The sequence below is a fragment of the Stenotrophomonas sp. YJH_SMC_19 genome, assembly GCF_059367915.1.
Genome location: NZ_JCAFRI010000016.1, coordinates 1 through 56,347, shown reverse-complemented (window position 1 = coordinate 56,347; position 56,347 = coordinate 1). Strand labels below are relative to the sequence as shown.

Annotated in this window: 48 protein-coding genes and 2 pseudogenes (1 of these 50 cut by a window edge); 25 read left to right on the top strand and 25 right to left on the bottom strand. The window is 67.8% G+C overall.

Features of this window, described 5'->3' with window-relative positions:
- The 4 genes from lldR to AC5P5R_RS15830 all read left to right on the top strand — a co-directional run.
- Positions 1-737, top strand: the 3' portion of a protein-coding gene (lldR, locus tag AC5P5R_RS15845) for a transcriptional regulator LldR (RefSeq protein WP_012480578.1). It extends 28 nt beyond the left edge of the window; the window shows 737 of its 765 coding nt (coding positions 29-765); its start codon lies off the left edge, out of view; the stop codon is at positions 735-737.
- A 4-nt stretch (positions 738-741) separates the two neighbouring features.
- A complete protein-coding gene (gene lldD / locus AC5P5R_RS15840; RefSeq protein WP_005410033.1) occupies positions 742-1,881 on the top strand; it encodes an FMN-dependent L-lactate dehydrogenase LldD in 1,140 nt (379 codons plus the stop codon).
- The gene (gene dld, locus AC5P5R_RS15835; RefSeq protein WP_049442216.1) at positions 1,878-3,578 is read left to right on the top strand and encodes a D-lactate dehydrogenase; all 1,701 of its coding nucleotides are present in this window, start codon (positions 1,878-1,880) and stop codon (positions 3,576-3,578) included. The genes lldD and dld overlap by 4 nt, the downstream gene beginning before the upstream one ends.
- A 111-nt stretch (positions 3,579-3,689) precedes the next feature.
- Entirely contained in the window at positions 3,690-4,574 is an 885-nt protein-coding gene (locus tag AC5P5R_RS15830) for a hypothetical protein (protein ID WP_065183515.1), read from the top strand.
- Positions 4,575-4,668: 94 nt separating this feature from the next.
- Here the strand turns inward: AC5P5R_RS15830 and AC5P5R_RS15825 are convergent, their stop codons facing one another.
- Complete coding sequence (locus AC5P5R_RS15825; RefSeq protein WP_005413768.1) at positions 4,669-4,965, bottom strand: hypothetical protein; 297 nt, start codon at positions 4,963-4,965, stop codon at positions 4,669-4,671.
- Positions 4,966-5,136: 171 nt separating this feature from the next.
- On the opposite strand from AC5P5R_RS15825, the gene AC5P5R_RS15820 reads away from it, so the two are divergent.
- Both AC5P5R_RS15820 and AC5P5R_RS15815 read left to right on the top strand, forming a co-directional pair.
- The gene (locus AC5P5R_RS15820) at positions 5,137-5,811 is read left to right on the top strand and encodes a decarboxylase (RefSeq protein WP_100438617.1); all 675 of its coding nucleotides are present in this window, start codon (positions 5,137-5,139) and stop codon (positions 5,809-5,811) included.
- Between the two features lie 68 nt (positions 5,812-5,879).
- Complete coding sequence (locus tag AC5P5R_RS15815; protein WP_012480573.1) at positions 5,880-6,656, top strand: CDP-diacylglycerol diphosphatase; 777 nt, start codon at positions 5,880-5,882, stop codon at positions 6,654-6,656.
- On the opposite strand, the gene AC5P5R_RS15810 is transcribed toward AC5P5R_RS15815, so the two are convergent.
- Positions 6,653-7,252: a GNAT family N-acetyltransferase gene (locus tag AC5P5R_RS15810; RefSeq protein WP_100438616.1), complete on the bottom strand. Its 600-nt coding sequence runs from the start codon at positions 7,250-7,252 to the stop codon at positions 6,653-6,655. The two genes, AC5P5R_RS15815 and AC5P5R_RS15810, sit on opposite strands and share 4 nt — an antisense overlap.
- Positions 7,253-7,469: 217 nt before the next feature.
- Here AC5P5R_RS15810 and AC5P5R_RS15805 point away from each other — a divergent pair, with 217 nt between their 5' ends.
- A complete protein-coding gene (locus tag AC5P5R_RS15805) occupies positions 7,470-10,196 on the top strand; it encodes a TonB-dependent receptor plug domain-containing protein (protein ID WP_100438615.1) in 2,727 nt (908 codons plus the stop codon).
- Between the two features lie 341 nt (positions 10,197-10,537).
- Positions 10,538-10,933, top strand: a complete 396-nt coding sequence (locus AC5P5R_RS15800) for a hypothetical protein (RefSeq protein WP_227860284.1) — start codon at positions 10,538-10,540, stop codon at positions 10,931-10,933.
- Positions 10,934-10,962: 29 nt separating this feature from the next.
- Here the strand turns inward: AC5P5R_RS15800 and AC5P5R_RS15795 are convergent, their stop codons facing one another.
- Positions 10,963-11,604, bottom strand: a complete 642-nt coding sequence (locus tag AC5P5R_RS15795) for a hypothetical protein (RefSeq protein ID WP_012480569.1) — start codon at positions 11,602-11,604, stop codon at positions 10,963-10,965.
- Between the two features lie 182 nt (positions 11,605-11,786).
- Between AC5P5R_RS15795 and AC5P5R_RS15790 the strand changes: the two genes are divergently transcribed.
- The gene (locus tag AC5P5R_RS15790; RefSeq protein WP_043035214.1) at positions 11,787-12,947 is read left to right on the top strand and encodes an amidohydrolase family protein; all 1,161 of its coding nucleotides are present in this window, start codon (positions 11,787-11,789) and stop codon (positions 12,945-12,947) included.
- A 77-nt stretch (positions 12,948-13,024) separates the two neighbouring features.
- On the opposite strand, the gene AC5P5R_RS15785 is transcribed toward AC5P5R_RS15790, so the two are convergent.
- Both AC5P5R_RS15785 and AC5P5R_RS15780 read right to left on the bottom strand, forming a co-directional pair.
- A complete protein-coding gene (locus tag AC5P5R_RS15785) occupies positions 13,025-13,462 on the bottom strand; it encodes a DUF3806 domain-containing protein (RefSeq protein ID WP_012480567.1) in 438 nt (145 codons plus the stop codon).
- 132 nt (positions 13,463-13,594) lie between these two features.
- Positions 13,595-14,476 carry a LysR substrate-binding domain-containing protein gene (locus tag AC5P5R_RS15780; RefSeq protein ID WP_033833894.1) on the bottom strand — a complete coding sequence of 294 codons (882 nt, stop codon included), beginning with the start codon at positions 14,474-14,476 and terminating at the stop codon, positions 13,595-13,597.
- Between the two features lie 122 nt (positions 14,477-14,598).
- Here AC5P5R_RS15780 and AC5P5R_RS15775 point away from each other — a divergent pair, with 122 nt between their 5' ends.
- Together AC5P5R_RS15775 and AC5P5R_RS15770 are read left to right on the top strand one after the other, a co-directional pair.
- Positions 14,599-15,300, top strand: coding sequence for an ankyrin repeat domain-containing protein (locus AC5P5R_RS15775; RefSeq protein WP_012480565.1), 702 nt, complete (start codon positions 14,599-14,601; stop codon positions 15,298-15,300).
- Between the two features lie 51 nt (positions 15,301-15,351).
- Positions 15,352-15,861, top strand: a pseudogene (locus AC5P5R_RS15770) (amidohydrolase family protein); the annotation flags it as partial.
- Here AC5P5R_RS15770 and AC5P5R_RS15765 read toward each other — a convergent pair.
- A pseudogene (locus tag AC5P5R_RS15765) lies at positions 15,852-15,929 on the bottom strand (DNA-binding response regulator); the annotation flags it as partial. The pseudogenes AC5P5R_RS15770 and AC5P5R_RS15765 sit on opposite strands and share 10 nt — an antisense overlap.
- On the bottom strand, positions 15,922-18,951 hold the full coding sequence (locus tag AC5P5R_RS15760; RefSeq protein WP_062606250.1) for a sensor histidine kinase: 3,030 nt from the start codon (positions 18,949-18,951) through the stop codon (positions 15,922-15,924). The gene AC5P5R_RS15760 and the pseudogene AC5P5R_RS15765, both read right to left, overlap by 8 nt.
- A 96-nt stretch (positions 18,952-19,047) precedes the next feature.
- On the opposite strand from AC5P5R_RS15760, the gene AC5P5R_RS15755 reads away from it, so the two are divergent.
- From AC5P5R_RS15755 to AC5P5R_RS15725, 7 genes are all read left to right on the top strand, one after another.
- On the top strand, positions 19,048-19,380 hold the full coding sequence (locus AC5P5R_RS15755; RefSeq protein ID WP_005413754.1) for a hypothetical protein: 333 nt from the start codon (positions 19,048-19,050) through the stop codon (positions 19,378-19,380).
- A 50-nt stretch (positions 19,381-19,430) separates the two neighbouring features.
- Positions 19,431-19,874: a helix-turn-helix transcriptional regulator gene (locus AC5P5R_RS15750; protein ID WP_059034680.1), complete on the top strand. Its 444-nt coding sequence runs from the start codon at positions 19,431-19,433 to the stop codon at positions 19,872-19,874.
- On the top strand, positions 19,871-20,527 hold the full coding sequence (locus tag AC5P5R_RS15745; protein WP_012480558.1) for a hydrolase: 657 nt from the start codon (positions 19,871-19,873) through the stop codon (positions 20,525-20,527). Before AC5P5R_RS15750 ends, AC5P5R_RS15745 begins: the two co-directional genes overlap by 4 nt.
- A gap of 2 nt (positions 20,528-20,529) precedes the next feature.
- Positions 20,530-20,955: a DoxX family protein gene (locus AC5P5R_RS15740; protein ID WP_005413752.1), complete on the top strand. Its 426-nt coding sequence runs from the start codon at positions 20,530-20,532 to the stop codon at positions 20,953-20,955.
- 119 nt (positions 20,956-21,074) lie between these two features.
- Positions 21,075-22,922, top strand: a complete 1,848-nt coding sequence (locus AC5P5R_RS15735; RefSeq protein WP_171968963.1) for an amidohydrolase — start codon at positions 21,075-21,077, stop codon at positions 22,920-22,922.
- The gene (locus AC5P5R_RS15730; protein ID WP_043035223.1) at positions 22,901-24,184 is read left to right on the top strand and encodes an alginate export family protein; all 1,284 of its coding nucleotides are present in this window, start codon (positions 22,901-22,903) and stop codon (positions 24,182-24,184) included. Before AC5P5R_RS15735 ends, AC5P5R_RS15730 begins: the two co-directional genes overlap by 22 nt.
- Entirely contained in the window at positions 24,178-25,824 is a 1,647-nt protein-coding gene (locus tag AC5P5R_RS15725) for an MFS transporter (protein WP_062606248.1), read from the top strand. The genes AC5P5R_RS15730 and AC5P5R_RS15725 overlap by 7 nt, the downstream gene beginning before the upstream one ends.
- A gap of 397 nt (positions 25,825-26,221) precedes the next feature.
- Here the strand turns inward: AC5P5R_RS15725 and AC5P5R_RS15720 are convergent, their stop codons facing one another.
- Positions 26,222-27,046, bottom strand: a complete 825-nt coding sequence (locus tag AC5P5R_RS15720; RefSeq protein ID WP_100438614.1) for an alpha/beta fold hydrolase — start codon at positions 27,044-27,046, stop codon at positions 26,222-26,224.
- A gap of 186 nt (positions 27,047-27,232) precedes the next feature.
- Here AC5P5R_RS15720 and AC5P5R_RS15715 point away from each other — a divergent pair, with 186 nt between their 5' ends.
- Positions 27,233-27,628, top strand: coding sequence for a hypothetical protein (locus AC5P5R_RS15715; protein WP_043035225.1), 396 nt, complete (start codon positions 27,233-27,235; stop codon positions 27,626-27,628).
- 75 nt (positions 27,629-27,703) lie between these two features.
- Here AC5P5R_RS15715 and AC5P5R_RS15710 read toward each other — a convergent pair whose 3' ends face one another.
- From AC5P5R_RS15710 to AC5P5R_RS15650, 13 genes are all read right to left on the bottom strand, one after another.
- On the bottom strand, positions 27,704-28,417 hold the full coding sequence (locus tag AC5P5R_RS15710) for a DUF2968 domain-containing protein (RefSeq protein WP_012480553.1): 714 nt from the start codon (positions 28,415-28,417) through the stop codon (positions 27,704-27,706).
- Between the two features lie 99 nt (positions 28,418-28,516).
- Positions 28,517-30,670, bottom strand: coding sequence for a TadG family pilus assembly protein (locus AC5P5R_RS15705; protein ID WP_005410002.1), 2,154 nt, complete (start codon positions 30,668-30,670; stop codon positions 28,517-28,519).
- Positions 30,671-30,678: 8 nt separating this feature from the next.
- A complete protein-coding gene (locus tag AC5P5R_RS15700) occupies positions 30,679-31,137 on the bottom strand; it encodes a DUF3613 domain-containing protein (RefSeq protein ID WP_005410001.1) in 459 nt (152 codons plus the stop codon).
- Positions 31,134-32,024: a tetratricopeptide repeat protein gene (locus AC5P5R_RS15695; RefSeq protein WP_005410000.1), complete on the bottom strand. Its 891-nt coding sequence runs from the start codon at positions 32,022-32,024 to the stop codon at positions 31,134-31,136. Before AC5P5R_RS15695 ends, AC5P5R_RS15700 begins: the two co-directional genes overlap by 4 nt.
- Positions 32,024-32,959, bottom strand: a complete 936-nt coding sequence (locus tag AC5P5R_RS15690; RefSeq protein ID WP_100438613.1) for a type II secretion system F family protein — start codon at positions 32,957-32,959, stop codon at positions 32,024-32,026. The genes AC5P5R_RS15695 and AC5P5R_RS15690 overlap by 1 nt, the downstream gene beginning before the upstream one ends.
- A gap of 28 nt (positions 32,960-32,987) precedes the next feature.
- The gene (locus tag AC5P5R_RS15685; protein ID WP_043035231.1) at positions 32,988-33,944 is read right to left on the bottom strand and encodes a type II secretion system F family protein; all 957 of its coding nucleotides are present in this window, start codon (positions 33,942-33,944) and stop codon (positions 32,988-32,990) included.
- A gap of 2 nt (positions 33,945-33,946) precedes the next feature.
- Positions 33,947-35,296, bottom strand: a complete 1,350-nt coding sequence (locus tag AC5P5R_RS15680; protein ID WP_005413742.1) for a TadA family conjugal transfer-associated ATPase — start codon at positions 35,294-35,296, stop codon at positions 33,947-33,949.
- Positions 35,281-36,537: a CpaE/TadZ family protein gene (locus tag AC5P5R_RS15675; RefSeq protein WP_024958095.1), complete on the bottom strand. Its 1,257-nt coding sequence runs from the start codon at positions 36,535-36,537 to the stop codon at positions 35,281-35,283. Before AC5P5R_RS15675 ends, AC5P5R_RS15680 begins: the two co-directional genes overlap by 16 nt.
- Positions 36,538-36,564: 27 nt before the next feature.
- Positions 36,565-37,920, bottom strand: coding sequence for a type II and III secretion system protein family protein (locus AC5P5R_RS15670; protein WP_049469784.1), 1,356 nt, complete (start codon positions 37,918-37,920; stop codon positions 36,565-36,567).
- Between the two features lie 18 nt (positions 37,921-37,938).
- The gene (cpaB, locus tag AC5P5R_RS15665; protein WP_100438611.1) at positions 37,939-38,976 is read right to left on the bottom strand and encodes a Flp pilus assembly protein CpaB; all 1,038 of its coding nucleotides are present in this window, start codon (positions 38,974-38,976) and stop codon (positions 37,939-37,941) included.
- 23 nt (positions 38,977-38,999) lie between these two features.
- Positions 39,000-39,476 carry a TadE/TadG family type IV pilus assembly protein gene (locus tag AC5P5R_RS15660; RefSeq protein ID WP_043035235.1) on the bottom strand — a complete coding sequence of 159 codons (477 nt, stop codon included), beginning with the start codon at positions 39,474-39,476 and terminating at the stop codon, positions 39,000-39,002.
- Positions 39,473-40,018, bottom strand: coding sequence for an A24 family peptidase (locus AC5P5R_RS15655; protein WP_049471225.1), 546 nt, complete (start codon positions 40,016-40,018; stop codon positions 39,473-39,475). The genes AC5P5R_RS15660 and AC5P5R_RS15655 overlap by 4 nt, the downstream gene beginning before the upstream one ends.
- Positions 40,019-40,106: 88 nt before the next feature.
- Positions 40,107-40,313, bottom strand: coding sequence for a Flp family type IVb pilin (locus AC5P5R_RS15650; RefSeq protein WP_012480544.1), 207 nt, complete (start codon positions 40,311-40,313; stop codon positions 40,107-40,109).
- A 694-nt stretch (positions 40,314-41,007) separates the two neighbouring features.
- On the opposite strand from AC5P5R_RS15650, the gene AC5P5R_RS15645 reads away from it, so the two are divergent.
- The 4 genes from AC5P5R_RS15645 to AC5P5R_RS15630 all read left to right on the top strand — a co-directional run bounded on the left by AC5P5R_RS15645 (position 41,008) and on the right by AC5P5R_RS15630 (position 48,814).
- On the top strand, positions 41,008-41,988 hold the full coding sequence (locus AC5P5R_RS15645; RefSeq protein WP_005409990.1) for an AraC family transcriptional regulator: 981 nt from the start codon (positions 41,008-41,010) through the stop codon (positions 41,986-41,988).
- Positions 41,989-42,223: 235 nt separating this feature from the next.
- A complete protein-coding gene (locus AC5P5R_RS15640; protein ID WP_279746005.1) occupies positions 42,224-47,503 on the top strand; it encodes an ESPR-type extended signal peptide-containing protein in 5,280 nt (1,759 codons plus the stop codon).
- Between the two features lie 62 nt (positions 47,504-47,565).
- Positions 47,566-48,402 (top strand): OmpA family protein, encoded by an 837-nt coding sequence (locus AC5P5R_RS15635; protein ID WP_005409988.1) that lies wholly within the window; start codon positions 47,566-47,568, stop codon positions 48,400-48,402.
- Between the two features lie 121 nt (positions 48,403-48,523).
- Entirely contained in the window at positions 48,524-48,814 is a 291-nt protein-coding gene (locus tag AC5P5R_RS15630) for a DUF6959 family protein (RefSeq protein ID WP_019659952.1), read from the top strand.
- 80 nt (positions 48,815-48,894) lie between these two features.
- On the opposite strand, the gene AC5P5R_RS15625 is transcribed toward AC5P5R_RS15630, so the two are convergent.
- Positions 48,895-49,722, bottom strand: a complete 828-nt coding sequence (locus tag AC5P5R_RS15625; protein ID WP_100438609.1) for a class I SAM-dependent methyltransferase — start codon at positions 49,720-49,722, stop codon at positions 48,895-48,897.
- 63 nt (positions 49,723-49,785) lie between these two features.
- On the opposite strand from AC5P5R_RS15625, the gene AC5P5R_RS15620 reads away from it, so the two are divergent.
- Entirely contained in the window at positions 49,786-50,193 is a 408-nt protein-coding gene (locus tag AC5P5R_RS15620) for a MerR family transcriptional regulator (RefSeq protein ID WP_164281686.1), read from the top strand.
- A gap of 71 nt (positions 50,194-50,264) precedes the next feature.
- On the opposite strand, the gene AC5P5R_RS15615 is transcribed toward AC5P5R_RS15620, so the two are convergent.
- The 3 genes from AC5P5R_RS15615 to AC5P5R_RS15605 all read right to left on the bottom strand — a co-directional run bounded on the left by AC5P5R_RS15615 (position 50,265) and on the right by AC5P5R_RS15605 (position 55,026).
- Positions 50,265-50,981, bottom strand: a complete 717-nt coding sequence (locus AC5P5R_RS15615; RefSeq protein WP_100438608.1) for an MgtC/SapB family protein — start codon at positions 50,979-50,981, stop codon at positions 50,265-50,267.
- Positions 50,982-51,109: 128 nt separating this feature from the next.
- The gene (locus AC5P5R_RS15610) at positions 51,110-52,882 is read right to left on the bottom strand and encodes a chloride channel protein (RefSeq protein WP_043035279.1); all 1,773 of its coding nucleotides are present in this window, start codon (positions 52,880-52,882) and stop codon (positions 51,110-51,112) included.
- A gap of 62 nt (positions 52,883-52,944) precedes the next feature.
- On the bottom strand, positions 52,945-55,026 hold the full coding sequence (locus tag AC5P5R_RS15605; protein WP_100438607.1) for a TonB-dependent receptor family protein: 2,082 nt from the start codon (positions 55,024-55,026) through the stop codon (positions 52,945-52,947).
- A 131-nt stretch (positions 55,027-55,157) separates the two neighbouring features.
- Here AC5P5R_RS15605 and AC5P5R_RS15600 point away from each other — a divergent pair, with 131 nt between their 5' ends.
- On the top strand, positions 55,158-56,078 hold the full coding sequence (locus tag AC5P5R_RS15600; protein WP_005409981.1) for a M14 family metallopeptidase: 921 nt from the start codon (positions 55,158-55,160) through the stop codon (positions 56,076-56,078).
- Positions 56,079-56,347: the final 269 nt, after the last annotated feature.

Below are 56,347 nucleotides of genomic sequence, written 5' to 3'. Positions count from 1 at the left end.
TGGCCGCGCAGCTGCGCGGCCTGGTGCAGGAACAGCGGCTGCAGCCGGGCGATCGGCTGCCGGCCGAACGCACGCTGGCGGTGCAGCTGGGGGTCTCGCGCACGGCGTTGCGCGAGGCCATCGCGCAGCTGGCCAGCCAGGGCCTGCTGACCGCACGGGTCGGTGGCGGCACCTACGTGGCCGAACCGGCGGCGCGCGCGCGGCAGGCGCTGGATGAACCGCTGGCGCCGTACCTGCCGCTGTTCCAGGGCGACCCGGAATACCGCTTCGACGTACTGGAGATCCGCCATGCGCTGGAAGGCGCCACCGCCTGGCATGCGGCGCTGCGTGCCACCGACGAGGACCGCACGCGCATCGCGCAGGCCTTCCAGACCATGATGGACGCGCACGGCAAGGACGACCCCACCGGTGAAGCGGAGGCTGACGCGGCCTTCCACCTGTCCATCGCCGAGGCCTCGCACAACCTGGTGCTGCTGCAGGTGATGCGCGGCCTGTTCGAACTGCTGCAGACCAACATCTCGCAGAGCCGCGAGAAGCTCTACACCTCGGCGAGGACCTTCTCGCCGCTGTCCGACCAGCATCGCGAGATGATGGACGCGGTGCTGGCCGGCGACCCCGAACGCGCGCGCGCCGCCGCGCATGCCCACCTCGAGTTCGTGCACACCACGCTGCGCACGCTCGATGACAACGAAGCCCGGCGTGCGCGGGCCTCGCGTCTACCTTCCCCACACGGTTGACCCCATGATCATCTCCGCCTCCACCGATTACCGTGCTGCTGCCGAACGGCGGCTGCCGCCGTTCCTGTTCCACTACATCGATGGCGGCGCGTATGCCGAGCACACGCTGAAGCGCAACGTTTCCGACCTGTCCGACATCGCGCTGCGCCAGCGCATCCTGCGCAACATGTCCGACCTGAGCCTGGAAACCGAGCTATTCGGCGAAACGCTGGCAATGCCGGTGGCGCTGGCGCCGGTCGGCCTGACCGGCATGTATGCCCGGCGCGGTGAAGTGCAGGCGGCGCGCGCGGCCGACAGCCGCGGCATCCCGTTCACGCTGTCGACCGTATCGGTGTGCCCGATCGAGGAAGTGGCACCGGCCATCCAGCGGCCGATGTGGTTCCAGCTGTACGTGCTGCGCGACCGTGGCTTCATGCGCAACGCACTGGAGCGGGCGCAGGCCGCTGGCGTGACCACGCTGGTGTTCACCGTGGACATGCCGGTGCCGGGTGCGCGCTACCGCGATGCCCACTCCGGCATGAGCGGCCCGAACGCCTCGCTGCGCCGTATCGGCCAGGCCATCACCCATCCGCACTGGGCGTGGGACGTGGGACTGTTCGGCCGCCCGCATGACCTGGGCAACATCTCCACCTACCGTGGCAACCCGACCGGGCTGGAGGATTACATCGGCTGGCTGGGCAGCAACTTCGATCCCTCCATTTCCTGGAAGGACCTGGAGTGGATCCGCGAATTCTGGAAGGGCCCGATGGTGATCAAGGGCATCCTTGACCCGGATGACGCGCGTGATGCGGTCAGGTTCGGTGCCGATGGCATCGTGGTCTCCAACCACGGTGGCCGCCAGCTGGACGGCGTGCTGTCCACCGCACGCGCACTGCCGGCGATTGCCGACGCAGTACAGGGCGATCTGAAGATTCTCGCCGATTCGGGCATCCGTACCGGCCTGGACGTGGTGCGCATGTTGGCGCTCGGTGCCGATACCGTGCTGCTGGGGCGCGCCTTCGTCTATGCGCTGGCCGCGCAGGGCGAGGCCGGCGTGGCCAACCTGCTGGACCTGATCGCCAAGGAGATGCGCGTGGCGATGACACTGACCGGTGCGCGTCGCATCGCTGACATCGGCCGCGATTCGCTGGTCAGCCTGCCATGAATGGCCACGATGCCGTGCTGGCACAGTTGCGCGACGCGGTCGGCAGCCGCCATGTACTGACCGGCGACAAGGCCACGCGCCGCTTCCGTCGCGGCTACCGCTTCGGCGATGGCCCGGTACTGGCAGTGGTGCGCCCGGGTACCTTGCTGGAACTGTGGCGCGTGCTGCAGGCAGCGGTGCAGGGTGGGGCGGCGGTCATCCTGCAGGCGGCCAATACCGGGCTGACCGGTGGCTCGACCCCGGACGGCGATGACTACGGCCGGCCGATCGTGCTGGTCAGCACGCTGCGCCTGACCGGCATCCAGCTGTTGAACGAAGGCCGCCAGGTGCTGTGCCTGCCCGGTGCCACGCTCGACCGCCTGGAGCAGACGCTGGCACCGCTGGGCCGTGAACCGCATTCGGTGATCGGCTCGTCCTGCATCGGCGCCTCGGTGCTGGGCGGCATCTGCAACAACTCCGGCGGCGCGCTGGTGCGCCGTGGCCCGGCCTACACCGAGCTGGCGCTGTACGCGCGGGTCGATGCGCAGGGCCAACTACAGCTGGTCAACCATCTCGGCATCGCGCTGGGCGATACGCCCGAGCAGATCCTGCAGCGCCTGCAGGCCGGCGACTACAGTGCGTCGGATGTGGGGGACGGCGACGGCCGCGCGGCCTCCGATCCGCGCTACGCCGACGAAGTGCGCAAGGTCGACGCCGATACCCCGGCGCGCTTCAATGCTGATCCCAGCCGCCACTACGAGGCTGCCGGTTCGGCCGGCAAGCTGGCGGTGTTCGCGGTGCGCCTGGATACCTTCGAAAAGGAGGCCGCCGAAGTCTTCTACATCGGCAGCAACCGCACCGACAGCCTCACGGCGATCCGGCGCCAGCTGCTGACCGGCTTCGAGCGCCTGCCGATTGCCGGTGAGTACATCCACCGCGATGCCTATGACATCGGCGAGCGCTACGGCAAGGACAGCTTCCTGCTGATCGATCGCCTCGGCACCGCACGTGTACCTGCCGCGTTCGCATTGAAGAGCCGCGTCGACGGCTGGTTCGAACGGCTGGGCCTGCGTGGGGTGACTGACCGGGTGATGCAGGTTCTGACCGGCCTGCTGCCCTCGCACCTGCCCAAGCGCATGGGCGAGTTCCGCCAGCGCTACGAGCATCACCTGTTGCTGAAGGTCTCTGCCCAGGACGCTGCGGAAACCGAGGCCTGGTTGCGCGCCTTCTTCGCCGGGCACGAAGGCGGCTTTTTCCACTGCACGGCCGAGGAGGGGCGCAAGGCGTTCCTGCATCGCTTCGCCGTGGCCGGTGCCGCGGTGCGCTACCGCGAAGTGCATCGCGGGCAGGTGCAGGACATCGTGGCGCTGGACATTGCCCTGCGCCGAGATGATGCCGACTGGTTCGAGCAGTTGCCGGCCGATGTCGACGGCCGCCTGCTGCACAAGCTGTATTACGGGCACTTCCTGTGCCACGTGTTCCACCAGGACTACATCGCGCGCAAGGGTGAAGACCCGATGGCGATCGAGCACGCGATGTGGGCGCTGCTGGACCAGCGCGGTGCCGAGTACCCGGCCGAGCACAATGTCGGTCACCTGTACCCGGCCAAGCCGGCGCTGGCCGGGTTCTACAGGCAGCTGGACCCGAGCAACACGTTCAATCCCGGTATCGGCCAGACCTCGAAGGCCAAGGGCTGGGGTGGCTGCGATTGCGGATGATGTAGAGCCGCCCCTATGCTCGGCTGCTCCTGCCGACAGACAGCAGACGAGCATGGCTCGACGCCGCCCGGGCAACGGTTACCATCGGAAGCCCATCCGCAGGAGCCATCCATGCCCACCGCCGCCGTCCGCGCCACCCTGTGCACTGCATTGCTGGCGACCCCGCTGCTGGCGCTGGCCCAGAGCGCGATCCTGCCGCAGCAGCGCGATGCCGCCGGCAACGTGATGGAGCCGCTGGGACAGGTACTGATCGCGAGTGAGACTGGACCGTCGGGGCTTTATGACTGCACGCGGGACGGCAACTGGTGCGTGCGCGTGCAGCCGGTTGCCGAGGAGGGTGACCGGCCGACCGTGCTGGAAGTGCTTGAGAAGGCACCGGGCCAGGGCAAGCCGCACAGCTACCACGTCAGCATCGACGTGCCGCAGGAAAGCGAGCTGTCGCTGTGGCCATGGATCGTGCGGCTGGCCCCTGGCGTGGGCAGCGATGAACCGGTGACCGACCCGCAGCAGCGCGCCCGCCAGAATGTGCTGGTGGGTGGCATCGTCAAGTTCAGCACCATGTACTCCGGTGGAGGTGCCGACGCGTCCACGCTGCAGCTGGCACGCGTGCGTCACCTGCAGGACGACATCCAGGTGGACGACGACGTGCTGACCGTGCCATGGCTGGGCAATGCGATGATCCGCGCCTGTTTCAGCGAGCAGGACATCAAGCAGCGCGCCGGTGCCTGCCACGACGAATACGGGTTCTCGGCGAAGCTGGCGCTGGATACGGTTGCCGAGGGCATGCCAGTGCTGCGCTACCAGACCGTGGCGACCCGGTTCCCGGCCGGTGTTTCGCGCTTCGAGGATTCGCTGGCCAGGGGGCCGCTGAAGAAGCAAGATCTGCGCATCGAACAGGACCCTGTGTGTACCTACACGCGGCTGTTCCGCTTCGGGGCGGGGATGTTCCACCCGGACCAGGCACTGCCGGACTGTGCCGGCTATACCGAACCCTGAAATGTAGCGTCGAGCGATGCTCGACTGGTCTTCGGGTGGGCCGCGCGAAAAGCCAGTCGAGCATGGCTCGACTCTACAAGAGCGGTGGCGGCGCTTACTCGCAGCGGGTGGACGTGATGATGTTGTCCTTGTCCACGAACACGCGCAGGCGGTCCTGGCGGATGTCCTTGGTGGTGATGGTGCTGGGACCGATCGGGTTGACCAGGCCGGCACCACTCTCGCGGGACAGGCGGCGGATGTTGGGCTCGTTGGCCGGCTGGCCGATCGCCCAGCCCAGCTGGCTGGCGTCGCAGCGGCCGCTGCCTTTGACCTCCGGGCCAGGGGTGCTGACGCAGGCCGACAGCAGCAGGGCAGAGGCCGGCAGCAACAGGGACAGACGGAATGCAGACATGCGAGCGCTCCTGCGCAGGGGAAGATGGCGGGAACGATAGCACCGAGCGTGCGAAAGGCGTCAGCGCCCCGGTCATTGCCGGCACAGCGTGGTCATTGCATAGTGGGAGCAATGGCTGGCAGTACGCCAGCGGGCAGGCCGGGCCTTTCCGGCGCAGGTGTTGGATACGGTATGACGGCAGGCAGTTTGCGCGGCAAGGACAAGACGATGACGGCGCTGGTGTTGTCGTTGCTGGGCGTAGCGTTTGCCGCCTCCGCCTCCGCCTCCGCCTCCGCTGCCGATCCGGAACCTGCGCCGATCGAAACCCCGGTATTCGGCGCCTGGCGCAACCTGCAGACCGAAGCGGGCTACGAGCCTGCGCAGCGCAACCTGGCGTTTGCCATGCTGCCGCAGGCGGCGACCCGAGGCGATCGTTTCGCCATCCTCGACCGTGAAGGCAAGCGGACGGTGTGCTGCCTGCAGGTGGCCAGTCCCTCGCTGGGCGTGGCTGCGCTGCGCGAGCAGTACCACCTGCCGCAGGCCTGGGTGACCGACCTGAGCAATGGCCGCAGCCCCGCACGCCCCTATGTGCCGCACGTCTATGCGATGCAGCGGGTGGACGAGCTGGTCGACTACAGCTTCGCCGATGTGCCTGGCGCCTACAGTGACCTGGGCGGGCTGCTGATTCCGGAAGGTGCAGCGCTGGAGGCCGACGGCAGCGCCGTGCGCCTGGGGGACACCCGCTACCCGCTGCATTTCCAGCGCCAGCCGCACGCCGATGACGATGGGGCGCTGGACCGCTACAGCCTGCAGGCCGGCGAGGGTGCCGCCCCGATCGTGGTTGAAGTGCCGTTCGGCACCTACTGATTGCAGCTTCGCACTGGCTAGAATGCAGCGCGGCGCTGTCTGCCGTGCCTGCTCCGTGAGTCGTTGCCGTGTCCCTGCGCCCCTTCCTGCTGTCGTCCCTGCTGTTGTTGTCCGCCTGTGCCAGTGCGCCGCCGCCGCCGGCCCATTCCGATGCATTGTGGCGATTGATCGAACGTGACTGCCGGGGCCCCGAAGGTCCACGCGGCGACTGCCTGCGCGTGGAGACGGCCGCAGACCGCCGCGATGTGCTGGTCAAGGATGCGCACGGCGACTACCAGTTCCTGCTGATGCCGCTGGACAAGGTGAGCGGTATCGAGAGCCGCAGCCTGTACCAGCGTGGTGCACCGAACTACTTCGCTGCCGCCTGGCAGGCGCGCAGCCACACCGAACAGGCCCTGCGGCAACCACTGCCGCGCAACGTCGCCAGCCTGGCGTTGAACTCGCCGCACGGCCGCTCGCAGCACCAGCTGCATATCCACGTGGATTGCCTGCGCGCCGACGTGCTGCAGGCGCTGGACACGCATGCTGCCGCCCTCGGCAGCCGCTGGGCACCGCTGCCGGTCCTGCTGCGCGGCCATCAATACCAGGCACGCCTGCTGGCGGGCGCGGAACTGACCGCCAATCCGCTCAATCTGCTGGCTTACGATCTCGCAGGCGTGGACGATGTTGGTCAGTGGAGCCTGGTCGTGGCCGGCCGGGACGCCGTGCAGGGCGGCCCGGGCTTCATCCTGCTGGCGACCCGGGTGGACGCCGGCACCGGCAACGAGGCCAGCGCCGAAGAACTGCAGGACCACGCCTGCTCGGTGCTGACCGGCGCAGGCGACGCGTTGGAGCGGGTCCGCTAACCCGGTGGCTGCTGGCGGCTGCGCCAGACCGGTGCAGTCAGCGCCAGCAGCTGGCGGTCCTGCCAGCCATCCAGATCCAGATGATGGTCGCGCAACAGGCCTTCGTGCTCGAAGCCGAAGGCGTGCAGCGCAGTGGCGAACGGGTCACTGCAGTCCGGTGGCAGCATCACGAACAGGCGGTGCACGCCCACATCCTCGAACAGGAACGGGCACAGCGCGCGCAGCGCTGCATCCACGTGCGGGTGCCAGTGCTGCAGCGACAGCAGCTCGGCGCAGCACGTATGCAGGGACTGCAGGCGGACATGCAGCTGGTCCAGGACAGTGCCGTGCTCGTCATCGAACACACCCAGCAGCAGCTGGTCGTTGTCCTGCTCCAGCCGCGAGCGATGCATGTGGGCAAGGAAGCGGGCTTCTTCGTCGATACCGGCCGGATGGCGGCGCCCGCGTCGGCGGCGGTCGTCGAACAGGCGCCAGGCCGGCAGATCGGCCCGCTGGAACGGGCGCAGGGTGACCGGTGCCACCTGCAGCTGCAGCAGATGGCGGCGCGACACAGGGCGCAGCGGGGGGAGGAGGGATGTGGGGTACGGGGTCATCATCCCCGGAACGATGGCAATGCCCGCTTCGCCAGACCATTCAAAAGATTGCAAAAACGCGACGACCACCGGGCGGAGCCTGATTCGGTTCAGGCATAAGTCCATCAGGGCTGGTCATTTCCGTTGAAACCATCCATTCAGGACACTTTCGTTACGGGATCGTTATGCGCCGCGCAGGCCTCCGGTCCCATACCACCCGTCCAACTCCCCCAGGAAGCCCATGTCTGCCTCCCACAAGGCGCTGCGCCCGCGTCCGCTGGTGCTCGCGCTGTCGTCCCTGATGCTGGTGTCGTCGCCGGCCTTCGCGCAGGAAAGCGCACCCACCTCATTGCAGGAAGTGAAGGTCACCGGCTCGCGCATTCCGCGCGCCAGTGTCGAAGGGCCGTCGCCGGTGACCGTGATCAGCCGCGAGCAGATCGACGCGCAGGGCTACCGCAACGCGTTCGACGCGCTGAGCGCCCTGACTGAAAACACCGGCAACGTGCAGGGCGAGGACTTCGGCAACACCTTCACCCCGGCGGCCAACACCATCAACCTGCGCGGGCTGGGCCCGAACCGCACGCTGGTGCTGGTCAACGGCCGCCGCCAGGCCGACTACCCGCTGGCCTACGAGGGCTCGGTGAACGTGGTCAACCTGGCCAACATTCCCAGTGCGCTGATCGAGCGCATCGAGGTCTTGGCGGCCGGTGCGTCGGCGGTGTATGGCTCCGACGCCATCGCCGGTGTGGTCAACATCATCCTCAAGGACCGCTTTGAGGGTGTGGACGTGAACGTGCGGGCCGGCGGCACCCAGCAGGGCGGTGGCGACAACCAGCGCGCGCAGGTGGTTGGTGGCAGTTCCGGCGAGCGCTGGGATGCCCTGTTCGGCTTCGAGTTCGATGTGCGCAAGGCGATCCATGCGCGCCAGCGCGATTTCATGGACTCGCTGGATGATGACCCCGCCGGCAAGGCGCCGCAGGCGACCGCGATCGCGTATCGCCGCAACGCCGCGACCGGTCGCAACATCGATCCGGGCGCCAATGGCTGCGACGCGGCGTCGGATATCTATGGCGGCAGCGTGTTCCGTGCCTTCAACCCGCGCCAGGGCTGGTATTGCGGCAGCAACGAGGCCGCCGCCAGCTACTGGACGGTGCAGACCGAGAAGCGCAACCTCAACGGCTACGGCCTGCTGACCTTCCACGTCAACGAGACCACCGACCTGTTCGCCGATCTGGCCGTGGGCAGCGCACGCATCACCAACAACACCCGTGCGCCCACCTGGACCTCGGCCCGCAACTACTTCTACAACCAGACCACCGGCAACCTGGAAAGCTGGTACCGCCGCTTTGCGCCCGAGGAAATCGGTGGCCTGCCGCACAATGTCAATCGTTTCCTGGAAAATTCGTGGTCATTCAACGTCGGCGCGCGCGGCCAGATCGGCGACAGTGGCTGGGACTATGAGGCGGTCTACAGCCGTTCGCGTTACGAGAACCGCACCCGCCGCCCGGTGCTGCTGGCCGGGATCAACGAATACCTGCTTGGCCCGAAGCTGGGCGTGCGCAATGGTGTAGAGGTCTATGCGCCGGATCCGGCGCGCCTGTTCCAGCCGCTGAGCCCGAACGAGTACCAGAGCCTGTCCGGCTACCAGGAGAGCCGCAACGCGGCGTGGCTGCAGACCTTCAGCGCCAGCGTCAACGGCCGGCTGTTCGCACTGCCCGGTGGCGACGCTGCGCTGGCCGCGGTGGTCGAGGCTGGCAGCCAGGGCTATCGCAATCGACCGGACCCCCGACTGGGCACCGGTGAATTCTGGAACACCAGCGCCGGTATTGGTGCCGGTGGCGAGCGCGACCGCTATGCTGCCGGCGTGGAGCTGCAGCTGCCGTTGCTGCAGTCGCTGACCACCACCCTGGCCGGGCGCTATGACCAGTACCGTGCCGGTGGTGAGCACATCGGCAAGGCGACCTGGAGCTTCGGCGTCGAGTTCCGCCCGATCGAGAGCCTGCTGATCCGTGGTACCGCTGCCACCAGCTTCCGGGCGCCGGACATGAACTACGTGTTCGCGACAGAGACGCGTGGTTACAACCCGGGCATGACCGACTACTGGCGCTGCCGCACCGCAGGCCAGTCGTATGACAACTGCGACTACAACGGCCTGTCGATCGATTACAGCAACCGTGCCAACCCGCAGCTGCAGCCGGAGTCGGCCAAGTCGTATGGCTTCGGCGTGGTCTGGTCGCCGCTGGCTGGCCTGGATTTCAGTGCCGATTACTACGACATCCGCATCGACAACGAGGTGACCAGCCTCGATACCAGCCGCATCCTGCGCGACGAGGCCGATTGCCGGTTGGGCAAGACGCTGGGCGGCGAGGCGCGTGACATCGGCTCACCGCTGTGCCAGGACGCGCTGTCGCGTGTGATCCGCAACCCGTCCAATGCAACCGTGCAGCCGGACCAGGTGACCCGTGTGCTGATCAACCCGATCAACGCCGCCTCTGAATCGGTTCGCGGCCTGGACCTGAAGGGCAACTGGCGTTTCGATGCCGGTCGCTATGGCCGCTTCACCACGCGCCTGGCCTACACCGTGGTGCTGGAGCACAAATACCGGCAGTTCTCCGATGATCCGGAGCGTGACATCCGCAATTCGCTGGATGACTACCAGTGGCGCAGCAAGGCCAACGGCAGCATCACCTGGAACCAGGGTGACTGGACCACCACGCTGTACGGCAACCGCTTCGGCTCGCTGCCGAAGACCGATGGCAGTGGCCGCATCGCGCCGTACATGACCTACAACGCCAGCGTGTTCCGCCAATTCGGCGAGAACCTGTCGGTGGGCGTGATCGTCAACAACCTGCGTGACAGCCGCCCGCCGGCGGACAAGAACGGTGGCGGCTGGCCGTTCTATCCGGTCGGCAACTACGATCCGTATGGCCGCCAGTACTGGGTGCAGCTGGACTACCGGTTCCGCTGATCCGGCAGGCGAACGAAAGGCCCGGCATTGCCGGGCTTTTCTTTGTGCAGTGCATCCGTGTTGCCGGCGCGCACATGGCATGCTGGGGCGATACACGGAGGAGGATGCGCATGGATGTCAGGGGGTGGAGTGTGATTGCCGTGCTGGCCATTGCAGGTTGCAGTGGCAGGCAGGCGGCCAGCGTGGAGGATGCCGCGGAGGTGGCCAATGCCGCGCCTGCGCCGTCCCTTTCCAACCCCGCGACCGATGCTGTATCAGCGCGCGTGCCAACGGCATCGAGTACCACGACGGCTGCCCCTGGGCTCGCGCAACCGGAGGGTCACTTCCTCGAGGGCGAGCGCATGCTGCTGAACGAGGGTGCGGTGTCCGCACAGAAGAGCGAGGCGGTGCTGGGTTCCGACAAGGCCTTCGCGCAGGCGATCAGCCAGTTCGAGCGCGATGCAGCCGGTCACCTGGAAGTGCAGGACCTGACCCGGCTCTACAGGGCGGCCGCGACCCGGCTCATCGGCAACGACGGCACGCTGGTGTCTTTTGCCTGCGGCTACAGCCTGTGCGTTGGCGAGATCCGCAGCCGTACCGATGAGGATTTCAGTGCCTGGTCCGAGGCGATCGGCATGGACAAGGTGGCCCCGGTCTACAGCCTGGCCACGGCGCCGATGACATGGGGCAGGGACCAGCATGGCGGGCGCTTCGTGTTCTCGGTGGATCCGGCCGCCAACGGCATCACGGGCCCGTAGCGCCGGCGGATGACCGGCGCCACGGCGCGTTACGGAAGCGCCTGTTGCAGGTACGACTCGATGACGTAGCTGAAAGGCTGCTGCTGGCGGTCGCGCAGCAGGGCGCGCACTTCAAGGATCACGCCGCGGTCGCCTTCGCCCCGCGGCGGCCAGAACGTCTGGTCGGCCAAGGTCTGGCGCTGGAAACCGAGCGGGCCGACCACGCGACCGAACGGTTCGTCGGTGCTGTCCAGCACCTGGTTCATGGCCGGGCTGAGATGGCCGGGCAGGTACCAGTTGTCGGCCTCGGACAGCACGCGGCTGCCGCAGACCAGCTGCACGCGGCGATAGCGCAGCTCGGCACCTGGCTTCACACCCAGCGCCTGCAGCACGTCGGCGGGGGCAGGCTTGTCCTGGCCGTGTACGCGCACTGCACGCACCCGCGCCTGTTCGGCCAGGCCGTGCTCGGCGCACCAGTGTTCCAGCGTGGCAGTGGCGCTCTGCCCGGACAGCACGCGCTGGTGCAGGCGCTCGACCAGTGCAGCCGGGGCAATGCGCTGCTGACCCGGCGGCGACTGCAGCGGCGCAGCGGCCGCCGCATCAGTGGCGGACAGGCTGGCGATCGGGGCGGCGGCAAGCAGGGACGCGGCCTGCCAGCGGCGGAGACGATCGTGGCGGTCGGACGGGCCCATGCGGCATCACAGCGGAAACAGGCGCCCATGTTACCCGTTCAGGGGTGTGCACGGCGTGGCTGCGACCGGTTGTCGCAGGGCAGTCATCGTTCTGGTGAATGCGTGCCATCCAGATATTTCGTTGGCCGATGGCTGCGGCGAGGCGCACGATGGCGCCATTCTTGGCATTCCGGGAGTTCCCGATGACCCTCCAGTTCGTCCATGGCGGTGTCGACCGCGACGGTGCGCCACTGCATTTCCATATCCGTGATGGCCGCATCAGCGGGCTCAATGGCGAGGCGGCGCCGGCCGACGCGGCGGAATGCGTCGACCTGCAGGGCTTCGCGGTGCTGCCCGGGCTGGTCGACGGCCACATTCACCTCGACAAGAGCTTCGTCGGCGACCGTTGGCACCCGCACCAGCCGGTGAACAGCCTGCGTGAGCGGCTGGCGGTGGAGAAGGCGGCGGTGGCGGGTGCGGCACCGATGGTGGACCGTGCCGAGGCGCTGATCCGCCAATGCAGTGCTTTCGGTACGGTGGCGATGCGCTGCCATGTCGATATCGACGGCAGCACCGGTCTCGGCCATCTCGAAGCGGTGCGCGAGGCGGCACTGCGCTGCGCCGACATCATGCGGATCCAGCTGGTGGCGTTTCCGCAGGCCGGGGTGATGTCCTGTCCCGGCACCGCCGCCGTACTGGAGCAGGCGCTTGCCGCGGGCGTGGAGGTGCTCGGCGGCATCGACCCGACCACGCTCGATGGTGATGCCGAAGGCCAGCTGGCGCTGCTGTTCGGCCTGGCCGAGCGTTACGGCGTGCAGCTGGACATCCATCTGCACGAGCCCGGCGAAACCGGCCTGGCCCAGCTGCTGCGCATCGCGGCGCGGACGCGGGCCGCCGGCCTGCAGGGGCGGGTTGCGGTCAGCCATGCCTATTCGCTGGGCGACGTGCCGCTGGCGCGCGCGCTGCAGGTGGGCGAAGCACTGGCCACGGCGGGTGTGGCGATCATGAGCAACGCGCCGGGCGATCATCCTTTCCCGCCGCTGCGCGCGCTGCATGATGCCGGTGTGCGCGTGTTCGCAGGCAACGACAACATCCGCGACTGCTGGTGGCCGTACGGTAACGGCGACCTGCTGCAGCGGGCGATGTTGCTGGGCTACCGGTCCGGCTTCTACACCGATGCCGACCTGATGCTGGCGCTGGACATGGTCACCACCCACGCCGCGCAGGCGATCGGCCTGCCGCAGCATGGTATTGCCGAAGGCCGGCCGGCGACGTTCGTGGCCGTGCGTGCCGACCACGGCCCGGCCGCTGTGGCCGGGGTGCCGGTGGAGCGCCGCGTGGTGGTCGACGGCCGCTGGCTGTAGATCCACGTCATGGCGTGGATGCGCCATCGCGTGGTCTCATTCATCCACGCATGGCGTGGATCTACCCCGATGTACCGTCAGGCGTAATCGTCGGCGCGGGTGGCGACGAATTCCTCAAGCCACGCAAGCAGGTGGGCGATGTCGATGATCTCGCCCTGTTCGACGCGCTTGAGCAGCAGTGTGCTGGCGCCGATCTGCAGGCTGCTGTCGGCATAACGCAGCACCGCGTCGATGCCCCATGCATCGGTGACCTGCATCCAGGCCAGGCCCGGCACGCGCTGGGCCAGGGTGTCACCGAATGCCACGCCCAGCGCTTCCCAGCCATCGCAGTCGGCACGGTCGATCAGCTTGGCATCGATCACGCGCTGCAGTGTGCTGGCCGCCAGCGGCCACTGCACCGGCAACGTCGGGAAGCCGGCCGCCACGCGCGCGGCGATCAGCGAGCGCTGGTGCTGCAGATGCGTCTGCAGGGCAGCGGGCAGGGGATCGAAGCGGGTGGGGATTTCGTCGGACATGGCAGGGCGCCGTGGGGCACGGAAACAACAGGCACTCTACGAGGCGATTGTTGCCCGCTATACGGCCGGAGTGACCATGTTTCGATGCGTGATGCGCGAAAGGCATCCACGCATGGCGTGGATCTACCGTGGTCAGTCCGGTTCGCGCTGCACCTGCCGCCACAGCTCGCTGGCCAGCGCACGCACGGCATCGTCGGCGTCGGCACGGTGCAGCAGGCCGATTTCGTAGTTGTCGATCACCGGCAGCTCGCGCTCGCCATCGATGATGCGGTGCTCGCGGCTGACCGCGCGGCGTGGCAGCAGGCTGATGCCGATGCCATCGGCCACCGCGCCCTGGATGCCGCTCAGCGACGAGCTGGTGAAGGCGATGCGCCAGCGCAGGCCCAGCGCTTCCACGGCATGGATCATCTCGTCGCGGTACAGCCCGCGCGGGGGGAAGGTGACCAGCGGCAGCGGGTCCTGCTGCAGGCAGCTGCTGCGCAGGCTGTCGATCCAGTGCATCGGCTCGCGGCGGCAGTGCACGGCCTGGCGGCTGTTGCGGCGCTGCTTGACCAGCACCAGATCCAACTCGCCATGATCGAAGCCCTGCGCCAGGTCGCGGCTGAGGCCGCTGCTGATCTCCAGCTTCACCTGCGGGTGGCGACGGCTGAAGGCGGCCAGCATGCGCGTGGTCTGCGCGTTGACGAAATCCTCGGGCACGCCGATGCGGACCGCGGTCTCCACCGTCGCACCGGCCAGCGCCTGCGCCATTTCCTCGTTCAGGTCGAGCATGCGCCGCGCGTAGCCGAGCAGGGTGTGGCCGGCATCAGTGGGGTGCACGTCGCGATGGCCGCGTTCAAGCAGGCGATGCCCGGCCAGTTCCTCCAGCCGGCGCACCTTCTGGCTGACCGTGGACTGGGTCGAATGCAGGCGCGTGGCCGCCGTGGTGAAGCTGCCGCAGTCGGCCACCATCACCAGCGCCCGCAGCAGGTCCAGTTCGAACAGGGTTCTATTCGATTTGGCACTGTCTTGCATTTGAACATTTCACTTCTGGATACCCAGGCCGACTTCTACCATGCAGGGCAGGGGCCGGCAACGCCCGGCTGTTGCTACCGTCGCACGGCGTTCCGTGGCGACGGACATGAGGAGACACTGTCATGCGCGTCCATCATTCCGCTGGTTGGCCTGCGCCGTTCACGCGCGTGCTGCTGTTGTGCCTGCTGGCCATGGTCACCCCTGCCTGCACCGCCACGTCCAGGGCCGACGCAGACGCGCGCCTGCGGGATGCCGCCAGCCGCGGCGACGCCGATGCGGTGCGACAGGCGATCGAGGATGGCGCCACGCTGGAGGCGCGCGATGGCCAGGGCCGCACCGCGCTGCTGCTGGCCACGCATGGCAACAACGTGGATGCCGCGCGTGAGCTGATCGAGGCCGGGGCAGACGTCAACGCCAAGGACGCGTTGCAGGACAGCGCCTACCTGTACGCCGGTGCGCGCGGCCTGGACGAGATCCTGGCGATGACCCTGGCGCATGGCGCCGATCTGCGCAGCACCAACCGCTATGGCGGCACCGCGCTGATTCCGGCCGCCGAGCGCGGTCACGTCGCCACTGTGCGCACGCTGCTGCGGGCCGGTGTGGCGGTGGACCATGTCAACCGGCTGCACTGGACCGCGCTGCTGGAAGCGATCCTGCTCGGCGATGGCGGTGCGCGCCACGTGCAGATCGTGCAGCTGCTGCTGGAGGCCGGTGCCGACCCGGAGCTTGCCGACGGCGACGGCGTGACGCCGCTGGCGCACGCGCGCCAGCGCGGCTATACCGGAATTGAGACCCTGCTGCGCCAGCACGGCGCGGTGCGTTGAATGCAACCCCCTTCCACCCGCACGCTGGGCGTGCCCATCAGGATGCTGTCCATGTTCCGTTCCCGTCCGTTGTCCCTTGCCATCCTCCTTGCGGTAGCACCGCTGTCGGCGTCTGCCGCCGAGCGCGCCGACCTGCTGATCCGCAATGCCACCGTGGTCGATGTCGAGCACGCCAGCACGCTGGCCGGGCAGAGCGTGGTGATCCGTGGCGAGGACATCGTCGCCGTCGGTCCGGACGCGCAGCTGCGCAGCCAATGGAGTGCGGCCCGCCAGATCGATGCCAAGGGCAAGTACCTGATTCCGGGCCTGTGGGACATGCATGTGCACTTCGGTGGTGGTCCGGCGCTGATCGAAGAGAACAAGGCGCTGCTGCCGCTGTACATCGCGCATGGCATCACCACGGTGCGTGACTGCTCCGGCGATCTGCCCGAGCAGGTGCTGCAGTGGCGTGGCGAGATCGCCAAGGGCACCTTGTTCGGCCCGCGCCTGCTCAGTTCCGGCGCGAAGATCGAAGGCATCAAGCCGGTCTGGAAGGGCACGATCGAAGTGGGCAGGGCGGCCAGGCCGTCACGCAGCAGCGGGTGGTCGTCGACCACCAGTACGCCGATCGGGGCAGGGGTTTCAGTCATGGCTCGTTCTACTCCAGGGCCAGCGCCAACGTGATGGGCGGCGGTGATACAGGCGCCGGGCGGGAACTGCCAGCGCGACTTCGGTCCCCAGCCCGGGGCGGGTCCACAGCTGCAGTTCCGCGCCAAGGCGCTGCGCGCGCTCGCGCATGCCCTGCAGGCCCCAATGGCCATGGCCGGCATTTTCGTCGGCGATGCCCACGCCATCATCGCGCACGTGTAGAAGGAAGCACCGCGTGCCGTAGGACAGCTCCACTTCGATGGCGCTGGCATTGGCATGGCGCAGCGCATTGCGGATCGCCTCGCGTCCGATCAGGAACACTTCCTCGGCGGCATCAGCCTGCAGCGGTGGGTGGGGGCCTTCCACGGTCAGGCGCAGCGGATTGGTGCCGTGCCCGGCATACTCGGCGTGCACATCGGCCAGTGCCGAAGCGAGGTCGCGACCCGCGAACGGCCCCTCGCGCAGCGCATTGACCCGCTCGCGGCCCTCGGCCAGGTTGCGCTCGGCCAGCTGCATCGCCGACTCCAGCTGGCTGCGCACCGGCTCGGGGGTCTGGGGTGACTGGCTGATCGCATGCAGGCGCAGGATAAGGCCCTGGCTGCCCTGCAGCAGGGTGTCGTGCAGGTCGCGCGCGATGCGTTCGCGTTCGCCATTGCGTTCCTGCAGGCGCGCACGGAACAGCGCGGCCAGCTGCCCGCTGCGGATGCGTACTGCCAGCACCAGTAGTGCGAGCACGGCGGCGGTGCACAGCAGTTTGAACCACACGGTCTGGATGAAGGTAGGCGCGATGCGGAAGCTGCGGCTGGCCGGTGCGGTGCTCCAGATGCCGTCCTCATTGGCGGCTTCCACCTCGAACCGGTAGTTGCCTGGCGCGAGGTTGGTGTAATACGCGCGGGTGCTGCTGCCCGCGTCCTGCCAGCTATCGTCAACGCCGGACAGGCGATAGCGATAGCGGTTGCGTTCCGGGCGTGCCAGCGACAGCGCCACGTAGTCGATCTGCAGCTGGCTGGTGCCGGCCGGCAGGCGCAGGCCGTCCCGCAGTGGTTGCCGTTCGCTGCCATGCAGCACGTCGCCGATGCGCACGCTGGGAGCCATCGCATTGACGTGCGACCGGGTGGTGTCCAGCCAGGCCAGGCCCTGGTTGGTGGCCAGCCATAGCAGGCCGTCGTCGGCCAGCACGGCGGTGGGGATCGGTCCGCTCTGCAGGGCGATGCCCGGCATGCCATCCACCGCATCGAACAGGCGTGGCGTCACCGGCTGCCCGGTACGCAGCGCCCGCCGCAACTGATCGCTCCCCAACCGGACCAGGCCACGACTGCCATTGAGCCACAGGTGACCGTGCGCATCGGCAACCATGCCGGTGATGCCCTCCAGCACGCCGGCCATGTCGGTGCTGACCGGCATGAAGCGGCCATTGCCGAGGCGGGCGGCCAGCCCGGCCTCACCGGCCACCAGCAACAGGTCCTGGTGGTGCAGCAGCGCGGTGACCGGCCCGACCAACAGCCCGTGGTTGGCATCGAAGGTTTCGATGCGGGTCGCGCCCATGCTGCGCAGCCGGCCGTCGGCATAGCCGAGCAGCAGCTGGCCATTGGCATCCAGCGCCAGTGATGAGCAGGCCTGTTCGGGCAGGCGCGTTTCGCGCTGCCACTGGCCGTGCAGATAGTGCAGCACGCCACGTTCACCGGTGCAGACCCAGGCCTGGTCGTCATCGGCGAACAGCAGGGCATGCAGCGGTTGCCCGGTGAAGGGCTCGGGCAGCGGAATCAGCGTGGTGTGGCCGGCCACCGTGCGTGCCAGGTTGACCCAGTCGAACTGCCAGATCGGCGTGGGCGCCCGGCGCGCGGCCGCCTGCAGTTGTGCGGCGCTGCCTTCCAGCAGTGGCCGGCGCAGGTCGTACGGCTTGAGGTCCTCGCCGTAGCCGTACACACGCCCATCGCTGGCCCGCACCAGCGAGCGATAGGGATCACTGGGGCCGACCGCCAGCGTGTGCACGCTGCGCACGCGGAAGCGGTTGAGGCCCAGATTGGTGCCGACCCAGAGATTGCCTTCGCGGTCGGCGATGATCGGCACGGCCGAGGTGGCGGTCAGCCCGTGCGGCGAATCGAAACGCTCCATGCGCACGGCGCGGCTGCCGTCGAACGTGACCCGGGCCACACCGCCATGCGGGCTCATCGTGGCCCATAACGCGCCGTCGGCAGTGAACTGCAGGCGCGCGGCGACCAGGTCCGGCAGGCGTCGCGCTTCGCGTTCGCTGTCCGGCAGCAGGCCCTGCGCATTGGCCAGCGGCGAGGTGCCGCGCACACGGTCGGCCAGCCAGACTTCGCCCTGCGGGCTCTCGGTCAGCGTCGCCATCTGGGATACAGCAATGCCGGTGTCCTCGAAACGCGGTTGGCCTGCAGGACGCATCCAGATCCTGAGGTTGGCCAGTACCCAGAAGGTGCCACGGCTGTCGTGCAGCACCCATTGCACGCGGTGTTCCGGAACGCCCGTGTCTGCGGGCAGCGGCTGCCAGCGCTGGCCATCGAACTCGCGCAGCCCTCCATTGATGGCTGCCCACATGCGGCCGTCGCGGTCCTGGCTGAAGTGCGGTACCACGCCAACCGGCACGCCCTGGCCGCGGCCGTAGTTGTACAGGTGGCCGCGCGCGAACTGGCTGATGCCTGCCTGGAAGTAGCCGATCCACAGTGCGCCATCGGCGCTGTGTTCCAACGTGACCATGTTGGTGGACGGGTAGCGGGTGCCAGCCGGTGGCGCCTGCCGTTCGAAGCGACGTCCGTCGAATCGGTACAGGCCCGAACCGGTAGCCAACCACAACAGGCCGTCACGGTCCTGGCTGATGTCCCAGATGTCACCGGGTGCACCCTGGCCGACCCGCCAGGCAGTGTGCTCGTAGCCGGGCAACCCGCTGCTCACGGCCGGCCGCTGCACGGCGAGGGCGGGCAGGGCGGTCCACAGCAGCAGGCACGCCAGCAGCGCCGGCAGGCGACGCAGGAACGGGAAGGGGCGGCCACGCATGGCGCGCATTCTCGCAGGTGCGGGGCAGCCGCGGGTGACCCGAACGGGGTAGGCGCCTGGTGCCGTGGTCGGCTATCACGCCGGCATGTCCTGTGGAGTCCGGCCATGCAGCGCCTGTTCGTGATGTTCCCCGACCGCGGGCCGGGCATCGGCCTGCTGTGGCTGCGGCTGTGCGTGGCCGCTGCATTGTGCACGCCGGGCACGCACGCGGGCTGGCTGTCGGCGCTATGCCTGCTGGCGGTGGCGATGCTTGCACTGGGCGTATTGACGCCGCTGGCGGTAGTGCCGGCAACACTGGGCCTGTATGCACAGGCACTGCCGTGGCCACTGGTGGTGTTGCCGCTGGCCTTGCTGGCGCTGGGCCCTGGCGCTTATTCACTGGATGCGCGGTTGTTCGGGCGCCGCCTGCTCGGCCGTCGGCCTCCCCCATTCGGGTAGGTGCTGGCCTCGACCGACGGGGGTAGGGCATCACGCAGGGGTCACGCACCATGGGGCATCCCTTCGCGGCGTCCCGCATGGCCACCATCCTTCCGCCTGATCCGCCCGCCGCTTCACTGGCGCCGCAGCAGGTCGCTGCATTGCAGCGTGCATTGCGCTATGTCGATGAACACCTGTCACAGCCGCTGCGGGTCACCGAACTGGCGGCCGTCGCCTGCGTCAGTCGCTTCCATCTGGTGCGCCTGTTCCGCAGCGGTACCGGCGCCAGCCCGCTGCGTTATGTACGCCGTCGCCGTATCGAACGTGCGCGCGAGCTGTTGTCGGCCCAGCACCTGCCGATGTCCTGCCTGGCGCAGCAGCTCGGCTTCTTCGACCAGAGCCATTTCGTCCGCAGCTTCCGCGCCGAGACCGGCTGCAGCCCCGGCCAGTACCTGGCCGGCGATGCAGCCCTGTTGCTTCCCCCTGATCGTGTTTCCAACGGAGTCCACCCATGAGCCTTGCCACCGCCACGCCCGCCCCGGCCCTGTTGTCGCCCACCGACCATGCCCTGGTGCTGATCGACTTCCAGTCACAGATGGCATTCGCTACCCATACCATCGACATCTCCGCGCTGCGCAACAACGTGTCGTTGATCAGCAAGGGGGCCAAGGGCTTCAATGTGCCGGTGGTGCTGACCACGGTTGCAGAAGCGTCGTTCTCCGGCCCGATGTTCCCGGAACTGCCGCAGATCTTCCCAGGCCAGCCGGTGTTCGACCGCACCTCGATGAATACCTGGGAAGACCGGGCGGTGATCGACGAGATCAACCGCATCGGCAAGCGCCGCCTGGTGCTTGCCGGCCTCTGGACCAGCGTCTGCATCGTCGGGCCGGCGCTGTCGGCGCTGGCGCAGGGTTTCGAGGTCTACGTGATCACCGATGCCTGCGGCGATGTCAGCGAAGAAGCGCACGAGCGTGCGATCACCCGCATGGTGCAGGCCGGCGCGGTGCCGATGACCAGCGTGCAGTACCTGCTCGAACTGCAGCGCGACTGGGCACGCGGTGAAACCTACGACCTGACCACCGGCATTGCCCGCGACCATGCCGGCGGCTACGGCATCGGCATCCAGTACGCCAAGCGCATGTTCGGCGCGCAGGAAGGCGGGCACTGAGCATGCTGGCTGGCCATGGCCTCGACCTGGCCCTGCTGATGCTGCGCTTGGCGGCAGGAGGCTTCCTGCTGCCGCACGCACTGGGCAAGCTGTTCGGCTGGTTCGGTGGACCGGGGCTGTCCGGCTTCGCTACCGAGCTGCGCAGCTTCGGGCTGCCAGCGGTGGCACCGTTGCCGCTGTTGCTGGCCCTGCTGCAGGTGCTGTCCGGGCTGGCCGTGCTGCTGGGATGGCAGACCCGCATCGCCGCGCTTGCAGCGGCCGCCTTCATCGGTTTCACCGTCCTGTTGGCCCTGCCCAGGGGCTGGTTCTGGATGCGCGGTGGCAGTGAGTACCCGTTGATGTGGACCACGGTACTGCTGGCCATCGCGTTGGCCGGGCCCGGCACCTGGGCACTGGACGTCCATCGCCTTCCGGGAGACCTCGCATGAGTCACGATCCCCTCGATCACGGCCGCCGCAACGTGCTGCTGGCCAGCGGCGCCGCTGTTGCGCTCGGTCTGGCCGGCCGTGCCGGTGCCGAACTCGATTCCACTTCCAAGGAGCGTCGCATGAGCACGCTGGTCATCCGCAATGCCCGCATCACCACCCTCGACCCGCAGCAGCCGCATGCGCAGGCGCTGGCCGTGCAGGAAGGACGCATTGTTGCCGTCGGCAGCGACGAGGAGATCATGCGTGGCTGGGGCAATGAAGCGACCTTGATCGACGCTCAGGGCCGGCGCCTGCTGCCCGGCCTCAACGACAGCCACACCCACCTGATCCGCGGTGGCCTGAACTACAACCTGGAACTGCGCTGGGACGGCCTGCGCTCGCTGGGCGACGCCCTGGACATGCTGAAGGCCCAGGTCGACCGCACGCCCGCGCCGCAGTGGGTACGCGTGGTCGGTGGCTTCACTGCCGCGCAGTTCAACGAGAAGCGCTTGCCGACCCTGCAGGAGCTCAACGACATCGCGCCGGATACACCGGTGTTCCTGCTGCACCTGTATGACCGCGCACTCCTCAACCGTGCCGCGCTGCGCGCCTGCGGCTACACCAAGGACACGCCGGATCCGCCGGGCGGGCAGATCGTGCGTGACTCGCTGGGCAACCCGACCGGGCTGCTGCTGGCCAAGCCGAATGCGTTGATCCTGTACGCGACGCTGGCCAAGGGACCGCGCCTGCCGATCGAGTACCAGGCGAACTCGACACGCCACTTCATGCGCGAACTGAACCGGCTTGGCATCACCTCGGTGATCGACGCCGGCGGTGGCTTCCAGAACTATCCCGAGGATTACCAGGTCATCGAGCAGCTGCACCGCGATGACCAGCTGACGGTGCGCATTGCCTACAACCTGTTCACCCAGAACAAGGGCAGGGAAGTGGATGACTTCCGTGGCTGGAGCGAGATCCTGCAGCCGCGCCAGGGCGATGACCTGCTGCGCCACAACGGTGCCGGCGAGATGCTGGTGTTCTCCGCCGCCGACTTCGAACTGTTCAACGAGCCCCGCCCGGAACTGCCGCCGGAGCTTGAGCCGGAACTGCACGACGTGGTGAAGCTGCTGGTCGAGAAGCGCTGGCCGTTCCGCATCCACGCCACCTACGACGAGAGCATCACCCGCATCCTGGATGTGTACGAACAGGTCAACCGCGAGGTGCCGTTCGATGGCCTGCACTGGTTCATCGACCACGCCGAGACCATCACCCCGCGCAACATCGAACGCATCCGTGCGCTGGGTGGCGGCATTGCCGTGCAGCACCGCATGGCCTACCAGGGCGAAGCCTTCGTCGAGCGCTATGGCGTGCAGGCCGCGCGGCACACGCCGCCGGTCAAGCGCATGCTGGCCGAAGGCGTGCCGGTCGGTGCCGGTACCGACGCCACCCGCGTGGCCAGTTACAACCCGTGGGTGGCGTTGTCCTGGCTGGTGACCGGGCGCACCGTGGGTGGGCTGGCCCTGTATGGCGAGGAAAACCTGCTTGAACGCGAGCAGGCCCTGCGCCTGTGGACCCAGGGCAGCGCCTGGTTCTCCGGCGACGAGGCGGTGAAGGGCACGCTGAAAGCTGGCCAATTGGCCGACTTCATCCTGCTCTCGGCCGATTTCTTCCGCGTCGACGACGCGCAAATTGCCGACATCACCAGCCTGCTGACCGTCGTCGGCGGCCGCATCGTGCACGCCGACGGCGACTACGCCGGCCTTGCGCCGCAGCTGCCGCCGGCGATGCCGGACTGGTCGCCGGTCAACCGGTTCGGTGGCTACCACGTCGGCGGTGCGGCCACCGGGTTGGCCACCACCCATCGCCGCCATCACGGCGTGGCCTGCAGTACCCACGGTGCGCACGGGCATGCCGCGCAGCACGCGGCGCCGACCAATGACCTGACCGCGTTCTGGGGCGCGATGGGATGCTCGTGCTTCGCGTTCTGAGCCTGGCGCTGCTGGCCGTGCCATCGCTGGCGCTGGCCTGCGAGGGTGGCCACTGCACAGACGCCGGTGACGGCCAATTGCAGTGGGATGCCTCACTGCGCGTGCGTGGCCTGTACTACGACCCGACCCGGTTCGGTATTGGTGGCAGCGAAGATGGCCATGGCCTGCTGCGTGCGCTGGCCTCGGCCACCTATGTGGAGGACAGCTGGCAGGCAAAGCTGCAGCTGGGCGTGCATGCTGAGAATGGCAGGGCTGGCGGACCCGGCCGCACCGACCGCAGCGCGTTGGACGTGCAGCAGGCGTATTGGCGCTGGCAGCGCGGCGGCTTCCACCTGCAACTCGGTCGGCAGGAAGCCGGCTACGGAAGCTCACGACTGTTGTCGGTGCGCGATGGGCCGAACATCCGCCTGGCCTTCGATGGTGCGCGCCTGGGCTGGAAGGGCCGCCTCGGCACGCTTGATCTGATGGCACTGCGACCGGTGGAGAACCGGCCGGGTGCCTTTGATGATCGCGGGGAGCACGGTGCCCACCTGTGGGGTGCCTATGCCACCACGGCACGCGGGCAGGGCGCGGCGCAGTGGGATCTGTATCTGCTGGACTACCGCCGCGAAGGCGCACGCTTCGCGGCGGGTTCCGGCATCGAGCGGCGGCAGACCTTGGGTGCGCGCTGGTTCGGCCAGGCCGGTGCACTGGACTGGAACAGCGAGCTGGTGGCGCAGGGCGGTGAACTGCGCACCGCGACCGGCAACCTCGACATTCGCGCCTGGACGCTGGCTACCGATACCGGTTGGCGCTGGAACGATGTGCCGCTGCAACCGCGCCTGGGGCTGAAGGCCGACGTCGCCAGCGGCGATGGCAATCCGCGGGACGGCCGCCTGGGAACCTTCAATGCACTGTTCCCGAAATCGGCCTACTTCAGCGAGGCCAGCCTGCTGGCCCCGGCCAACCTGATGGACGTGCAGCCGACCCTGAGCCTGCGCCTGCACGACACGGTGACGACGGAGCTGGGCGTACAGATGGCCTGGAAGCATCGTCGCGCCGATGCGGTCTATACCACGCCGGCGCCGTTGGTGGCGTTGCCAGGCAGTGCCGGTGCTGCGCGCCGCATCGGTAATCAATACAAATCCGAAACCCGCTGGCAGGCCAGCGAACACTGGCAATGGCAGCTGCAGCTGGCCTGGGTCGATGCCGGTCCTGCGCTGAAGCAGGCCGGTGGCCAGGACACGCTGTTCGCCTCGATCGTTGGAGCATGGCAATGGTGAACGCAAGCGCGTCGCAACCCCCCGTACAGGCCGCAGGTGCCTGGTCCCCGCTGAAGATCCAGATGTTCCGCTCGATCTGGCTGGCGATCCTGGCCAGCAACATCGGCACCTGGGTCAATGACGTGGCGGCCGCCTGGGTCATGGCCGAACGTACCGGTTCGCCGTTGATGGTGGCGCTGGTGCAGTCGGCCACCACGGTGCCGATCGTGCTGCTGGCACTCGCCGCCGGAACGCTGGCCGACATCGTCGATCGCCGCAGGTACCTGTTGGCGACCCAGGGCTGGATGCTGCTGGTCGCGGCCGTGATGGCGGCGCTGACTGCGATGGACATGCTGACTCCGCAGCTGCTGGTACTGCTGACCTTCTGCATGGGTTGCGGTGCAGCGATGGCAATGCCGGCGCAGGCCGCAATCGTGTCCGAGCTGGTGCCGCAGCCGATGCTGGCCTCGGCGGTGGCGCTGAACTCGATCGGCATCAACATCGCCCGCTCGATCGGCCCGGCCATTGGTGGCGTGATCGTGGCGCAGCTGGGTGCGGTGTGGGCGTTCGGCTTCAATGCCATCACCTTTGCCGCGATGCTGTTCGTGGTGTGGGGCTGGAAGCGTGATCCCAAGCAATCCAGCCTGCCACCGGAAGGCTTTGGTGCAGGGCTGAAGGCGGGCCTGCGCTATGCCAGCCGCGCTGGACGCCTGCAGGCCGTGCTGATCAAGTCGGTGGGCTTCTTCTTCTTTGCTGCGGCGATGAATGCACTGCTGCCGGTGGTGGTACGCGGCCAGATGCAGGGTGGGGCGGGGCAGTACGGCATGCTGCTGGGCTGCATCGGTATCGGTGCCGTAGGTGGTGCCTTGCTGCTGCCGAAGCTGCGCGCGCAGCTGGATCGCGACCTGCTGGTGCTGCTGGCCACGCTGTCGCTGGCGCTCAGCCTGGTCGGGCTGGCGCTGACCCGCAGCTGGTACGTGCTTCCGGCTGTGATGCTGGTCAATGGCTTCGCCTGGATCACCGTGCTGTCGTCGCTGCAGATCGCCGCGCAGACGGCGGTGCCGGCATGGATACGCGCGCGTGCGCTGGCGCTGTACATCATGGTGTTCTCGGCCGGCATGGCGGCCGGTGGCCTGAGCTGGGGCGCGTTGGCACAGCGCACCTCGCCGGAGCTGGCGTTGCTGGTGGCTGCCGCAGGTGCGGTGATCGGCGGACTGCTGGTGTGGCGCGTGCGGATTGCTGGCACCGAGGATCTGAACCTGCGTCCGGCCGGGCACTGGCCCGCACCCGAGCTGTCGGTGCCGGTGTCGAACGATCGCGGCCCGGTGCTGGTCACCATCGAGTACCGCATCGACGGTGCTGAGCGTGCCGCGTTCCAGTCGCAGATGCGCGCGCTGGGTACGATCCGCCGCCGCGATGGCGCGGTGGTCTGGGGCGTGGTCGAGGACGTGGCCAGTCCAGGCATCCACCTGGAGTATTTCGTGACCCCGTCGTGGCTGGAGCACCTGCGCCAGCACGAACGCATCACCGCTGATGACAAGGCCATCCAGGAAGTATTGCGGGAGCTGCATCGCGGTGAGCGTGCACCCGTGGTGCGTCACTTCGTGGGTGGGCATGACCCGCTGCCTGCCGCCGTGCCGCATCACCACACCGACATCTGACCCGCCGGTGGTAGAGCCGGCCGCTGGCCGGCTGTGCGTGATCACGATGGGTGATCGGGTTGCCGGCCAGCGGCCGGCACTACCGAAGCAGAGGCGTTTGACCCGCCGGTGGTAGAGCCGGCCGCTGGCCGGCTGTGCGTGATCACGATGGTGATCGGGTTGCCGGCCAGCGGCCGGCACTACTGAAGCAGAGGCGTTTGACCCGCCAGTGGTAGAGCCGGCCGCTGGCCGGCTGCGCGTGATCACGATGGTGATCGGGTTGCCGGCCAGCGGCCGGCACTACCGAAGCAGAGGCCGCTGGCCGGCTGCGCGTGATCACGATGGATGATCGGGTTGCCGGCCAGCGGCCGGCTCTACCGAAGGGGCGGCGGCACCGGTGCGGCGCCGCCGCGGTACATCAGCTGCGCGCGAACGCGAGCAGGTCGGCGTTGAACTGGTCGGCGTGGGTGACGGTCAGGCCATGCGGTGCACCGGCGTACACCTTCAGCTCGGCATCCTTGATGATCTGCGAGGACAGCTTCGCCGAGGCATCTAACGGGACGATCTGGTCGTCATCGCCGTGCACCACCAGCGCCGGCACGTCGATCTTCTTCAGGTCCTCGGTGTAGTCCACTTCCGAGAATTCGTGCACGCAGTCGTACTGGCCCTTGACGCCGCCGAGCATGCCCTGCAGCCAGAACGAATCACGCATGCCCTGGGTAACGGTATTGCTATCGCGGTTGGCACCGAAGAACGGTGTGGTCAGGTCCTTGAAGAACTGCGAGCGGTCACCGCCCGTGCCCTTGCGGATGCCGTCGAAGACTTCCAGCGGGGTACCGGCCGGATTGGCGTCGGTTTTCAGCATCAGCGGCGGCACGGCGCCGACCAGCACCACTTTTGACACGCGCTTGCTGCCGTGGCGGCCGATGTAGTGGGTCACTTCGCCGCCGCCGGTGGAATGACCGACCAGGATCGCGTCCTTCAGGTCCAGCGCCTCGATCACCGCGGCCAGGTCATCGGCGTAGGTGTCCATGTTGTTGCCATCCCAGGTCTGGCTCGAACGGCCGTGGCTGCGACGGTCGTGGGCGATCACGCGGAAGCCGTTCTGGCCCATGAACAGCATCTGCGGGTCCCAGGCATCGGACGACAGCGGCCAGCCGTGGGCGAACACGACCGGCTGGCCGGTGCCCCAGTCCTTGTAGAAAATGCGGGCGCCATCGGCGACGGTGACGTAATTGCTCATTGCGGGTTCCTTGGCGGAAGGGAGGGAAGGCACTGGCAGCGGTGCCGGGGCCTTCGGCAGTACATCGCAGTGCACTTCGGACGGCTTGCACGGCTGTGCTGGATTGCCCGGACTGTGACGCGTATCGCTCTGGCATGAAGCGGCCACCGCGCAGACGATGGCGGCAGCCTGGTCGAGGAGCCCGCGATGCCGAGAATGCGATGCAGCCCACTGTTGTGCCTGATGCTGGTCACGGCGGTTCATGCGCAGACCAACGTCTACAAATGCGTGGACGGGCCACATCCGGTCTATCAGCAGACACCCTGCCAGGGGCATGCGGAATGGCGCTGGGAGGTGCCCGAGGAGCAGTCGCTGTCACGCGGACCGGTGCCAAAGCCGGCCGGCGCGGGCAGCGCGGTGCCGGCGCGACCGCGCACCGTGCGCTCGGGGCGGCCGCAGGCCGCGCTGATACCCATCAGCACGGACCCCAGGGCCTGTGAGCGCGCACGACAGCGCCGCGGGGAGGTGCTGGCCAAGGTCAAGCGCCTGGACTTCGTACAGCGTCGGCAGCTCGATGACGCGGTGTACGACGCGTGCCGCTGAGCGTGGCTCACGAAAGGCCGTAAACGACAACGGCGCCCTGTGGCGCCGTTGTGCGTGGATGCGGATGGCCGGGCCTCAGCGACCGTCGCTGGCGGCAGCCGGTGCCGGCGAAGGCACGCTTTCCGGCTTGGGCAGGCTCAGTTCCGGGTTGCCCTGTTCGGCCTGCAGGATCTGGATGCGGCGCTGCAGGGCGTCCAGCTGGCTGTTGGTGCTCTGCACGTCGGTGCTGAGGCTGACCGCCTGCTGCTGCGCCTGCTGCAGGGCCGCGCTGACCTGGGCCGACTGCGCCTGCTGCTGTTCCATTTCCTGCTGCAGGGTGCGCAGGCGTTCCTCGTTGTAGGCCACCAGGCGCTCGGTGTAGCGCTTGCCGGCTTCCAGGCGGGTGGTATCGATGTACACCTGGGCCAGCTGCTCGGACTGCTGGGCAAAGGTACGGTAGACGCGCTCGGCGTTGTCGACGGCATCGGTCTTGATCACCCGCCAGAAGTTCTTCTCCTGGAACAGGGCGACGTAGTAGGTCAGGGTGTTGGCGTTGAACAGCAGGCTGGCGCCGTAGTTGCCGTTGTAGGTCGTGCGCAGCTCGGTCAGCTGGCGCGAATCCATCAGCTGCTTGAGTTCGTCAACGGTGTTGCGCACCACCGGGGCGCTGCGTGCGGCCGGCTCTGCGGCTGCCTCACGGTCGCCACGGGCAGCCATCGCCGCCGGTGCCACCAGCATCATGGCCACGGCCAGCAGTGCCGCGCCGCGCGCGTGCCGGGCGAAGACCGCGCCCCCTGAAGTTTCTCGCATGTCTAGACCATCCACGGATGAGTGTGGGTTGAGATGAAGGTGGTTCCCCGCCGGGAGTCTAGCATGGGCGCAGGCGCCGCCAAGGGCGCCTGTCACGGGTCAGTAGACCAGCTGCGCCGCGCTGCACTGGATCGACTGCACGTTGACGTCGGTGCGGCCGAGTTCCAGGCCCAGCACGCTCGCCAGCAGGTTGGTCAGCAGGGTGCCGACGCTGTTGAGCACCGGCCGCAGGGCGGTCAGGATCGGCTTGAGCAGCGTGCACAGCAGGCCGCTGCAGCTCACGCTGCCATCCGGATTGGTGACGCCGGTTCCACCGGTACCATCCAGGAAGCCGGCCGGCGCGGTCTGGATGTACGAGGCCAGGTTGTTGCGTACACACCCGTTGTAGTCGATCAGGTTGCCCAGCAGGCTGTCGCAGCGGTTGATCAGCAGGCCGCCCACCAGCGATCCCAGCAGCCCATCGAGCACGCCCAGTCCCTGGCCGGTGACGGTCACCTTGAACGCGTCCCAGACCGGACCGTCCTTGTGGCAGGTGGCCAGGTTCAGCAGGCCGCAGGCGTAGGGCAGGCCTCCGGGTACGGTCCAGCTGTTGAGCGGGGCCAGTTGCCGGCTTGCGTCGCCATCGCGCAGCAGTGGAATCAACTTGTCCACCTCATAGCGGGTGTTCGGCGGGAAGGTGGCCTGCAGGTAGCGGTCGGCCAGTGCCTTGGCGGTGTCGTTGGCGCTCATGCCCTGCTTGGGTGAGCTGAGCATGCCTGACAGCACGCGCAGCAGTTCATTGACCAGGTCCGACACCGCGTTGCCTACTGCCAGCGGGTTGATCCGGGTCGAGGCGGTCTCGCCGGCGGCCAGGGTCAGGTTCTGGGAGCTGGTCAGGGCGGGCAGGGTGATCCTGTCATTGATCAAGGGCTGTCCGAGTAGTCTCAGCAACTGCTCGTTCTTCAGGGAGGCGTCGCAGACATTGCTCCTGGAAAAGCGTTGCGCCGGGTCGACATTACCGACGCAGGCGCGCAGCACCGACGAATCGACCTGGATGGTGGCCTTGGGTGGACTGGCGCCGCACTGGATACCGGTCAGCGTGCCCATCGCGTTGGCGACATCGACATGCAGTGGCAGGTGCAGGCGCGTGCCGAGCAGGTTCAGCAACGGGCCCACCGCGAACAGGTTGTTGCTGTCCACGTCCACCATCAGCCGCACCTGCGCGTTGTACGCGCGTGTGCCGACGCCACCGATGGCGATCGAGGGCGGTTCCACCACGCCGGCCTGGATGTTGATGCCCAGCAGGTCCAGTCCCTTCACCGCAACGCCATTGCCGTCGTTGGCGATGGAGATGGCGGTACTGATCAGGTTGAGCACGTTGACCTTCGTTTCCAGCGCGCTGCCGATCGTGCCATCGGGCGAGACCACTTCGGCGAACAGACCGCCGCCACCGGACTGGCTGCCCAGCACGATGTTGAGCTTGTTGATGTCCAGCTGGGTGGCGACCAGATCGGACAGTGCACGCAGCTGTACGCCCACGGTGCTGTCGCGGCCGACCACGGTGGCGGTGGCATCGACCAGCTGTGCCAGCGAGACCTTGTTGACCGACAGCAGCCGGTTGAAGTCAGCCACGCTGAGGTTGGCGCTGACCGGGATGTTCAACGCCTTGAGCAGGCCCGACGGCGTGATGTTGGCCTGGGCGAGGCCGTCATAGGAGAGCACGGTGGCGTTGGTCACATCCAGGCCGACCAGGCGCAGGGTCGACAACAGTACCGAGTCGCCATTGGTGCGCAGCAGCTGCGAACCGACCGCGAATACTGCAGTGGGCTCCGAACGGCGGGCTACGGCCTCCACGCTGACGGTGGGCAGGCCGGTGTTCTGGCCGAAGAACGGCAGCACGCTGCGCTGCGCGACCACCTGCACGGCATTGCGCGGGTTGCTGGCATCGACGGTGGTGACGAAGCGGTTCGACGTGCTGCGTGTGGCGCTCCAGTTGCCGCAGCGGATCTGCACGGTGCCTGCAAACCTGTTCTGGGTGACCGCGCTCTGCCGCGCTGCACTGTTGTCGCTGTTGTCAGACGTGCACAGCTCCAGCCGTTGTGCACCGGCCAGTGCAGCGAGGTCCGCGACTTTCTGTGCGTCACGCTTGGCCCAGAACAGATAGCCGATCTCTACCAGGCCCAGCATGGCGAGCAGCGCCAGCATGACCAGCATCATGGTGACCGACATGCCGCCGCGTGGGCGGCCGAAACTGAACTGGCGTGGGCGTTTCATGGCCTACCTCAGCGTCCCGATGAGGATGATCCCTTGGACTTGGCGACATCGGTTTCAAAGAAGTCCGGGATCTCGTGTTCGAAGCTCTTCATGTAGCGGGCGTAACTCAACGTAGCCTGGTCGCCGAGGATCGGCAGGCGTTGCCCGGCCTGCTGCCCTGATGCCTGCAGGCGGAACAGGTCGCGCGTGGTGTCGCCGATCTGGCTGCGGCCGGGTCGCGCGGCTGCAGCGGTGCCGTCGGTGATGGCGACCGCTGCAGGCGCCGCCTGCGGCACCGGTGCCGGCGGGGTCGCCAGGTCCACGGTGGCCAGTGACTCGGACTGCAGCGGCTGCGAAGCCGGCGCAGCGGGCGTGCTGCCGCCAAGCATCTGCCCGGTCAGGGGTTGCTGCTGCGCCTGCGCGCCGCCGGTCAACAGCAGGCAGGCCAGTGCAGGCAACAGGTGTCGGGTCAGGGGCATGGCGCTCATGGAGTGTTTCCGTTCGGCTGATCGGAGGTGCTGAAGCGTTCCAGCATCGAGGGCGGCAGGCGCTGCGGATCGCGCTCATCGCGGCTGTCGCGGCGTGGTTCCGCCGCCAGTCGCGTGGCGCCGGGCCGGTTGCTGCCGGCATCGCTGGCGGTAGCACGCGCAGGGGCCGGCACGACTGCGGCAGCTGCCGCGGCGGCCTGGCGCTGCTGCAGGCGGGCACGGATCTGCGCGGCCTGTTGCTGGATGCTGCGGCGGGTGTCCTCGTTGAGATTGGCCTGTCCGGCGAGGCGCTCTGCCGTGGTGGTGTCGCCACGCAGCACCGCCCACAGGGCGAGGTTGGCGGTGGCCTTGGGATTGCCTGGAGACAGCTCCAGCGCCTTGGCCAACGGTTCACGCGCCTGTTCGAACTGACCTGCACGCAGACGTGCATAGCCGAGATCGCCCAGGTAATCGGTGTTCAATGGCTGCAGCTGCGTGGCTCGGGCCAGTGCCTCCTCGCTGCCGCCATCATCGTCACGGCGCGCGGCGATCAGGCCCAGGCCGTGTGCGGCGGCAGCGGCCTGCGGGCCACTGGAGAGCTCGTGGTACAGGGCGATGGCAGCGTCGGCCTGGCCGGTCTCGCGCAGGGCGTCGGCCTGCAGCAGGCGCAACGCCGGCGGGTCGCCATAGCGCTGGCGGAAGGCATCGACGTGGGCCAGCGAGGCATACCAGGCACCCTGCTGCTGCATGCGCCCGATCAGTTCCAGGTAGGCATTGCGGCTGTCCTGCGGCGCCGGTTCGGGCGCGGCCAGGCTGGGCGCGCGCAGGTACTTCGGCGTTGTCGACGCACAACCACTGGCGACGGCGGCAAGGGCGAGCAACAGGCAGGAGGTGCGCAGGGCAGGCATCAGGGCGATCCCATCTTGGACATGGTGGTGGCCAGCGCGACCAGCGCCGGTCCGGCAAGAACCAGCATCAGCGCTGGCAGCAGGGTCAGCATCATCACCACGGTCATCTTCACCGAGAGTTTGCCAACCTTTTCCTTCAGGGTGTTGCGGCGCTGTTCGCGCAACCGGGTGCTGAACTGCCGCAGTGGTTCCTGCACTGCGCCGCCATGCGCGTGCACCTGCAGGATCAACTGCATCAGGCTGGTCAGGTCATCATCCGCGTAGACCTCGCTCAGCCGGCGCAGGGACTGCGCGCGCGTGCGGCCATGGGTGTACGCGACGTTGGCCTCCTGCAACTCGCCGCCAAGCACCGGCAACGCGTCGCGCAGCTTGTCGCCCAGCGTCTGCAGGCTCTGGTCCATGCTGAAGCCCACGCCCTGCAGCAGGCGCAGCAGGTCGATCAGCAGGGGCAGCTCGTTGTCGACGGCGCGCCGGCGCCGCTTCACCCAAGAAGAGAGGATGAACTTCGGCAGCAGCAGGCCTGCCGCGAGCGCACCGATCACAACCATCATCCTGGCCAGCCCCTGGGCGCTGCTGAACGCCAGGGCCAGCACCAGCACCAGCACGCCCAGCAGCAGGCGAAGGCCAAGATAGATGGCGGTGCCACGACGTGTGTTCCAGCCCGCCAGGTCCAGCAGCAGCCGGTCTTCATTGGCCAGCAATGCAGATTCCAGGCGGCCGCCACTGAGCGCGCGCCCGAAGCGTTCCAGCCAACCCAGCGAATCACGGCGCGCGGCCTCCGTGTCGCGCGCCTCATCCCGCGGTTGCAGTGCGGTCTTCAAGGTGGCCGAAGTGCGCTGTTCGCGATGGCTGCGTACCCATCCGGCGATGCCCAGCAGGGCAACACCGGCGGCCAGAACCAGCAGCGACAGGGCAAACCAGGTGCTGGCACTCATCGGGCACCTCCGTGGCGGATCCGGGTGGTCATAGCGACTTGGCCAGGCGGTAGAGCAGGAAAGCGCCAAACAGCTCCAGCCCCAGCGCGATCAACAGGATCTTGTGACCGAGCGGATCGTGCAGCACCGGCTGGAAGAATTCGGGGCTCGATATGGCCATCAGCACCGCGCTGGCCGGAGGCAGCAGGCCGAGCACCCAGGCTGACATGCGCGTTTCCGACGTGGTCGCGGCCAGCTCCTGCTGGGCCTGCTCCAGGTCGCGCATGAAATCGCCCATGCGCTGCAGGATCTGATCGGAGCGTCCGCCGATGCGTACGCTGACACCGATCACGACGGACAGCACCTTGAGCACATCCATCCGGTAGGGCTGTGCCGCCAGGCTCAGGGCACGGTCCAGGTCCATGCCGCTGCGCGCGTAGCGCACGGTGGTATCCAGCAGTCCGCGCAGCGGCGCGCTGGTCTGCATCGATGCCACCTGGAAGGCAGCCTGCAGGCTGTTGCCGAGCGCGGTCAGCCGCACCAGGTTGTCGAGGAAGTCGGGCAGCTGGTGCAGCAGCTGTGCACGCAGTTTCGTGGTGCGGCGCATGACCCACAGCCAGCAGGCCAGCAGGTACAGCAGCAGGGTCAGGGGGAACATCCACGCCGTACCGAGCCTGAGCATGGCCACGACCGAAAGCACCAGTCCCGGCACCAGCATCATGATGGGCAGCTTCCAACCCGTCTGCAGGCCCGCACGTTGCAGCAGGCCGTCCAGCGGCAACACCCGGCGCCCGGCACTTGCCGGTCGCGCCGGGTCGTTGGCGGCGGCTACGGATGCCCCGGCCGGGGCTCCGCCACTGGCGCCTCCGCGAGCCAGCTGCTGCTCGGCGTGCTGCAGCGAAGCCTGGCGTTGCTCCCGGTTGCTGGCGGTGCCCCACAGCCATACCGCAAGCGCCAGCAGCACCGAGATGATGCTCAGTACACCCAGCAGCAGGCCCGTGCCCATGCTCAGAAGTCTCCGTACAACGATTCGCGCAACTGCTGCCGGAACGGCTCCAGCTTGTGCGAATGCGGGTGGAAGCCCAGTCCGATCCAGCGATCGATTTCCTTGCCGTTGCCATCGATCTGCAGTTCGTGACGGAACATTTCCTGGGTCGTGATCAGGTTGTCACTGACACCGGTGATCTCCGTGATCGAGACCAGCACGCGCCGGCCGCTGCCCAGCCGCGAGATCTGCACGATGAAGTCGATGGCGCTGGCGATCTGCCGGCGCAGGCTGTCCTCGCTGCCCTGGAACCCGGCGAACCCGGCCAGCATCTCGATGCGGTACAGGCAGTCGCGCGGAGAGTTGGCATGGATGGTCGCCATCGAGCCGTCATGGCCGGTGTTCATCGCCTGCAGCATTTCCAGTACTTCGGCGCCGCGCACCTCGCCGACCACGATACGGTCCGGGCGCATGCGCAGGCTGTTGCGGACCAGGTCGCGGATGCTCACCGCGCCATGGCCTTCGGCGCCACCGATGCGGCTTTCCAGGCGGACCACGTGCGGGTGGTTGAGTGACAGTTCGGCGGTGTCCTCGACGGTGATCACGCGTTCGTTCGGCGGCACGTAGCTGGCCAGTGCGTTCAGCAGTGAAGTCTTGCCGGAACTGGTGCCGCCGGACACCAGGATGTTGCAGCGGCCCAGCACCATGGCCTTCAGCAGCGCCTGCATCGGCGCATCGAAGGTGCCCTTGGCCAGCAGCTCGTCCGGGGTGAACGGATCCTTGCGGAACTTGCGGATGGAGACCATCGGCCCATCCACTGCCAGCGGCGAGATGATCGCGTTGAGGCGGCCGCCGTTGGGCAGGCGCGCATCGACCATCGGGTTGGAGTCGTCCAGTCGGCGGCCCAGCGGCGCGAGGATGCGGCGAAGGATGCGCAGCAGGTGGGTGTCGTCGGTGAAACGCTGGGTGGCGCGCTTGAGCTGTCCTCCCTGCGAGACATGCACATCCTTGAAGCCGTTGATCAGGATGTCCTCGATCGTCGGGTCGTGCAGGAGGTCGTCGAGCGGGCCGAAGCCGGTCAGCTCCTTGACCAGGCCTTCGGCCACCACCTGCATCTCCTCCTCGTTGATCGGGATGCGCCATTCCTGGATGAAGCCCACCGTCTGCACCTGCACCCAGCGGGCGATGGTGTCAGGGGCCCAGGAATCGATGTCGATGCGCTCGTCCTCGATGCTGTTGAGCAGGTGCTCATGGGCGGCCGACAGCACCTTCTGGTACTGCTCGGTCTGCGCGAACGGCAGGTGGGCCGGGGCGCTGTCGGGCAGCACCGGGCGGGTGGCGGCATGTGGGAACGGGGTTACCTTGTCTTCCATTGCGATCCACCCAGGGCAAGGGAGAGTCTTTCCCGCAGGCCATGGGCCTGGACCGGGCAGGCAGCCGGATCCAGGCGCGACACAAGCGGGGCGAGGGCACGCAGGTAGGGGTCGCGCGGTGCGTCCTGCAGCAGCAGATGCCCCTGGCTGGCCGCCAGGCGCACGCGCGGGCGTTCGGGCAGCGTGGCCAGCAGTGGCACTTCGAATCGGCGTGCGATCTGGTCGGGACTCATGCCGCTGCTGTCGTCGTGGCGGTTGATCACCAGCTGCAGGCGCTTCTCCCGTTCGCGCTGGCCGGCCAAGTGCTTCAAGGCCTGGTCGAGCGATACCAGCGTGGCGATCGAGGCGTCCGTGACCAGCCAGATCTCGTCGGCCTGGTCCAGCAACAGCGGCGGTAGCTGCCGCAGCGGGCAGCCACCGGCATCGCACAGCACGCTGGCGAATACGTGGCGCAGGCGCTGCAGCAGCGCAGCCGGATCGGATGGCGGCACCGCATCGCTGCCGCTGGCGCGGTCCAGCAGCACCAGGCCGGTGTCATGGCGAGCCATCGCAGTGCGGGCGAGGGTGGCGTCGATGCGGCTGGCGTTGCGCAGCGCGTCTTCGTAATGGAAGCGGCTGTCCAGGTTGAGGTACAGCGCGAGGTCACCCGAAGGCTGGGCCAGCTCCATCAGCAGGCCGTCCTGCTGCAGTGCCTCGCCCTGCGCCAGCGCACGGGTCTGCTGTGCCAGCACCGAAAGATGCGCGGCCAGCGTACTGGTGCCCACTCCGGCGCGCACGCCCAGCAGTACGATCAGGCGCGCCTTGTGCGCGTGCTGCGCGGCGGCAGCCGGTCGTGGCGACAGGGCGCGGCGCAGCGCGGCCTCGATGCCGACGTTGTCGCTGTCCAGGTCCAGCACATCGCGCAGGCCCGCCCGCAATGCGATGACGATGCCTTCTACCTGGCCGGTACTGGTGGCACCGACGGCAACCAATGCAAGATCCGGTTCGGTCTGTTGCAGTTGCTGCGCCAGTACGCTGGAGGCGGCGGCATGTTCAGGGCGGAAATCCAGCAGCACAAGGCTCTGCGGCCCGCGTTGCAGGTCCAGAGCGGAGGTCGGCGTGCTGCTGTCCTGCCAGTGCAGGGTAGTGGTCGGCGGCAGTTTGGCCGCCAGCCGGGGCAGCAGTTCGCGATCCATTCCGTACAGGACCAGATTCATCGGCGGTCCTTGCGGATGCAGCGGCTGGGCAGTGGCGTAGGGCATGGGCGTGGTATCGCAGGCATCATGGAATCAGCGTGAGAAGCCGGGTACCGGGTCCTGGCTGATGGGACCCAGCAGCCAGGCGCCCCATTCGGGCATGTGCGGCTTGGCCTCGCGTTCGCCAGGCAACGGCAGCTCGGTGTTGCGCGCCAGCGGCTGCACCAGCCGCGGCGTGACGATGATCACCAGCTCCTTGTCCTGGCGCTTGTAGTCGAAGTTGCGGAAGAACGAGCCGATGATCGGCAGGTCGCCCAGCAGCGGGATCTTGCCGACGTTGGAGACGACATTGGAGCTGACCAGGCCGCCGATCACGAAGCTCTCGCCATCGCCCAGTTCGACCGTGGTGTCGGCACGGCGCGTGGTGATCGAGGGAATCTGCACGCCATTGAGGGCAATGGCGTTGCTGTAGTCCAGATCACTGGCTTCCGGTGCGACCTTCAGCGCGATGCGGTTGGGGGCCAGTACCGTTGGTGTCACCGTCAGGCCGATGCCAAACGGTTTATAGGTGATGGTGGTGGTGCCCAGGCCCTGCGGCTCCAGGATCGGCAGTTCGCCGCCAGCCAGGAAGCTGGCGCTCTGGCCGGATAATGCGACCAGGGTAGGTTCGGCCAGCACGCGCGCCATGCCGTTGCTCTGCAACAGGTCGACATCGGCGTTCCACAGGCCCTTGGTCGAGCCGAACACCAGCCGGAACGCCGAAGAGATGGGCGACTCGGCCTCGTTGCCGGAGTTGCCTTCCTTCATGCCCGGCAGGATGCCGGTGTTGCCCGGCAACTGGCCGCCCGGGCGGGCGAAGCCGTAGGCGAAGCTGCCATTGCGGTTCTGGAAGCTGATGCCGATCTGCTTCAACGCGGTCTTGTTGAATTCGACCACCTTGACCTCGACCTGCACCACGCCGCCGCTGCTGACCGTCGACGCGTCGGCAAGCAGCCCGTCCTTGCCCAGCGCCATGGCCGCGGTCTTCTGTTCCTGCATGTGCGAGAGCAGGCTATCGGTGCTTCCCTGCAGCAGGCCCTGGTTGTCCTGCTGGGTGAACACCAGCCCGTTGGAGCCTGCGTCTGCCGCGCCCTGCACGGCACTCTGCACCCGCACCTGCAGGCGTTGCGGCTCGGCCTGCTTGCGGTGCCACAGCAGGAGGGTCGTCGTACCCGGCGCTTTTCCGACCAGCAGGGCCTGCCGCTGCCCACGCAGCATCACGATATCGGCGACGCCTGGGTCGGCGATGGCGACCCGTTCCAGATCGGCCGGAAGCGTCCACGGGCGCTGCTCACGCGCCTGCAACACGAGATCGTCTGCGGCCACGCTTGTTGCCGGAGCCAGCAGCACCAGCAGCAGGGCCAGCCAGCGCTGGCGGGGGGAGGGGCGTGGGCGGCGGCGTTCGGTCATGGATGCGCTCGATGCAGGTCAAAGGGAACCGCGGGGGGCGGAGCTGTCGCCACGGATGATCTCGATGCCCGACGCACGCGGTGCGCTGCGTCGAGCCGCCGGCGCATGCACCGGGGGCTGCGGGTTGCTGCGGGCTGCGCTGTTGCCGCGGCCGGCCAGGGCATCACCATCGATGCCGGCGAAGGCGTGGTTCTCCGGCCGCTGCAGTGCGAGCTGCTGTTCGGCATCGAGGCCACGCACGGGATCGATCACGCCACGCGCCTGTGGGAACAGTGCAAGGTCGGGTTGCCCCGTATCGGCCGGGTTGCGCAGGGCAAGGAACAGCTTTCCCTGCTGCGCACCCAGCAGCAGCCGGTTGGCATCGGCCACCGGCACTGCCAGTACCGCACTGCGTGCCGGCTGGGTGGCCTCGTTGCCCGAGCCATGGTTGTTGCCATTGCCGGTGATGTCGGCGGCGCGGGGATCGTTGCGGGTATCACCTTCGTTGCCGGCGACGGCATCGCCGGTGACCGGAGCGATGTCCTGTTGACCGTAGCTGAGCACGCGTAGCCGCGACAGCAGCAGGCGAGTCTGCGCGGCCTCTGCCGGACCGCTGGCGTTGGGCTGGGCATTGCGCAGGTTGAGGAAGACATCGACGAAATCACCCGGCAGGATGCGGTTTCCGGCGCCGACCAGTTCGTCCACCGGGACGGCCAGCGCGCGTTCGCCGGGGCGCAGCTGCAGCGAGAATCCCTGTGCCAGGGCGCCGCTGCTGATGGCGGTGCCCTCGGCGATGTCCTGCACCGGTACCTTGCCAACCACGGCCGAGATGCTGGTGGCAGCACCGGCTACCGCCGTGGTCCGCTGCGCAAGGCGCACCCCATTGGCAGAGATCGGTTCGCCGGCCGGCAGTCGTGCCACCGCCTCTACCACGGTGATCGCCTGGACTTCGCTCTGCGCGACCGGGGCAACCGTGGCCGGCGCGGCCTGCTTGCGCCCGATCATCAAGGCGATCACCGCCAGCAGCACGGCCAGCCCGATCAGGGCGACGGCAGCGATGCGGGTCAACTTGAGCATGGAACCGTCTCCTGTGCCGATGGTCAGTTGCCGCTGCCGAGGTCGAGCTGGGCGACCGCGACACTACGGATGGGGGCCTGCATCACCCACTTGTAAAGCGTGGCGGTGCCCGGCAGGAAGGGATGGCTGGCGTAGTCGTAGCTGACGGTCACCGTCATGCACTGCGCAGTGGCCAGGCCGGCGCAGGGTGCCTGCGCGGAGACAACGATTGCGTTGCTGCCGCCATTGCTGCAGTCGACACCCTGTCCAGAGAATTTCAACAGCCACTGCATCGAACTGCGGGCTGCTACGCAGGCTGCGGTACGCCGTTCATTGGCGCTGCCATAGCGCAACGAAGCGCGAGCGCCCTCGGCCGAGGCCGTCGCCAATGTCTGTTGCGCGGCCATGATCATCACGCCGGAGAACGTGAACAGCAGCAGTGGCAGCAGGCCCAGCATGAGCATCAGGGCAAATTCGATGCTGGCTGCACCGCGTTGACGCCGTGGATTGCGGATGTTCATGCCACACCTCCATAGACGCTTGCCAGGACCCAGCCGATGCCGGTGATGGCCAGGTACGCTGCGTAGGGAATGCCATGTCGTCCCTGGCGCGCGGCCTGCATGTCGCGCAGGGCGGGGTGCGATTGCCATTGGCTGCTGGCGCGGTTGACCTGCATCTGAAGGCCTGTGGGCAGCATCACGCCCAGGCGGCGGCCAACAATGATCACCGCCGCGTGCAGGCCGGCCGCGAGACTGGCCACCATCCAGATCGGCAGCAGGGCTTTCCAGCCCAGCATCAGCCCCAGTACCGCGAAGAACTTGACGTCACCGGCGCCCATCCAGCGGATGGCATAGAACGGCAGCAGGGCCACCAGGCCGAGCGCCGCGCCCGCTGCGTGGGCAAGCCACGGCTGGCGCGGCGTACTGAACTGCCCCGCGATGATCAATGCGATGGCAATGATGGACGCAGACAACAGCCAGGCATTGGGTACCCGGCGGGCATACAGATCGCTGATCGCGATCCGCAGGCACACGCCGATGGCCAATAGTCCCAGCAACGTCATCACACACTCCGTCGTCCGTCATTGGACAGCCTGCAGTTGCCACCGGCACATCCCAGCACCGCTGCAGGGATGTGCGATGCGCGCAGGCTCAGCCGCCACCGCTGGTCGCAGGTGCCGACCCGGAGGCCTTGGTGGCAAGGTCGGAGAGGTTCTTGAACAGCGTCTCGAAGAACCCCTTGATCTCCTTGTTGCCGACCGCGATCAGGATGCCGGCGATGACGGCGGCCAGCAGCCCGTACTCGAGCGCGGTGACGCCATCTTCTTCCTTCAGGAACTTGCGGATGGATGCGTTCATGGCCTTGTCTCCCTCTACTTGTTGTCTGCAGATGCAGGACACCTGTTGGGCGGTGGCCCGGCTCCGCCGGGATCGTCCGTGGGCCCCGCACGTCCTGGCGGGGTGGCATGACGGGAATGACCCGCCGTGCTCATTCTGGGTAATCGGCCCCGGGAGAAATACCGGCCGCAACGTTGCAACCACGCGGCGCTGCGCCGGTGGCCGAACTGTTCTGCGATACGGTCGTGGTCATGCGCTCCCCCAGGTGTGGTCGCTTTTGAAGCGACCGGATCACCGTGTCGTCGACTTTGCCTGAATGGCGGTTGGCTGCAACTGGAACCTATATGCAAATTCGGCAGAAACGCGGCAGCCCTTAAACTTTCAGGTTGTTTCTGTGACGCGTATCCGTTCGCTGGCAAAACGATTCATCGACGTGTAGATATTGTGATGGCGCAAATGGTGCATGCGAATATCGTGCCACTGGCGACGACATTTTCTTCATCTCTGTATCTATTTTCTTCAATGCGGAGTTCGGGTTTACCTTCGATGATTATCGGGCATACTCGCTCTCACGTTGCTGCTTTCAACCGGGTTGGTCGCGCGGCACCGGCCGCGGCCATCCCGGCAATGGCGAAGGTTCCTGGAGGAATGGTGTGGCCCTGTCAGGCAGTGGGGGCCGCAGCGAGTTGCGGATCAACGGGGGGACGACACTGTCATGGTCGATGGTGGGGTAGAAGACAGCGACGACAGCGGCCTGCGATCGATCGATCTGGCGACGCTGGGCGGCGTACTTCGCGTGTGCGATGTCGAACTGCTGCTGCTCGATGGCAACGGGCCGCGGGCGGCCTTCGCTTCGCGCGTGCATGAGGAAGCCCTGTTCTGCAGCATCAGTTGCGGTTTCCACTGCCGTGGCCGCTTCATGCTGCCACCCGACTGGGCGATGCTGGGGTATCTGCACGCCACCGATGAAACACTGAGCTGGTGCCACGGGGTGCCGCTTGCACCGGGGATGGCGCTGACGGTGATGCCCGAAGGCATCAGCGAGTTTACGCTCAGCCCCGGTACGCACATGACCCTGATGCTGGTGCCGGTCGCACGGGTGCAACGCAAGTTGACCGAACTCAGCCTGCGCAGCACACCGCCCGCGGGCCAGGCACTTTCACTGTTCAATCTGGCGAACGATTCGGCGCCACTCGCCCATCATTATCAGCAGCTGCATCTTCAGCTCGGCCAGGGCGCTGGCCTGCAGCCGCAGGAAACCGAACGATTGCTGCACGAGCACGTGCAGGCCCTGCTCGGTGCAGGCGCCGCCGATCGCCCCGGCTGCAGCCGCGCCCGGCGCACGCATTATCTGATCGCGCAGCGGGCGGAGAACTTCATGCGGCTCAACCTGCGTCGCAATATCTACATGAACGAGATATGTGACGCGGCGGGTGTCAGCGAACGCGGCCTGCGCTATGCCTTCGAGGATCTGTTCGGAACTTCGCCCAACCGTTATCTGTCGATGCTGCGCTTGTGCGCTGCCTGCCGCAGCCTTTCCATGGCCGATTCCAGCCGCCGTTCGGTGAAGGCGATCGCCCTCAGCTGTGGCCTATGGGACCTCTCCCGCTTTGCCGACAACTACCGCAAGGTTTTCGGCGAGCTGCCGCGCGATACGCTGATGCGCGCTCCCGCGCAGATCGGCCAGCCGGCCTGAATCAAGCGCCGCAAGGGTTTCGGGGTGGTTTCTGCCGGAATTGCCCATGCGCTTGCCGATATCGTTGCCGCTTCTGCATAGCCCGCTGCCGATTCCGGCCGTGGATTTGCCGGAATGCGCGATTGCCGTGCCGGAATGAAGTGCGCAGCCACCGTTGCAAACGCTGAAATGTCAGTCACCTGCCTAACGGCAAGTCCACTGACATTCAAGTTGTTCGCCTACGGGGGAAGTGCTCATGAATCGCATCTACCGGCGTGTATGGAACCGCCAGCTCAATGCTCTGGTTGTGGCCTCGGAACTGGCCACCGGCGACAGCGGCGGCAGCGCCGCGCGGGATCCGCGCGCCTTCCTGCTGATGCCCACCACGCTCGCCCTGGCACTGCTGTGTGTGCTGGCCAGTGGCCACGCGGGAGCATCCGAATCCAATCAGTCGCTGCGTGATCTGCAGGCTCTTGCAGCCAAGTATACCCAGCCGATGCCAGTCAAGGTCGATGCCGAGGTAGCCCTCGCGGCTGCCGCAAGCCAGGCCCAGAGCAGCCCGGCGATCAGCGCGGATGCGCGCGTCGGCCTGCAGTTGAGCACCGCGTCGCTGCCGGTGGTGCGTGACGTGCTGCCGGCCTCCGTGCAGGTCAAGCTGGCCGCGAACACGGCGCCGAAGCAGGTCGCCGTACCAAGGCTTGCCGCTGATGTCCGAGCGAATGCCAACATCGGTCTTGGCGGCGCGCAGGTGGCATCAATCGATGCCGGTGCAAAGGCGGCCGCCGGCATCAGCGGCGCGCCGGCGGGCGCACTGCGGGGTCTGAAGGCTTCTGTGGATGGGGCGCTGGATTCGAAGCTGAAGGTGGCAGGCCACCAGATCGACGCCCAGGGCCAGGTAAAGGCGACGGCGGCGATCACGCTGCCCGCCAAGGAGGAACTGCCGGGAGAAACCCACGATCGCGCGATCACCGCAGCATTCGATGCTGGTGCTGCCGGCAAGGTGCGCGTGCAGGCGCCGAATGGCCAGGAAGTGGTTGCCGATCGCAATCTGAAACTGGCCGGCCAGGCAACGGTTGCGGCGCAGAACAGCGCGCTGGGTGTCGGCGGGCTGGTGGGTAGTGCGGTCGGCGCCGCAGGCAATGCAGTCGGTGGTGCGCTCAACGGCACCGTCGGTACGGTCGGCAGCGCGGTCGGCGGCGCCCTCAATGGCACGGTCGGCAGCGTGGGCGGTGCCGTGGGCGGCACGCTCAACAACACCGTGGGCGCCGTGGGTGGCGCACTGAACGGCACCGTAGGCAGCGTCGGTGGTGCGGTCGGCACGGTTGGCAGCGTGGGCGGCGCCGTAGGCGGCACACTGAACGGCACCGTAGGCACCGTCGGTGGTGCGGTCGGCGGCGCCCTCAACGGCACGGTCGGCAGCGTGGGCGGCGCCGTAGGCGGCACACTCAACAGCACTGTAGGCGCCGTAGGCGGCGCACTGAACGGCGCCGTAGGCACCGTCGGTGGTGCGGTCGGCGGAGCCCTGAATGGCACGGTCGGCAGCGTGGGCGGCGCCGTAGGCGGCACGCTCAACAACACTGTAGGCGCCGTGGGTGGCGCGCTGAATGGCACGGCCGGCAGCGTCGGCGGTGCCGTGGGCGGCACGCTCAACAACACCGTGGGCGCCGTGGGCGGCGCACTGAACGGCACCGTAGGCACCGTCGGTGGTGCGGTCGGCGGCGCCCTGAACGGCGCCGTAGGCAGCGTCGGTGGTGCGGTCGGCGGCGCCCTCAATGGCACCGTCGGCAGCGTGGGTGGCGCAGTCGGCGGCACGGTTGGCAGCGTCGGCACTGCGGTCGGCGGCACGCTCAACAACACCGTCGGTTCCGTCGGCGGTCTGCTCAATGGCGCCACCGGCTCCGGCACTGGCCTGGGTGGCCTGCTGGGCAACACGCTCGGCAACGTCGGCAGTGCCGTGGGCAACCTGCTCAACGGCAACCTCAATGGCACCCTCGGCAATCTGGGCAGCGCGGTCGGCGGCCTGGTCGGCGGCACGCTCGGCGGCCTCGGCCTGACCAAGCCCTCGGCGATCCCGCCCACCAGCCCGAAGGCGCCGGCTCCGGCCGATCCGAACGCGGGCCTGATCATCGGCACCGGCGGCCTGGTCGGCAATGTCGGGCAGCTGATCGGCCCGACCACCACCAGCCTGTTCGGTGGCGATGGCTACCTGAGCAACGGCAACCTCAAGCTCAGCAATGCCAACGTGATGCAGACCTACTCGACGGTCAATGTGCTGGGCCTGCCGGTGGTCAACCTGTCGCCCGTCGGCAGCACCCTCAACGGGCTGGGCGGTGCCGCTACCGGTGGCAGCTCGCACCTGACCCTGATCGGTGGCGTCACCTCCGACAGCTACATCTACAACATCAACAACGGCAATCCGGGCGGCCTGCTGGGCCTGCTGCTGCCGAAGGACTCGCCGGCGTGGGCCGCCAAGTGCCTGGACGTCGCCCTGGCTGACATCTCGTGCTGGGCCGTGAACGCCGCGCAGGACTACCAGGTGCTGATGGGCGATGGCGCCTTCGCCAACGGTTCGAAGGAAGTGGTGATCGGTGCCAATGCACGGCACGAATTGCCGAAGGTCGATGCCAACGTCGCCTTCCCGGGTGATGGGGTCAACGACCCGAGCAATCCGACTGGTGTACCGACCGCGGACTACGCTGCGCGCATGGGCCATTCGGTGATCGTCGGCGACAGTGCCGTCGGTACCGCAAACGGGCAGACCCTGCTCGGTGCTGAAGCCACCTCCAACCAGGCCAACTCGGTCGCACTGGGTTACCGCTCGGCCGCACTGCGCGGCGCGCAGGCCAGCTACAGTGCTTACGGCCTGACTGCTCCGCAGGTTTCGGCGGGCGAAGTGTCGGTGGGCACCGCCGGTGGTGGCGAGCGCCAGATCACCAACGTGGCTGCCGGTAGCGTCAACACCGATGCGGTCAACGTAGCCCAGCTGAAGGGCGCGATCAGCCTGATCAACGGCGTGGCCGATGCCGCCGTCACCTACGACCTGGATGCTGGCGGCAATCCGAACTACCGTCGTGTCACGCTTGGCGCGGGCACCGGCACCACCACCATCGGCAACCTGGCCGGCGGCGCAGTCACTGCCGGCAGTCTGGAAGCGGTCAATGGCGGCCAGCTGGCGGCGACCAATGCGGCCATCGCCAGCTTCTTCGGCGGCCGCGCGGCCTTCGATCCGGCCAGCGGCGCGTTCACTGCACCGCTGTTCGAGATCAGCACCATCTCCACCGGCGGCGCCATCGCCAAGGGCCTGTATGAGAACGCCACCGATGCTTTCGCCGCGGTCGACGGCTCGCTGGTCAATCTCAACACGCAGATCACCGATATCCGCAACGGTGGCACCAAGTACCTGCGGGTGAACTCGACCGGTACCGAGGCGCTGGCCACCGGCGCCGACTCGATCGCGGTCGGTACCAACGCCCGCGCCACCGCCGCCAACAGTATCGCGGTGGGTGCCGGCAGCCTGGCCGACCGTGCCAACAGCGTGTCCATCGGTGCGGCCGGTGCCGAACGCCAGGTCACCAACATGGCCGCCGGTACCGCCGCGACCGATGCGGTCAACCTGGGCCAGCTGCAGGCGTCGGAGCAGGGCGCCCTGCGCTATGACCTCAACGGCGACGGCAGCGTCAACTACGCCAGTGCCACGCTGGGCCAGAGCGGCACCGCCACCACGCTGCGCAACCTGGGCCCAGGCCAGGTCAGTGCCACCAGCAGCGAGGCCATCAACGGAGCCCAGCTGTTTGCTGCCAATCAGGCCGTGGCCACCCATCTGGGTGGTGGCGCGGCGGTCAACGCCAGCGGCGTACTGACCGCACCGACGTACTCGATCAACAACGTCGCCGCCAACGGCACCGTGACCAAGGGCAGCTACAACGACGTCGGTACCGCCTTCGATGCGGTCAGCAACTCGCTGGCCAACGTCGCCGACCAGACCGGCGAGATCGACAAGCTGGCCGTGAAGTACGACGTCGACGCCAGCGGCAACGTGCTCAACAGCGTGACGCTGACCGGCACCGGCACCGGCGCGGTGAAGATCACCAACGTCGCCGCCGGCAGCATCCTGGCTGGCAGCAGCGATGCCATCACCGGCGACCAGCTGTTCAGCACGAACAGCACCATTGCCAACTACTTCGGTGGCACCACCGCGTACAACGGCACCACCAACGTGTGGACCGCGCCGAAGTTCAGCATCTCCAGCATCGCCACCGATGGCACTTTCACCAGCGGCGACTACAACAACGTCACCGCCGCCTTCACTGCGGTGGACGGCTCGCTGAAGGTCCTCAACCAGCGCATCACCAACGGCGGCGGTGGCAGTGCCTACCTGGCGGTGAACTCGACGGCAGCGGCCGCAACGGCGGCCGGGGCGGAGGCGGTGGCGGTCGGCCCGCAGGCCAGTGCGGCCGGTGCCAACAGCGTGGCGGTCGGCAACGGCGCCAGCGCCAGTGCCGGCAACAGCGTGGCACTGGGTGCAGGTTCGGTGGCCAGCGTCGGTGCGCAGAGCGGCTACACCGGTGCCTACGGCCAGACCGGTGCCAGCAACTCGGCCGGTGAGGTCTCGGTCGGCAGTAGTGGCAGTGAGCGCAAGATCACCCATGTCGCCGACGGTTCCGATACGTACGACGCAACCAATGTCGGCCAGCTGAAGAACGGCGTGAACTACGCCATCGACGAGTCGAAGAAGTACACCGACCAGAAGATCCAGAACATCACCAACGTGGCCGGCAGCTTCCGCGCCAACAACACCAACAACCTGGCCGACCCGTCCGCCAGCGGTGCCAACTCGGCCGCCGGTGGTGCAGGCTCAACCGCAGCCGGCGCCAACTCGACCGCGCTGGGCAATGGTTCGCAGGCGCAGGCCGACAACTCGGTGGCGCTGGGTGCGGGTTCAGTGGCGAACCGGGCCAACACCGTCTCGGTGGGTGCCGCTGGTGCCGAACGCCAGGTGGTCAACGTGGCCGACGGTTCGCAGGCCACCGATGCGGTCAACGTACGCCAGCTGCAGGCCTCGCAGCAGGGCACGATCCGCTACGACACCACGGTGAACGGTGCGACCAACTACAACAGCGTCACCCTGGGCAGCACCAGCAGCGGCCCGACCACGGTGCGCAACGTCGCCGCCGGCACCGCCGGTACCGACGCGGTCAACGTGGACCAGCTGAAGTCGGGCATGGCGCAGACCCTGGATTGGTCGAAGGCGTACACCGACGAGCGCATGGGCGGCTTCGAGCGCGACCTGCGCAAGACCGACAACCGCGCCTCGGCCGGTATCGCGTCGGCGATGGCCACCGCAGCGCTGCCGCAGCCCAGCGAAGCGGGCCGCAGCATGGCCTCGGTCGCCGCTGGCAGCTACAACGGCGAGTCGGGCGTGGCGATCGGTATCTCCGGTGTCTCTGAAGGTGGTCGCTGGATCTACAAGTTCAGCGGCTCCACCAACAGCCGTGGCGAGGCCGGTGTGGCCGTCGGTGCCGGCATCCAGTGGTGATCCCCGCGGCCGGGCCGCACGCGCGGCCTGGCATCGCGGAAACGTCCAAAGGGGGGAATGACATGAAACAGCATCGCATCGCCCGCACCGGCCAGATGGCCGCAGTGCTGGGCCTGGTCCTGGGGATGGGCCTGCTGGCCGCCTGCCGCAGCCATGCGCCGGCCGCCGACCGTCCTGCCGACACCACCGCCGTGCAGTTCCCGGAGGCGTCGAAGGCTTCGTTGAAGGAGGGCATCTATCCCGACGTCGCCGACCTGCGCAGATTCGCGCCGGGCATGAGCAAGCGGCAGCTGTATACCTTGCTGGGCACGCCGCACTTCAACGAAGGCATGTGGGGCGTGCGCGAGTGGAACTACCTGTTCAACTTCCGCACCGCTCAGGGCGCGGAGTATTTCACCTGCCAGTTCCAGGTGCGCTTCGACAGCAAGGGCATCGCCCAGGGGGGCTACTGGAAGCCGGAATCGTGCGCGGCGGTGATCGAGCCGCCACGGCCACCGGCGCCGCCTGCACCGGCACCGCTGCCGGAGCAACCCCTGCGGCTGTCGGCCGACGCGCTGTTCGGATTCGACAGCGCGGTACTCAGCGCCGAAGGCCAGCAGGCGGTGCAGGGCATCCTGGCGCAGGTGCGCGAGGCCGCGCAGGTGCAGTCGATCCGGGTGACCGGGTACACCGACCGTATCGGCAGTGCCAGCTACAACCAGACCCTGTCGCAGCGACGTGCCGAGGCCGTACGCAGCGCGCTGGTGCAGGGCGGGGTGCCTGCGGCCAGCATCAGCGCCGAAGGGCGGGGCGCAGCCGAGCCGATCGTGCAGTGCGAGCAGCGCAATCGGCGCGAGCTGATCGCCTGCCTGGCGCCGAACCGTCGCGTGCAGATCGCTGGGATCGCCCAACCGCGCTGAGAGTCCCGCACCGGGGCCATGCCCCGGTATCCCGAGTCCCCCCTGACCGTCGGCAGGACGTGGTTACGTCTCCCCCGTTGACCACGCCTGCCGGCGGCTCAGGTTTTCCATGGTGCACGCGATGAACGCTCAATTCCTGCCTCTTTCCATGAAGACGGAAACCACACTCAGCGTGTACGGCCAGCTCGGCAACCATGCCGTGGTACGCATTCCCGGGCGGCGCCTGCCGGGGCTGATCCTGCAGGCAGACACCGTGGCCGGGTTCCTGGCCCAGCTGCAGGAAGCCCAGGCCTGCCTGCGCAGTGGCCGCGCACAGCGTACCGACGCCGAGCTGGACATGCTGATCGACGTGCTGCAGCAGTGGTATGCGCTGATCGAATCGCGCCTGGCCGACGCCGGCGAGGCACTGTAGGGAAAAAGGGGACGGAGGGGATTAAGTCGTTTCCGGTACACTCGGGGCAAGAGCGACTTAATCCCCTCCGTCCCCTTTTCCTAGGCGCGGGCGCGGACCAGCCAGCAGGCGGCATCCACGCGTACGCGGTCGCCCTCGATGAACGGGGTGAATGCCGCTACCGCCTTGTTCCGGAGCGAGGTGGCCCGGTCTTCCTGCATCGCGCGCAGCGCCAGGCCCAACGGGCCCAGCTGGCCGACATAGGTCGGCAGGTCTTCGCGGGCGAGCGAGCAGGGCAGGTCGACCGCAACAACCTCCACGTCATTGCAGCCGGCGGCCTGCAGCAGGTGCTGCACGCGCTCGCCATCGGCAAAGGCGAACTGGCCCGGTGCGCCGGGCGCGCGGGGCGGAAGATCCAGTGCGTCGCCGATGGCGCGCTCGGCCGTTGTCATGAACGGGTTCTCCGCTGCGCTGCGCCAGGCGATGAAACGCAGGCCGGCACCCGGTCGCGCGGCACGGTGCAGGTTGGCGAAGGCGGCCTCGGTATCTTCGAAGAACATCACGCCCAACCGAGATTGGATCCAGTCGAAGTGCGCGGTGGGCAACGGATGCTGCTGTGCGTCGGCGACGATGAAGTCTGCGTCCAGTCCTGCCGCCTCGGCGCGTTGACGGGCCAGCGCCAGCATCGGCGCGGAGATGTCCAGGCCGGTGCAGTGCGCCGACGGGCGTGCGGCGGCTGAGGCCAGCAGGCTGGCACCGGTCCCGCAGCCTACATCCAGCAGTTGCGTGACGGTGTCGGGCAGTTCGTCGACCAGCAGGTCGGCCAGGGGTTGGAACAGGCCGTCGAGGATGGCCTGCTGCGCAACCCAGATCTGACCGCCGGGGCCGTTCCACAGCGCGTTCTGATCAACGGGGGATGTACTGGTCATGGTCTTGCCTTGCGGGGAAGTCGCCCATAGGTTGGCGCTTGAAGGTCACTTGAGGTCAAGCCCGTGCGTGAACTGGATATCGGCGAGGTGGTCAAGCGCAGTGGCGTGCCGGCCTCGACCCTGCGCTACTACGAACAGCTTGGGCTGCTGCAGGCACTGGGCCGTCGCGGCCTGCGCCGGCAGTACGACGAGCGCGTGCTGGAACGGCTGGCGCTGATCGGTCTTGGCCAGGCGGCCGGGTTGTCGCTGCAGCAGAACGGGTTGTCGCTGCCGCCGCAGGATGGATGTATCTCGCTGGACCGTGAGGCGCTGCTGGCACAGGCCGATGTGCTCCAGCGGCAGATCACCCAGTTGCAGCGGGTGCGCCGGCACCTGCAGCGCGCGGCGGCCTGCCCGGAAGCGCAGGACGCGCGGCAGTGCGGTTCATTCCGCAAGCTGCTGCGCGCACAGCAGCGCATGGCGGGTGGGTGAGAGAAGCATCCACGCATGGCGTGGATCTACTTCACCACGACCTCGGTAGATCCACGCCATGCGTGGATGAATCAATCGCGGGTGCTGACTTCCCAGGTGGCGTGCAGCACGCCCGGCACGTGTTCCATCCGCGCCAGCACCACATCCAGCTCATCGGCACTCACGGCGGTACTGACCAGTACCGCGATCACATCGGTGGGCGCATCGGCATGCTCGACCACCTGTACGTCGCCGACCGGATACTGCGCATCCTCCAGCGCATCGACGAGGCGCTCGCGCACCCGCGGCACGGCTTCGGCATCCACGCTCAGGCGCACTTCGTAGGTCGCTTCGGTGGCGGCCTCGTTGATCGGGATGCGGTTGATCGCATTCACCAGCGGCCGCAGCAGGGTGTTGCCGGCGATGATCAGCACGGTCAGCAGCACGCCTTCGGCCAGCATGTCCGCGCCGGTGCAGCTGCCCACCGCCGCCGAGCACCACAGGGTGGCGGCGGTGTTCAGGCCGCGAACGTTCATGCCTTCCTTCATGATCACGCCGGCACCGAGGAAGCCGACGCCGGAGACCACGTAGGAGATCACCCGCACCGCCTCGGCGCTGCCGGCGATGCGCATGCCCAGGTCGACGAAGGCGGCGGCGCCGACGGCGACCAGCACGTTGGTGCGCAGGCCGGCGGTGCGTTGCCGGTACTGGCGCTCGGCGCCGATCAGCGTGCCCAGCACGAAGGCGGCCAGCAGGCTCACCACGGTGTCGGCGAAGGGACCGGCCTGGAAGGTCTCAATGAAGCGCATGGCCGGAGTCTACCCGGTCGTGGTGACAGTAGATCCACGCCATGCGTGGATTTCCAGCGGTCCACGCCACGCGTGGTTAGTCAGCGTGCCAGAAACGACTTAATCCCCTCCGTCCCCTTTTTGCGGGATCAGTCGGTGTCCTCGACGCGCTCGCCCATCAGTTCGCGCTGGCGCTTGTCCAGTTCCTCGGCGTAGCGCTTGCGTACGAAGGCTTCAGAGACCACGCCCAGCACCTGGCCGTCGGCGGTGACCACGGCCAGTTCGTCGGCCTGGGTCTGGTCGAAGCGCTGCATCACGCTGACCACGTCCGCGGCTGGCGACAGCGACACATCACGGTTCTCGGCCAGCTCGCCAATCGTGGTTTCCGGCTTCACGCCGTCGCCGTAGACGCGCGGAATCTGCACGATGCCGGCGTAGTGGCCTTCGCTGTCGATCAGGATCACCCGGCTGCCCGAACCCAGCGGGAAGCGCTGGCGGAACGCGGCGGCATCGAGATCGGCCGGCGCGGTGGCCACGCCCTTGCGCATCAGCCGGCCGGCGTTGAGGTTCTGCACCCAGCCGACGTCGCGGGCGCTCTTGATGGTCTCGCCGCGCAGGTGCATGCGCCAGGTCGAGAACGAGTAGCCGAACCACTGCCGTACCAGCGTGCTGGACACCAGCACCGCGCTCATCACCACGCTGGTCAGCAGGAAGTCGTGGGTGCCTTCCAGCACCAGCATGGCCATGGTCATGGGCGCGCCGACCACCGCCGCGGCCAACGCTGCCATGCCGGCCAGCGCGGCGGACGTGGCGTCGACCACCGGCACGCCGGTGGCCATCGCCAGCAGGCCGGCGAACAGGGCGCCGACCAGGGTGCCCATGAACAGCGAGGCGAAGAACAGGCCGCCACGGAAACCAAACCCGAGAGAGATGCCGGAGGCCAGGCACTTCAGGGTCAGCAGGCCGCCGATCCAGATCAACGGCAGGTGGGTAGTCAGGTCCAGGTGCAGCGCGCCATGGCCGGACGAGAGCACCTGCGGGCTGGCCAGGGCCAGCGGGATCAGCAGCAGGCCGCCCACCACCGGGCGACCCCACAGCGGCAATGGACTGCGCTTGACCGTGCCTTCGATCGAAGCGATCAGGCGCATGATGACAATGCCGACCATCGCGCAGCAGCAGCCGAGCAGGCCGTAGATGGCGTAGTCGGCGGCACGCACGTCGATGGTAGAGGCAGCGGGCAGCAGGTAGGCCTCGATGCCAGCCTGGTCGGCCACGAACGCACCGGCCAGCGCGGCGACGGCCACCGGTGCCAGTGCGGCCGGGGTGTAGGCGCCAATGACGATTTCGAAGGCATAGAACGCACCAGCCAATGGCGCACCGAAGGCGGCGGCGATGGCACCGGCGGCACCGGCACCGACCAGGATGCGCACGTCGTTGCGACGCAGGCGCATCACCCGGCCCAGCTGCGAGCCGCTGCCGGCACCCATCTGCGTATACGAAGCCTCCAACCCGACCGAGGCGCCGCAGCCATTGGACAGCAGGGTCTGGGTCAGCACGATCAGATTGTCGCGCATCGACATGCGGCCGCCATGCAGGGCATTGGCTTCCACCGCATCGAGCAGGGGGCGCTTAAGCCGCGTCGCCGCCAGGCTGACCAGGCCGACCAGCAGGCCGCCCAGTGGCAGCACCAGCAGCGCGGTCCAGGTCAGCGAGGGCAGGGAGCTCAGGCGCATGCCTTCGTCCAGCCCATACAGCGTGCCCTGCAACCAGCGCGCGATGCCCGACTGCAGCAGGGTCAGGTAGCCGGCGATCAGGCCGACCAGCAGCGCCAGTGCGATGAACCACAGATCACTGCCACGCAGTCGCAGGCGCAGGCCCTGGAAGGCCAGATGCAGGCGCGATGGCAAAGCAGACGGTGACATGGTGGCGGCATGATACGCTGCCACCGTGATCGCCACCGTCACTGCATCGGGCGATTACCGCTTCAGAAGCGGTAGTGGCCCTGCACGTAGAAGGTACGCGGCGCGGCCACCATGCGGCCGGCGTTGCCATCGACATTGCGGGTGTACCAGCGCTTGTCGGCCAGGTTGTTCACGCCCAGTGCGATCTCGCTGTCACCCAGTCCCGGCACCTGCCAGGCCACCTGCGCGTTCCACAGGCGAACACCCGGCACGCGGCCCACGCGCGCATCGGCGCTCTCGGCCCAGGTGTTGGCGGCGTCGGCGTACTGGCCGCTCTGGTGGGTGCTGGAGACATTGAAGGTCCAGCCGGCCAGTGCGTAGCGGGCGCCGACGCTGTCGGTGTCGCGCGCGTAGAAGGGCACGTCCAGGCCACGGTTGTCGCCGGACTGCTGGATCGCCTTGGTCCAGGTGTAGTTGGCGTACAGCTCCAGCCCGGCCAGCGCGCTGTCCTCGGCGAAGCGGTATTCCAGTGCGCTCTCCACACCCTTGTGATCGGTGGCGCCGATGTTCTGGAAAGTCGGCGGAGTGATCCCCGGCACCTGCAGGATCTGGTTGTCGAAGCGCATCTTGAACACGGTTACTTCCGCGCGCAGTGCACCGTCCTGCCAGCGCGCACCGAGTTCGGTGGTCTTGGCGATTTCCGGGTTCAGCGGATTGCTGGCGGTCTGCGAATTCAGCTGGATGTTCTGCACCGGCCCGAACGAGGTGGTGTAGTTGCCGAACACGGTCAGCTGCGGGGTCAGCAGGTAGGCGATGTTGAGCGAGGGCAGAGCCTTGTCGTTGCGGCTGCTGAAGGTCGCCGTGCCACCGGCCTGGCGGCGGTCCATGTCGATCCATTCCATGCGCACGCCCGGGGTGATCCGCCACTGGCCGATCGCAATGCGGTCGTCGATGTAGAACGCGTGGGCGTCGGTGGCGTTGTCGAAGCGGTTGGTGGCACTGGCCACGCCGGTGCGGCGGGTGACGGTGTAGCTGCGGTCGTTGCCACGTTCGCGCAGGAAGCGGTAGCCGGCGGTGATGTCGTGCACGCTGGCGCCCCAGTGCAGGCGCTGGGTGTAGCGGGGCTCGATGCCGAGCACGCGGTAGTCACGCGGCTGCACGGTCAGCTGGGTGTTGGCGGCGTTGATCAGCGAGCTGGCGCGGCTGCTTTCGTTGTAATAGGCCAGCACCTCGAACTCGCTGTTGGCCGACAGCGTATTGGTGTAGCCCAGGTCGATGCCGGTGCGGTGGCCCTTCCAGAAATCGGTGGGGCGGGTGTTCTGGAACGGATCGGCCTCGTACTGGGCGCGGGTCAGGCCGCCCGGGGTCAGCGAACGCACATCGTAGTAGGACAGTTTGGCGCGCAGTTCCTGCTGTTCGTCGATGGCATAGGCGAACTTCAGCGCGAGGTCGTTGAAGCGGTCATCGCTGCCCTGGCGCCAGCCGCGCCCGTCCTGGCCCGAGTAGAGCAGCGCCGCGCCCAGACCGTTGCCGCCGGTGCCGCCGAGGAAGGCGTTGTACTGGGTGCTGTCACCGCCGCCATGGTCGTAGGCGGTGTAGCGCACACGCGCTTCGCCGTGCAGGCCCGCGCCGGTCGGAATGGCGCGGGTGCTGAAGTTGATGATGCCGCCCACGTTCTGTGGGCCGTAGCGCACCGCGCCGCCGCCGCGCACCACGTCGATCGATTCGATGTTGGACAGGCTGGTCGGTGCGAACGACAGCTGTGGCTGGCCATACGGCGCCACCGCCAGCGGCACGCCGTCCAGCAGTACGGTCGAGCGTGGCGAGTAGCGCCCGGTCAGGCCGCGCACGCCGATGTTCAGCGAGACCGAGCTGCCGGCCGTGCCGGAGTTGTCGGTGACCTGCACGCCGGGGATGCGGCGCATGGCATCGCCGATGCTGGCTGCGCCACTGGCCTCGATGCGCTGGCGGTCGACCACCGTGCGCGCGCCGGCGAAGCTCTTGACGCTGTCATGCAGGCCGGTGCCCAGCCAGCTGCCGGAAACCTGGATGCTGTCCAGCGTGGTGGCGCCGTCCTGGGCGAAGGCACGGGTGGCCGGGAGCAGGCACAGGGCGAGGGCGGCAGCCAGGGGCAGGCGGGCCGGTTGCAGGGCGTGGATGGGCATCGGTGCGGGTTGTGGAAGGTCGTAAATGAGAATTATTGCTGATTCCATTCGCTATTGGAATGCGCCTCCGGTTCATGCCGATGTCCCGGTGGTAGAGTGGGTGATTGCTTCCTGACCCGCTGAGATCCGCCATGTCCCAAGCTGCTTTCTACCCCGTCGGAACCCCTGGCCAGCCGTGGGGAGCGGCGGAGCGGGAGGCGTGGCGTGGCCGCCAGCAGCGCCTGCGTCGCTATGACGAAGAGGTGCTGCCGCGCATCGAGGCGTTGGCTTCGCGCTTTGACAAGGTGGCCTACGGCCAGCTCGACTACGCGGGCGAGACCTACACCTTGTTCGCCCTGCGCAGCCGCGACTGGAACCCGGCGCTGCCGGCTGCCCTGGTCACCGGTGGCGTGCACGGCTATGAGACCAGCGGCGTGATGGGCGCGCTGGAGTTCCTCGAAAAGCACGCCGCCGACTATGCCGGCAAGGCCAACCTGCTGGTGACGCCGTGCGTGAATCCGTGGGGCTTCGAGCGCATCAACCGCTGGAACTTCGATGCGATCGACCCGAACCGCAACTTCCGCGCCGACGGCCCGGCCCGCGAATCGACCGCCGTCATCGAACTGATCGCGCCGTATAAGGGCCAGTTCGTGCTGCACATCGACCTGCACGAAACCACCGACAGCGACGAGAGCGAGTTCCGCCCGGCGCTGGCCGCGCGTGACGGCAAGCCGTTCGAGCCGGGCCTGATTCCCGATGGGTTCTACCTGGTGGACGACAGCGAGAACCCACAACCGGCCTTCCAGCAGGCCGTCATCGCCGCGGTGGAGAAGGTCACCCACATCGCGCCGGCCGACGACAAGGGCGAGATCATCGGTTCGCCGGTGGTGGCCCATGGCGTGATCGAGTACCCGCTGGTGAAGCTGGGCCTGTGCGCCGGCATTACCGGCGCCAAGTACACCACCACCACCGAGGTCTACCCGGACAGCCCGCGGGCAACCCCGCAGCAGTGCAACGACGCGCAGGTGGCGGCGGTGTGCTCGGCGCTGGATTACGCGCTCGCCCATCGTTGATCGGTAGTGCCGGCCGCTGGTCGGCAACCACGGGACACTGGGATTGCCGGCCAGCGGCCGGCACTACCTCATCCAAGCGCGTCGGCCCACCACAGTGCGGCCGGTCCCGGCGGGGTGTCGCGACGCCGCAGCAGTGCAACGACGCGCAGGTGGCGGCGGTGTGCTCGGCGCTGGACTACGCGCTCGCCCATCGTTGATCGGCAGTGCCGGCCGCTGGCCGGCAACCACGGGACACTGGGAGTGCCGGCCAGCGGCCGGCACTACCTCAT

Excerpts from the sequence above, each read along its gene's own strand:
- lldD (WP_005410033.1), top strand. The coding sequence starts at position 742 with ATGATCATCTCCGCCTCCACCGATTACCGTGCTGCTGCCGAACGGCGG.
- dld (WP_049442216.1), top strand. The coding sequence starts at position 1,878 with ATGAATGGCCACGATGCCGTGCTGGCACAGTTGCGCGACGCGGTCGGC.
- AC5P5R_RS15830 (WP_065183515.1), top strand. The coding sequence starts at position 3,690 with ATGCCCACCGCCGCCGTCCGCGCCACCCTGTGCACTGCATTGCTGGCG.
- AC5P5R_RS15825 (WP_005413768.1), bottom strand. The coding sequence starts at position 4,965 with ATGTCTGCATTCCGTCTGTCCCTGTTGCTGCCGGCCTCTGCCCTGCTG.
- AC5P5R_RS15820 (WP_100438617.1), top strand. The coding sequence starts at position 5,137 with ATGACGGCAGGCAGTTTGCGCGGCAAGGACAAGACGATGACGGCGCTG.
- AC5P5R_RS15810 (WP_100438616.1), bottom strand. The coding sequence starts at position 7,252 with ATGATGACCCCGTACCCCACATCCCTCCTCCCCCCGCTGCGCCCTGTG.
- AC5P5R_RS15805 (WP_100438615.1), top strand. The coding sequence starts at position 7,470 with ATGTCTGCCTCCCACAAGGCGCTGCGCCCGCGTCCGCTGGTGCTCGCG.
- AC5P5R_RS15800 (WP_227860284.1), top strand. The coding sequence starts at position 10,538 with ATGCTGCTGAACGAGGGTGCGGTGTCCGCACAGAAGAGCGAGGCGGTG.
- AC5P5R_RS15795 (WP_012480569.1), bottom strand. The coding sequence starts at position 11,604 with ATGGGCCCGTCCGACCGCCACGATCGTCTCCGCCGCTGGCAGGCCGCG.
- AC5P5R_RS15790 (WP_043035214.1), top strand. The coding sequence starts at position 11,787 with ATGACCCTCCAGTTCGTCCATGGCGGTGTCGACCGCGACGGTGCGCCA.
- AC5P5R_RS15785 (WP_012480567.1), bottom strand. The coding sequence starts at position 13,462 with ATGTCCGACGAAATCCCCACCCGCTTCGATCCCCTGCCCGCTGCCCTG.
- AC5P5R_RS15780 (WP_033833894.1), bottom strand. The coding sequence starts at position 14,476 with ATGCAAGACAGTGCCAAATCGAATAGAACCCTGTTCGAACTGGACCTG.
- AC5P5R_RS15775 (WP_012480565.1), top strand. The coding sequence starts at position 14,599 with ATGCGCGTCCATCATTCCGCTGGTTGGCCTGCGCCGTTCACGCGCGTG.
- AC5P5R_RS15760 (WP_062606250.1), bottom strand. The coding sequence starts at position 18,951 with ATGCGCGCCATGCGTGGCCGCCCCTTCCCGTTCCTGCGTCGCCTGCCG.
- AC5P5R_RS15755 (WP_005413754.1), top strand. The coding sequence starts at position 19,048 with ATGCAGCGCCTGTTCGTGATGTTCCCCGACCGCGGGCCGGGCATCGGC.
- AC5P5R_RS15750 (WP_059034680.1), top strand. The coding sequence starts at position 19,431 with ATGGGGCATCCCTTCGCGGCGTCCCGCATGGCCACCATCCTTCCGCCT.
- AC5P5R_RS15745 (WP_012480558.1), top strand. The coding sequence starts at position 19,871 with ATGAGCCTTGCCACCGCCACGCCCGCCCCGGCCCTGTTGTCGCCCACC.
- AC5P5R_RS15740 (WP_005413752.1), top strand. The coding sequence starts at position 20,530 with ATGCTGGCTGGCCATGGCCTCGACCTGGCCCTGCTGATGCTGCGCTTG.
- AC5P5R_RS15735 (WP_171968963.1), top strand. The coding sequence starts at position 21,075 with ATGAGCACGCTGGTCATCCGCAATGCCCGCATCACCACCCTCGACCCG.
- AC5P5R_RS15730 (WP_043035223.1), top strand. The coding sequence starts at position 22,901 with ATGCTCGTGCTTCGCGTTCTGAGCCTGGCGCTGCTGGCCGTGCCATCG.
- AC5P5R_RS15725 (WP_062606248.1), top strand. The coding sequence starts at position 24,178 with ATGGTGAACGCAAGCGCGTCGCAACCCCCCGTACAGGCCGCAGGTGCC.
- AC5P5R_RS15720 (WP_100438614.1), bottom strand. The coding sequence starts at position 27,046 with ATGAGCAATTACGTCACCGTCGCCGATGGCGCCCGCATTTTCTACAAG.
- AC5P5R_RS15715 (WP_043035225.1), top strand. The coding sequence starts at position 27,233 with ATGCCGAGAATGCGATGCAGCCCACTGTTGTGCCTGATGCTGGTCACG.
- AC5P5R_RS15710 (WP_012480553.1), bottom strand. The coding sequence starts at position 28,417 with ATGCGAGAAACTTCAGGGGGCGCGGTCTTCGCCCGGCACGCGCGCGGC.
- AC5P5R_RS15705 (WP_005410002.1), bottom strand. The coding sequence starts at position 30,670 with ATGAAACGCCCACGCCAGTTCAGTTTCGGCCGCCCACGCGGCGGCATG.
- AC5P5R_RS15700 (WP_005410001.1), bottom strand. The coding sequence starts at position 31,137 with ATGAGCGCCATGCCCCTGACCCGACACCTGTTGCCTGCACTGGCCTGC.
- AC5P5R_RS15695 (WP_005410000.1), bottom strand. The coding sequence starts at position 32,024 with ATGCCTGCCCTGCGCACCTCCTGCCTGTTGCTCGCCCTTGCCGCCGTC.
- AC5P5R_RS15690 (WP_100438613.1), bottom strand. The coding sequence starts at position 32,959 with ATGAGTGCCAGCACCTGGTTTGCCCTGTCGCTGCTGGTTCTGGCCGCC.
- AC5P5R_RS15685 (WP_043035231.1), bottom strand. The coding sequence starts at position 33,944 with ATGGGCACGGGCCTGCTGCTGGGTGTACTGAGCATCATCTCGGTGCTG.
- AC5P5R_RS15680 (WP_005413742.1), bottom strand. The coding sequence starts at position 35,296 with ATGGAAGACAAGGTAACCCCGTTCCCACATGCCGCCACCCGCCCGGTG.
- AC5P5R_RS15675 (WP_024958095.1), bottom strand. The coding sequence starts at position 36,537 with ATGCCCTACGCCACTGCCCAGCCGCTGCATCCGCAAGGACCGCCGATG.
- AC5P5R_RS15670 (WP_049469784.1), bottom strand. The coding sequence starts at position 37,920 with ATGACCGAACGCCGCCGCCCACGCCCCTCCCCCCGCCAGCGCTGGCTG.
- cpaB (WP_100438611.1), bottom strand. The coding sequence starts at position 38,976 with ATGCTCAAGTTGACCCGCATCGCTGCCGTCGCCCTGATCGGGCTGGCC.
- AC5P5R_RS15660 (WP_043035235.1), bottom strand. The coding sequence starts at position 39,476 with ATGAACATCCGCAATCCACGGCGTCAACGCGGTGCAGCCAGCATCGAA.
- AC5P5R_RS15655 (WP_049471225.1), bottom strand. The coding sequence starts at position 40,018 with ATGACGTTGCTGGGACTATTGGCCATCGGCGTGTGCCTGCGGATCGCG.
- AC5P5R_RS15650 (WP_012480544.1), bottom strand. The coding sequence starts at position 40,313 with ATGAACGCATCCATCCGCAAGTTCCTGAAGGAAGAAGATGGCGTCACC.
- AC5P5R_RS15645 (WP_005409990.1), top strand. The coding sequence starts at position 41,008 with ATGGTCGATGGTGGGGTAGAAGACAGCGACGACAGCGGCCTGCGATCG.
- AC5P5R_RS15640 (WP_279746005.1), top strand. The coding sequence starts at position 42,224 with ATGAATCGCATCTACCGGCGTGTATGGAACCGCCAGCTCAATGCTCTG.
- AC5P5R_RS15635 (WP_005409988.1), top strand. The coding sequence starts at position 47,566 with ATGAAACAGCATCGCATCGCCCGCACCGGCCAGATGGCCGCAGTGCTG.
- AC5P5R_RS15630 (WP_019659952.1), top strand. The coding sequence starts at position 48,524 with ATGAACGCTCAATTCCTGCCTCTTTCCATGAAGACGGAAACCACACTC.
- AC5P5R_RS15625 (WP_100438609.1), bottom strand. The coding sequence starts at position 49,722 with ATGACCAGTACATCCCCCGTTGATCAGAACGCGCTGTGGAACGGCCCC.
- AC5P5R_RS15615 (WP_100438608.1), bottom strand. The coding sequence starts at position 50,981 with ATGCGCTTCATTGAGACCTTCCAGGCCGGTCCCTTCGCCGACACCGTG.
- AC5P5R_RS15610 (WP_043035279.1), bottom strand. The coding sequence starts at position 52,882 with ATGTCACCGTCTGCTTTGCCATCGCGCCTGCATCTGGCCTTCCAGGGC.
- AC5P5R_RS15605 (WP_100438607.1), bottom strand. The coding sequence starts at position 55,026 with ATGCCCATCCACGCCCTGCAACCGGCCCGCCTGCCCCTGGCTGCCGCC.
- AC5P5R_RS15600 (WP_005409981.1), top strand. The coding sequence starts at position 55,158 with ATGTCCCAAGCTGCTTTCTACCCCGTCGGAACCCCTGGCCAGCCGTGG.